Origin of the sequence: Arthrobacter sp. USHLN218 (genome assembly GCF_037144715.1) — a bacterium.
In the GTDB taxonomy this organism is placed as follows: domain Bacteria; phylum Actinomycetota; class Actinomycetes; order Actinomycetales; family Micrococcaceae; genus Crystallibacter.
The window spans coordinates 57,555-104,928 of record NZ_JBBCYT010000012.1 but is presented as its reverse complement, the minus strand read 5'-3'; the positions used below and the strand labels follow the sequence as shown (position 1 = coordinate 104,928).

38 protein-coding genes, 1 tRNA gene and 2 riboswitches (1 of these 41 running past the window's edge) are annotated in these 47,374 nt (G+C 68.1%); of the genes, 14 read left to right on the top strand and 25 right to left on the bottom strand.

Annotated features, from left to right (window positions below; all coding sequences use genetic code 11):
* Positions 1-174: 174 nt before the first annotated feature.
* Positions 175-1,353: an NAD(P)/FAD-dependent oxidoreductase gene (locus WFH44_RS20585; protein ID WP_336716394.1), complete on the bottom strand. Its 1,179-nt coding sequence runs from the start codon at positions 1,351-1,353 to the stop codon at positions 175-177.
* A 304-nt stretch (positions 1,354-1,657) separates the two neighbouring features.
* Between WFH44_RS20585 and WFH44_RS20580 the strand changes: the two genes are divergently transcribed.
* Genes WFH44_RS20580 through WFH44_RS20570 form a run of 3 tightly spaced genes read left to right on the top strand, consistent with a single transcriptional unit; the run spans position 1,658 to position 6,449 of the window.
* Positions 1,658-2,008 carry a bifunctional 3-phenylpropionate/cinnamic acid dioxygenase ferredoxin subunit gene (locus WFH44_RS20580; RefSeq protein ID WP_336716391.1) on the top strand — a complete coding sequence of 117 codons (351 nt, stop codon included), beginning with the start codon at positions 1,658-1,660 and terminating at the stop codon, positions 2,006-2,008.
* 30 nt (positions 2,009-2,038) lie between these two features.
* Positions 2,039-3,913, top strand: coding sequence for a BCCT family transporter (locus WFH44_RS20575; protein ID WP_336716390.1), 1,875 nt, complete (start codon positions 2,039-2,041; stop codon positions 3,911-3,913).
* Between the two features lie 55 nt (positions 3,914-3,968).
* Entirely contained in the window at positions 3,969-6,449 is a 2,481-nt protein-coding gene (locus WFH44_RS20570) for a GcvT family protein (protein WP_336716389.1), read from the top strand.
* A gap of 118 nt (positions 6,450-6,567) precedes the next feature.
* Here WFH44_RS20570 and fdhA read toward each other — a convergent pair whose 3' ends face one another.
* The 7 genes from fdhA to pcrA all read right to left on the bottom strand — a co-directional run bounded on the left by fdhA (position 6,568) and on the right by pcrA (position 15,896).
* Positions 6,568-7,782 (bottom strand): formaldehyde dehydrogenase, glutathione-independent, encoded by a 1,215-nt coding sequence (gene fdhA / locus WFH44_RS20565; protein ID WP_336716388.1) that lies wholly within the window; start codon positions 7,780-7,782, stop codon positions 6,568-6,570.
* Positions 7,783-7,859: 77 nt separating this feature from the next.
* The gene (locus WFH44_RS20560; protein WP_336716387.1) at positions 7,860-8,645 is read right to left on the bottom strand and encodes an MIP/aquaporin family protein; all 786 of its coding nucleotides are present in this window, start codon (positions 8,643-8,645) and stop codon (positions 7,860-7,862) included.
* A 120-nt stretch (positions 8,646-8,765) separates the two neighbouring features.
* Positions 8,766-9,821: a zinc-dependent alcohol dehydrogenase family protein gene (locus WFH44_RS20555; protein WP_336716386.1), complete on the bottom strand. Its 1,056-nt coding sequence runs from the start codon at positions 9,819-9,821 to the stop codon at positions 8,766-8,768.
* A 226-nt stretch (positions 9,822-10,047) separates the two neighbouring features.
* On the bottom strand, positions 10,048-10,983 hold the full coding sequence (sucD, locus tag WFH44_RS20550; RefSeq protein ID WP_336716383.1) for a succinate--CoA ligase subunit alpha: 936 nt from the start codon (positions 10,981-10,983) through the stop codon (positions 10,048-10,050).
* Positions 10,984-11,002: 19 nt separating this feature from the next.
* Positions 11,003-12,166 carry an ADP-forming succinate--CoA ligase subunit beta gene (gene sucC, locus WFH44_RS20545; protein ID WP_264796482.1) on the bottom strand — a complete coding sequence of 388 codons (1,164 nt, stop codon included), beginning with the start codon at positions 12,164-12,166 and terminating at the stop codon, positions 11,003-11,005.
* A 236-nt stretch (positions 12,167-12,402) separates the two neighbouring features.
* Entirely contained in the window at positions 12,403-13,410 is a 1,008-nt protein-coding gene (locus WFH44_RS20540; protein WP_336716381.1) for a mechanosensitive ion channel family protein, read from the bottom strand.
* A gap of 122 nt (positions 13,411-13,532) precedes the next feature.
* Positions 13,533-15,896, bottom strand: a complete 2,364-nt coding sequence (pcrA, locus tag WFH44_RS20535; protein ID WP_336716379.1) for a DNA helicase PcrA — start codon at positions 15,894-15,896, stop codon at positions 13,533-13,535.
* Positions 15,897-16,032: 136 nt separating this feature from the next.
* Here pcrA and WFH44_RS20530 point away from each other — a divergent pair, with 136 nt between their 5' ends.
* Positions 16,033-16,692: a hypothetical protein gene (locus tag WFH44_RS20530; protein WP_336716377.1), complete on the top strand. Its 660-nt coding sequence runs from the start codon at positions 16,033-16,035 to the stop codon at positions 16,690-16,692.
* A 17-nt stretch (positions 16,693-16,709) separates the two neighbouring features.
* Positions 16,710-16,782: transfer RNA gene (locus tag WFH44_RS20525), tRNA-Arg, on the top strand.
* Positions 16,783-17,268: 486 nt separating this feature from the next.
* Here the strand turns inward: WFH44_RS20525 and WFH44_RS20520 are convergent.
* From WFH44_RS20520 to WFH44_RS20470, 11 genes are all read right to left on the bottom strand, one after another.
* Positions 17,269-18,498, bottom strand: a complete 1,230-nt coding sequence (locus WFH44_RS20520; protein ID WP_336716376.1) for an ROK family transcriptional regulator — start codon at positions 18,496-18,498, stop codon at positions 17,269-17,271.
* 106 nt (positions 18,499-18,604) lie between these two features.
* A complete protein-coding gene (locus WFH44_RS20515) occupies positions 18,605-20,485 on the bottom strand; it encodes an ABC transporter ATP-binding protein (RefSeq protein WP_336716374.1) in 1,881 nt (626 codons plus the stop codon).
* 139 nt (positions 20,486-20,624) lie between these two features.
* Complete coding sequence (locus WFH44_RS20510) at positions 20,625-22,934, bottom strand: FdhF/YdeP family oxidoreductase (RefSeq protein ID WP_336716372.1); 2,310 nt, start codon at positions 22,932-22,934, stop codon at positions 20,625-20,627.
* A gap of 19 nt (positions 22,935-22,953) precedes the next feature.
* Positions 22,954-23,808 carry a formate dehydrogenase accessory sulfurtransferase FdhD gene (gene fdhD / locus WFH44_RS20505; protein WP_336716371.1) on the bottom strand — a complete coding sequence of 285 codons (855 nt, stop codon included), beginning with the start codon at positions 23,806-23,808 and terminating at the stop codon, positions 22,954-22,956.
* Between the two features lie 24 nt (positions 23,809-23,832).
* Positions 23,833-25,029: a molybdopterin molybdotransferase MoeA gene (locus tag WFH44_RS20500; protein WP_336716370.1), complete on the bottom strand. Its 1,197-nt coding sequence runs from the start codon at positions 25,027-25,029 to the stop codon at positions 23,833-23,835.
* Positions 25,026-25,325, bottom strand: coding sequence for a DUF6457 domain-containing protein (locus WFH44_RS20495; RefSeq protein WP_336716368.1), 300 nt, complete (start codon positions 25,323-25,325; stop codon positions 25,026-25,028). Before WFH44_RS20495 ends, WFH44_RS20500 begins: the two co-directional genes overlap by 4 nt.
* Before the next feature lie 56 nt (positions 25,326-25,381).
* Complete coding sequence (gene mobA / locus WFH44_RS20490) at positions 25,382-26,041, bottom strand: molybdenum cofactor guanylyltransferase (protein ID WP_336716366.1); 660 nt, start codon at positions 26,039-26,041, stop codon at positions 25,382-25,384.
* Positions 26,041-26,541: an HNH endonuclease gene (locus tag WFH44_RS20485; RefSeq protein WP_262106124.1), complete on the bottom strand. Its 501-nt coding sequence runs from the start codon at positions 26,539-26,541 to the stop codon at positions 26,041-26,043. Before WFH44_RS20485 ends, mobA begins: the two co-directional genes overlap by 1 nt.
* 273 nt (positions 26,542-26,814) lie before the next feature.
* The gene (locus tag WFH44_RS20480) at positions 26,815-27,594 is read right to left on the bottom strand and encodes a C40 family peptidase (RefSeq protein ID WP_336716364.1); all 780 of its coding nucleotides are present in this window, start codon (positions 27,592-27,594) and stop codon (positions 26,815-26,817) included.
* Between the two features lie 4 nt (positions 27,595-27,598).
* A riboswitch (cyclic di-AMP (ydaO/yuaA leader) is annotated at positions 27,599-27,764 on the bottom strand.
* A 362-nt stretch (positions 27,765-28,126) separates the two neighbouring features.
* Positions 28,127-28,723, bottom strand: a complete 597-nt coding sequence (locus tag WFH44_RS20475) for a M23 family metallopeptidase (protein WP_336716362.1) — start codon at positions 28,721-28,723, stop codon at positions 28,127-28,129.
* Positions 28,724-28,913: 190 nt separating this feature from the next.
* Positions 28,914-29,131, bottom strand: a riboswitch (cyclic di-AMP (ydaO/yuaA leader).
* A gap of 119 nt (positions 29,132-29,250) precedes the next feature.
* Positions 29,251-29,946, bottom strand: a complete 696-nt coding sequence (locus tag WFH44_RS20470) for a metal-dependent transcriptional regulator (protein WP_336716360.1) — start codon at positions 29,944-29,946, stop codon at positions 29,251-29,253.
* 254 nt (positions 29,947-30,200) lie between these two features.
* Between WFH44_RS20470 and serC the strand changes: the two genes are divergently transcribed.
* A complete protein-coding gene (gene serC / locus WFH44_RS20465; RefSeq protein ID WP_336716358.1) occupies positions 30,201-31,334 on the top strand; it encodes a phosphoserine transaminase in 1,134 nt (377 codons plus the stop codon).
* 51 nt (positions 31,335-31,385) lie between these two features.
* Here the strand turns inward: serC and WFH44_RS20460 are convergent, their stop codons facing one another.
* From WFH44_RS20460 to WFH44_RS20450, 3 genes are read right to left on the bottom strand one after another with little or no spacing between them, the layout of a single operon-like run.
* Positions 31,386-32,663 (bottom strand): MFS transporter, encoded by a 1,278-nt coding sequence (locus WFH44_RS20460; RefSeq protein WP_336716399.1) that lies wholly within the window; start codon positions 32,661-32,663, stop codon positions 31,386-31,388.
* A gap of 51 nt (positions 32,664-32,714) precedes the next feature.
* Entirely contained in the window at positions 32,715-33,395 is a 681-nt protein-coding gene (locus tag WFH44_RS20455; protein ID WP_336716356.1) for a DUF3027 domain-containing protein, read from the bottom strand.
* A gap of 11 nt (positions 33,396-33,406) precedes the next feature.
* Positions 33,407-33,790 (bottom strand): cold-shock protein, encoded by a 384-nt coding sequence (locus WFH44_RS20450; RefSeq protein ID WP_262106130.1) that lies wholly within the window; start codon positions 33,788-33,790, stop codon positions 33,407-33,409.
* A 195-nt stretch (positions 33,791-33,985) separates the two neighbouring features.
* Here WFH44_RS20450 and WFH44_RS20445 point away from each other — a divergent pair, with 195 nt between their 5' ends.
* The 6 genes from WFH44_RS20445 (at position 33,986) to WFH44_RS20420 (ending at position 41,283) form a co-directional block, all read left to right on the top strand.
* Complete coding sequence (locus tag WFH44_RS20445; RefSeq protein WP_336716354.1) at positions 33,986-34,240, top strand: hypothetical protein; 255 nt, start codon at positions 33,986-33,988, stop codon at positions 34,238-34,240.
* A gap of 52 nt (positions 34,241-34,292) precedes the next feature.
* Positions 34,293-36,926, top strand: coding sequence for a helicase-associated domain-containing protein (locus WFH44_RS20440; RefSeq protein WP_336716352.1), 2,634 nt, complete (start codon positions 34,293-34,295; stop codon positions 36,924-36,926).
* Positions 36,919-38,592, top strand: coding sequence for a DNA repair helicase XPB (locus tag WFH44_RS20435; RefSeq protein ID WP_336716351.1), 1,674 nt, complete (start codon positions 36,919-36,921; stop codon positions 38,590-38,592). The genes WFH44_RS20440 and WFH44_RS20435 overlap by 8 nt, the downstream gene beginning before the upstream one ends.
* A gap of 128 nt (positions 38,593-38,720) precedes the next feature.
* Positions 38,721-39,431, top strand: coding sequence for a response regulator transcription factor (locus WFH44_RS20430; RefSeq protein WP_264797610.1), 711 nt, complete (start codon positions 38,721-38,723; stop codon positions 39,429-39,431).
* Between the two features lie 29 nt (positions 39,432-39,460).
* Positions 39,461-40,891 (top strand): sensor histidine kinase, encoded by a 1,431-nt coding sequence (locus WFH44_RS20425; RefSeq protein WP_336716349.1) that lies wholly within the window; start codon positions 39,461-39,463, stop codon positions 40,889-40,891.
* A 101-nt stretch (positions 40,892-40,992) separates the two neighbouring features.
* Entirely contained in the window at positions 40,993-41,283 is a 291-nt protein-coding gene (locus WFH44_RS20420) for a WXG100 family type VII secretion target (protein ID WP_336716347.1), read from the top strand.
* A gap of 95 nt (positions 41,284-41,378) precedes the next feature.
* Here WFH44_RS20420 and WFH44_RS20415 read toward each other — a convergent pair whose 3' ends face one another.
* The gene (locus WFH44_RS20415) at positions 41,379-42,317 is read right to left on the bottom strand and encodes a ribonuclease HI family protein (protein ID WP_336716345.1); all 939 of its coding nucleotides are present in this window, start codon (positions 42,315-42,317) and stop codon (positions 41,379-41,381) included.
* A gap of 65 nt (positions 42,318-42,382) precedes the next feature.
* Here WFH44_RS20415 and WFH44_RS20410 point away from each other — a divergent pair, with 65 nt between their 5' ends.
* Positions 42,383-43,288: a DUF4031 domain-containing protein gene (locus tag WFH44_RS20410; RefSeq protein ID WP_336716343.1), complete on the top strand. Its 906-nt coding sequence runs from the start codon at positions 42,383-42,385 to the stop codon at positions 43,286-43,288.
* A gap of 97 nt (positions 43,289-43,385) precedes the next feature.
* Here the strand turns inward: WFH44_RS20410 and WFH44_RS20405 are convergent, their stop codons facing one another.
* Together WFH44_RS20405 and groL are read right to left on the bottom strand one after the other, a co-directional pair.
* A complete protein-coding gene (locus WFH44_RS20405) occupies positions 43,386-44,648 on the bottom strand; it encodes a M20 family metallopeptidase (protein WP_336716340.1) in 1,263 nt (420 codons plus the stop codon).
* 274 nt (positions 44,649-44,922) lie between these two features.
* Positions 44,923-46,560: a chaperonin GroEL gene (gene groL, locus WFH44_RS20400; protein ID WP_264797617.1), complete on the bottom strand. Its 1,638-nt coding sequence runs from the start codon at positions 46,558-46,560 to the stop codon at positions 44,923-44,925.
* 393 nt (positions 46,561-46,953) lie between these two features.
* Here groL and WFH44_RS20395 point away from each other — a divergent pair, with 393 nt between their 5' ends.
* A protein-coding gene (locus WFH44_RS20395) for a TM2 domain-containing protein (RefSeq protein WP_336716338.1) crosses the window boundary here: on the top strand, positions 46,954-47,374 show its 5' portion. Its footprint extends 194 nt past the window's final position; the window shows 421 of its 615 coding nt (coding positions 1-421); the start codon lies at positions 46,954-46,956; its stop codon lies beyond the right edge, outside the window.

Here is a 47,374-nt window from a genome sequence, read left to right as displayed (position 1 = left end):
CCACATCTGCTCGAAAATCCGCTCCTGCTCCGCACGGAAAATCGCGGCATCCGTATACGTGTGCCCGGGCAGCGTAGCAATCAGGCTCTCGGAAATGATTTCGGTGGTCATGCCTGCTTCCTCTGTTGAAAGACGATGTGACGGTCGGTGTGAAAAAAGATTGCCGGATGGAGGTCAGGCAGCGGCGGAATCGGTCGCGGCCGAGGTGCTGAGCGTGCGGCGCCACTTGGTGAAGAGCCGCGGCTGATTCATGCCAAGGACCGCCACCGGCTCCTCGCCGCGGTAGTAGAGCGCCAGGACGTTGTGCTCCCGGGGATCGCCGGCTTCGATGGACACACGCTCGGCCTGGGCGGCGTTGCCTGCGAACTGCAGTTTCACTCCGTACTGGTCGGACCAGAAGTAGGGAGCCTTGATGGGCCGGGCCGCCGGCCTGTCCAGCAGGGCGGCCACGGCTACTTCGGGATGCTCCGTGGCCGTGGTCCAATGCTCCACCCGGCGGTGGGCTCCCAGCCTCGAGTCGAACCAGGCTGCGCAGTCGCCGACGGCCACGATGCCGGGCACATTGGTGCGGCCCGAGGCATCACAGACGATGCCGTTGCCGGTTTCCACTCCGGAGCCCGCAAGCCAGCCGGTGTTCGGGCTGGCGCCGATGCCGACCAGCACGAGGTCTGCCGGGACGTAGCGGCCGTCGGTCAGCCGCAGGCCGGTGACCGTCCCTTCTCCGCTATAGAAGAGGTCGATGCCCGTACCGCAGATCAGTTCCACGCCGTTGAGGCCGTGGAGCCCTCCGACGATGGTGCCCATCTCTTCGCCCAACGGACCCTTGAGCGGAGTCGGCTGGGCCTCGACAACAGTGACTTCCAGGCCAAGGCCCTTCGCCGTGGAGGCTACCTCGGCTCCAATGAAGCCGGCGCCTACAACGACCAGCCGGCGGCCCGGCTGCAGTTCCTCGCCCAGCAGCTGGGCGTCAGCCAGGGTGCGCAGGCTGAAGACGTTGGCCAGGCCGGCCAACTCAGGCAGGGTGCGGGCGGACGCGCCGGTAGCCAGGACAATCCCGTCCGCCGACAGGCTTTCGCCGTTGGCCAGGGTGATGGTGCGGGAATCGCCATCCAGGCGGACCGCACGGCTTCCTACTAGCCACTCTGCCTGCAGGTCCTCCTCTGCGGTCTCCAGGGAAAGGTCATCCGTGGTGATCCTGCCGGCCAGGAAGTCCTTGGACAGCGGGGGACGGTCGTAGGGGCGGTGCTCCTCGTCCCCGATCATGATGAGCCTGCCGGTGAACCCCTGGGCACGGGCCGCGCGTGCGGCGGAGAGCCCTGAGAGGGAGGCTCCGACCACTGCGAGAGTCTGCATAGATTGCTCCTTCAGACGGATGGAAAAGGGTGCCCCCTTTAATCGGAGCGGGATGAGGCGTGATATCGCGCTATTGGCAACTTGTGTCGCCATGTGAAACAGCATGAAGCCGCCAGGAAGTCCTGTCAAGACTTTTTGTGATCGTTACCACCGTCGTAGGCGGCAGAGATTGTTTACATCGCGGCAACACAAAACCCTTGACAGTGACCCGTCCCACACCGCATGGTGTTGCCTATTGTGAACGACGTTGTTCATAACGGAACTTCTGCCACGGCAGATCATGGCAGACGAAAGGTCGCAGCCGATGCACAAAGCTTGTCCGCTCAAGGACCTCGCCCCGGGAGACGCCCTGCGCCTCGATACCGCCCCGCCCATCGCCGTCTTCCATACGGAGGAGGGCGAGCTTTTCGCCATCGACGATACGTGCACGCACCAGGACGCCTCGCTGGCCGACGGCTGGGTGGAGGGCTGCGAAGTCGAGTGCCCGCTGCATGCCTCGAAGTTCGACCTGCGCACCGGGCAGGTCGACGCGCCCCCTGCCAAGCTGCCGGTACGGGTGCACAAGGTATCCGTCGTCGACGGCGACATCATGGTGGAGGAATCCGCAGATGCTCCAAACCTCCCGCCCGGCCTGACCGTCGACGGCCACGCCTGAGTCCTCTCCCCCGATACAAAGGAACCGTTCATGGCAATCAACAGCGACGTCACCGTCGGCCAAAGCAACGAACCTCCCGTTAGCCCGGATACCGAACCGGAGCTCACTCCGGTCGAAGAGGACCGGCAGATCCTCCAGGCCCTGCGGGAGAGCAAAACCGAGCAGGCGGCGACGCGTCGCCGGCTGTTCGGCAGGGAGGGCCTCGACAAGGTCACCTTCGGGGTGACGGGTCTGCTGACCCTGGCATTTGTCGTCTGGGGCTTTTCCGGCAAGGAAAACTTCGCGGCCACGTCCCAGGTAATGCTGGACTGGGTCATGGAAAATACCGGCTGGCTTTTCGTCGCGATGGCTTCGCTGTTCGTGGTCTACGTGCTATGGCTGGCACTGAGCCGCTTCGGAAACGTCCCGCTGGGCAGGGACGGCGAAAAGCCCGAGTACTCCATGGTCTCCTGGATCTCGATGATGTTTGCCGCGGGTATGGGGATCGGCCTGATGTTCTACGGTGTGGCCGAACCGCTCTACCACTACATCTCCCCGCCGCCGGGCACTGTCGACGGCCAGACGCCTGCGGCCGTCCAAACGGCCATGGCGACTTCCATCTTCCACTGGACCCTGCACCCATGGGCCATGTACGCGGTAGTGGGCGCTGCCATGGCCTACGGCACCTACAGGCTCGGCCGCAGGCAGCTCATCTCGGCAACTTTCACCTCCATCTTCGGAATCCGGAGGGTGGAAGGTCCGCTGGGCAAGGTCATCAACATGCTGGCCATCTTCGCCACGCTCTTCGGCACTGCGGCATCCCTCGGACTCGGCGCCCTGCAGATTGGCAGCGGCATGGCCTCCAACGGCTGGATCGGCGGCCAACTGGCGACCCCGGTGCTGGTGGTCATCGTGGCGGTCCTGACCGCTTGCTTCATCGCCTCCGCCGTGTCGGGCATCAGCCGCGGCATCCAGTGGCTCTCCAACATCAACATGGTCCTTGCCGTGGTCCTGGCCATCATTGTCTTCGTGGCCGGGCCGACGCTCTTCATCCTGAACCTGATTCCGGCGGCTGTGGGCGACTATGCCCGGGACCTGGCCGAGATGGCGTCCCGCACCGAGGCCGTCGGTGACGACGCGCTGCGGACCTGGATGTCCGGCTGGACCATCTTCTACTGGGCCTGGTGGGTGTCCTGGACGCCCTTCGTCGGCATGTTCATCGCCCGCATCAGCCGCGGCCGCACCATCCGCCAGTTCGTCACCGGTGTGCTGCTGGTGCCCAGCATCGTCAGCGTGATCTGGTTCGGTGTCTTCGGCGGCGCCGCTATCAACATCCAGTCCGCGGCCGACGCGACTCCGGCCCCGGATGACGGAATCGCCACCATTGCCGACGGCACGCCCACCATTTCCTTCGACGGCGCGCTCTTCGATCTGCTGCACCACCTGCCGCTGCCCAATGCCATCGCCGGCGCGGTCTCGATTCTCGCCATGGTCCTGGTGGCCATCTTCTTCGTCACGGGCGCCGACGCGGCCTCCATTGTTATGGGTTCGCTGAGTTCCAATGGCACGGAGGAACCCCGCCGGGGCGTGGTGATCTTCTGGGGCGCCCTCACCGGCGCCGTCGCCGCGGTTATGCTGCTGGCCGGCGGCGACCAGCCGGCCGAGGCCCTCAGCGGCCTGCAACGGGTCACCATCGTGTCGGCGCTGCCATTCGTGCTGGTGATGTCACTCATGTGCTTCGCCCTGGTCAAGGACCTGCGCCGCGATCCGCTTGCCCTGCGCAAGCGGCTGGCCGACTCGGTGGTGGAGCGCGCCATCCGCTCCGGTGTGGACCAGCACCGGGGCGTGCGCTTCGACCTTGTCACTAAGCACGAGTGCGACGGCGAATGCCCGGACGGCGAGCGCTGCCCGGCCAATACCAACTAACACCCCGGACGCCCGCGTCCGCCTTTCGACCCAGACGTTACTTAGGAGAACACCCATGACCTCACCTCGCGTCGTCATCATTGGAGCCGGCATCGTCGGCGCCAACCTCGCCGACGAGCTGGCTACCCGCGGCTGGAACAATGTCACGGTGCTCGAGCAGGGCCCGCTGCACCTGGCAGGCGGTTCCACCTCGCACGCCCCCGGCCTGGTCTTCCAGACCAACGCTTCCAAGACGATGACCGAATTCGCCAGCTACACCGTCGACAAGCTGCTGTCGCTGAGCAAGGACGGCCAGTCCTGCTTCTGGCAGCTGGGCGGCCTGGAGGTAGCCACCACCGAGGAACGGCTCGAGGACCTCAAGCGCAAGCTCGGCTACGCCACGTCCTGGGGCGTGGAGGGCCGGCTGATCGACCCGGACGAGTGCGAGAAGCATTACCCGCTGCTGGACCGCGACCGTGTGCTCGGCGCACTCTACGTCCCCTCGGACGGATTGGCCCAGGCCGCCCGCGCGGTCCAGCTGCTGATCGAGCGCGCCTCCGCAGCCGGCGTCGTCTTCCGGGGTTCCACCACGGTGACCGGCGTCAAGCAGGAAGGCGGCCGGGTCACCGCAGTGGAAACCAACGACGGCGAGGTACCGGCCGACGTCGTTGTCTCCTGCGCCGGTTTCTGGGGCCCGAAGGTCGGCGCCATGGTGGGCATGGACATTCCGCTGCTGCCGCTCGCTCACCAGTATGTGAAGACGGGACCGGTACCGGAACTCAAGGGACGCAACGAGCTGCCCAACGGCGCCCGGCTGCCGATCCTCCGGCACCAGGACGCGGACCTGTACTACCGCGAACACGGTGAGCGCATCGGCATCGGCTCCTACGCCCACCGGCCGATGCCCGTGGACCTGGACGAGCTGCCGGTCTTCACGGCGGAGCAGATGTCGGACCACCGGATGCCTTCGCGGCTGGACTTCACGCCGGAGGATTTCGATCCCTCATGGGAAGAGAGCCAGCGGCTGCTGCCGATGCTGCGCGGCGCTCGGATCGAGGACGGCTTCAACGGCATCTTCTCCTTTACCCCCGACGGCGGCCCGCTGGTCGGCGAATCCCCCGATGTGAAGGGCTTCTTCGTCGCGGAGGCAGTCTGGGTTACCCATTCGGCCGGCGTGGCGAAGGCTGTGGCCGAACTGCTGGTCGAGGGCCGCTCGCGCACGGACCTGCACGAATGCGAGGTAACCCGTTTCGAGGACGTTCAGCGCTCGGAGGCCTACGTCAGCGAGACCTCGCAGCAGAACTTCGTGGAGATCTACGACGTGCTGCATCCGCTCCAGCCGAAGGAGTCGCCGCGCAACCTGCGCACCAGCCCGTTCTTCCCGCGCCAGCAGGAACTCGGCGCGTTCTTCCTCGAGTCCGGCGGCTGGGAGCGGCCGCACTGGTACGAGGCCAACGCCGGCCTGCTCGAGGAGCTGCCGGAGGCCTGGCAGCCGCCGCAGCGGGACAGCTGGTCCGCACGCTTCCACTCCCCCATTGCCGCCGCCGAGGCATGGAAGACGCGCACCGCCGTCGCACTTTACGACATGACCCCGCTGAAGCGCGTGGAGGTGTCCGGTCCCGGCGCGCTGGACCTGCTGCAGCGGCTGAGCACGGGCCAGATCAACAAGAAGCCCGGTGCCGTTACCTACTGCCTGCTGCTCGATGAGGCAGGTGGGGTGCGCAGCGATATCACGGTGGCGCGGCTGGAAGCCGAGCGGTTCCAGGCCGGCATCAACAACAACGTCGACTACGAGTACCTCCGCCGCGAGGCGGCCGAGCAGAGCGCGGCGGACGCCACCCGTTGGGTCCAGGTGCACGACATCACTGCCGGCACCGCCTGCATCGGCCTCTGGGGACCGCTGGCGCGCGAGGTCATCTCGAAGGTCAGCGACGACGACTTCAGCAACAACTCGCTGAAGTACTTCCGAACCGCGCAGGTCCGGATCGCCGGGCTGAGCGTCACCGCGATGCGGCTGTCCTACGTGGGCGAGCTCGGCTGGGAGCTCTACACGACCGCCGACCAGGGCCTGAAGCTGTGGGACGCGTTGTTCGAGGCGGGACAGGAGCACGGCATCATCGCAGCCGGACGGGCCGCGTTCAACAGCATGCGGCTGGAGAAGGGCTACCGGCTCTTTGGCCACGAGATGACGTCCGAGCACCGGCCGGAGGAAGCCGGGCTGGGCTTTGCCGTCAAGGCGGACAAGGGGCCCTTCGTCGGCTCCGAGGCGCTGGCGGTCCCGCAGGAATCCGGCCGGCGGCTGCGCTGCCTGACCATCGACGACGGCCGGTCCGTCGTGCTTGGCAAGGAGCCGGTGTACTTCCAGGCGAAGCCGGCCGGCTATGTCACGAGCGCCGCGTTCGGCCACACGATCGGCAAGCCGATCGCTTATGCCTGGCTGCCGGCCGATGCCGTGGAGGGCGAGAAGGTGGAGATCGAGTACTTCGGCCGCCGGGTCGCCGCCACCGTGACTGCCGAGCCGCTGGTCGATCCGGGCATGGAGCGGCTGCGAGGCTGATTCCATACCGGCCCAGCCGATGAGGGCAAAAGGGAGGGGCACGGTCCGCCGTTCGCTGCGGGCCGTGCCCCTCGTTTGCGCGGCCGGGTCTCCTACGGCCCGGCCGCCCGCACCCGGCCTACGCGGGGACCATGCCGTGCGGATCGATCACGTACTTCTTCGCCGCTCCCTGGTCGAATTCCCGGTAGCCCTGGGGCGCCTCGTCCAGGCCGATGGTGGTGGCATTCACGGCCTTGCCGATGTCCGCCTTGCCGGCGAGGATCAGGTTCATCAGCTTGCGGTTGTAGCGCTTGACCGGACACTGGCCGGTGGTGAAGGATAGCGACTTCGCCCAACCCGTTCCCAGGCTCACACCGATCCGGCCGACCTTGGCGGCTTCATCGACGGCGCCCGGGTCCCCCGTGACGTAGAGACCGGGAATGCCCAGCGCACCGCCCACCTGCGTCACCGACATGACGTCGTTCAGCACGGTGGCCGGTGCCTCGCCGGCGTTGGCGCCATGGCCGCGGGCCTCGAACCCCACCGCGTCCACGGCGGCGTCGACCAAGGGAACTCCGAGGATCTGCTCGATCTTGTCCGGCAGCGACCCTTCCTGGCTCAGGTCGATGGTTTCGCAGCCGAAGCTTGCGGCCTGCCTAAGGCGGTCGGCCTTCATATCGCCGACGATCACGGCCGAGGCGCCCAGCACCTGGGCGGAGAAGGCCGCGGCCAGGCCGACGGGGCCTGCACCCGCGATGTAGACGGTGGAACCCGTCGTGACGCCGGCGGTGAATGCGCCGTGGTAGCCCGTGGGGAAGATGTCCGAGAGCATGGTCAGGTCCAGGATTTTCTCCAGCGCCTGGTCCCGGTCCGGGAACTTAAGCAGGTTGAAGTCGGCATAAGGCACCATCACGTACTCGGCCTGCCCGCCGATCCATCCGCCCATGTCAACGTAGCCGTAGGCAGCACCTGGCCGGGCCGGGTTCACGTTGAGGCAGACACCGGTCTTGCCTTCGTTGCACATCCGGCAGCGGCCGCAGGCGATGTTGAACGGGACCGAGCAGATGTCGCCTTCCTTGACGAAGAGCACGTCATCGCCGGTCTCGACGACCTCGCCGGTGATCTCGTGGCCGAGCGACTGGCCGACCGGCGCCGTCGTGCGCCCGCGGACCATATGCTGGTCGCTGCCGCAGATGTTGGTCGTCACCAGCTTGAGGATGGCTGCGTGCGGGGCCTTCTGCTGGATGCCCATCTTGTTGGCTACCTCGGACGGCAGTTCAAGCTTCGGATAGTCGATTGTCTCGACCGCTACTTCCCCGGGCCCCTTATAAACGACAACACGGTTTCCCGTCATGGTGTTTTCCTCTCGTTTTCAGTAAGCACGAGGCCGCAGTGCCCCGCGAATCTGTTGGCTCGATTGAACGTGCCTGATCATTCGTTATCGGAAAAATGCTTCTTGGTGTCCTCCGGTGCCACTGAGGGTTTGTCCGCGCGTGGTTCAGCTTCGGGGACCTCGCGCGGGCGGACCACCAGATCGTAGACCAGGGCGGCGACGATGCTGCCGATGAAGGGGCCGATGATGTAGATGGGGAACTGCGACCACTCGACCTGGCCGCCGAAGAGGGACTGGACGAGATAGGGGCCGAACGTACGGGCGGGGTTGAGCGAACCGCCGGTCAGGGGGCCGATGACCAGGATGGCTCCGGCCACGGCGAGCCCGATGATCAGCCCGGCCCAGCCCTTGGGCGCCCGCCTGTCCACCGCGACAGCCATGACGGCCAGCATGAGCAGGAAGGTTCCCAGGGCCTCGGCCATGATGCCTTGGCCGTAGGAGACTCCGTTCCCCAGTACGGTGGCGCCGCCGCCGAAGTCCACAGCCCGCATCCCGAAGGAGGCCACCAACAGGAGGCTGCCGATGGCGGCGCCCACGAGTTGGGCGATGATGTAAGGAAGCAACTCAGCCCAGGGGAAGCGCCGCGTCACGGCCAGGGCGATCGTTACCGCCGGATTGATGTGGGCGCCGGAGACCGCCAAAAAACCGTAGATGGCAACGGCGACGGCGATCGCGAATGCCAGGGCTATGAATCCAACGCCCGGATACGTCAGCTCTCCTTGTCCCACGGTCAGCGCCGCAAGCACGGAGCCGACTCCGAAAACTACCAGTACTGCCGTGCCGATCACTTCTGCGGCCAGGCGTCGCATGAGAGGCGGGGTCATCTTGCACCATTCATTCAATAACGGAGACAAAAGTTACGAACATGGAACTGGCTAGATGGCTGCGAGTCTAGGCGGGGCTTAAACCGGGAGTCAATGGGTAGAAGGGCACAATCGTGCGGGTCAGGGCTTCAGCAGCACTTTGATGGCGCGGCGCTCATCCATCGCCCGGTATGCTTCAGGCGCATTCTCGAGCGGCATCTCGACATCGAAGACGCGGCCCGGGGCGATGGCTCCGCCCAGCACATCCTCCAGCAGCTCCGGAATATAAGTCCGGGCCGGAGCCATGCCGCCGGCGACCGAGATGTTCTTGGCGAAGAGCACTCCGATCGGCAGTTCCGGCCCGCCTGCGGGTACGCCCACATAGCCGAGGCTGCCGCCGGGCCTGGTGCAGCGCAGCGCCTGGTCCATCGATTCCTTGGTCCCGACGCATTCGAGCACCGAATCGGCCAGCACTCCACCCAGCAGCTCGCGGACCTTCTGCGCACCGTCCCGGCCGCGTTCCTGCACGATGTTGGTGGCGCCGAACTCCCGCGCCAGCGCCTGGCGGTCGGCGTGCCGGGACATCGCGATGATGCGCCGGGCGCCCAGCCGCTTGGCCGCCAGCACTCCGCACAGGCCCACCGCGCCGTCGCCGACCACCACGACGCTCCGTCCCGGGCCCGCCTTGGCGCTCACGGCAGCATGGTGCCCTGTGGCCATCACGTCCGACAGTGTCAAAAGGCTCGCCGCCAGCGCCGCCTCCGGCTCGGTGACACCGGGGACGGGGACCAGCGTCCCGTCCGCCAACGGGACCCGGACGGCCTCGCCCTGCCCGGCGTCGACATAGTGCCCGTGTTCGTCCTCCCCGCCCCAACCCGCCCGGTGGCTGCACGCCACGGTGATGCCGTTCCGGCAGGACGGGCAGTTGCCGCAGCTGACCACGAACGGCGCGATCACGAAGTCCCCCGGCGCCAGTGTGGAGACGGCGTCGCCGACCCTCTCGACCACGCCGACAAACTCATGGCCGATCGCCCGGGGCTTTTCGGTGGGACGCACACCGCGGTACCCCCAGAGGTCGGAACCGCAGACACACGCCGCCGTGACGCGGACGAGGGCATCGGTCGGCAGCTTCAGCTCGGGGTAGTCCCGGTCTTCCACGCGGACGTCTCCCGGTCCGTGAATAACGACAGCTCGCACGCGTCTCTCCTTAGGTCTGTGGGATGCGTCTTCAGATTAGCGCCGTCGGGCCGGCTTGCCGCGGCGCCACGTTTAAGTACGACGGCGCCCGCCCACCTTTTCGAACGGAAGGTGAACGGGCGCCGTCGTACTCCCCGATCCAGGAAACAGCTGAGCCCCGTTCCGGGCGGAACGGGGCTCAGCCGGGCAATCAACCCGCCAGAAGGCTCCTGAAGGCGCCTCGTGCTTAGAGGTTCGAGGCCTCTTCGTGCTCGGGGTAGACCTCGCGCAGCAGGTGGGCGGTCTCGGACGGGGTCTTCCCGACCTTGACGCCGGCGGCCTCGAGGGCCTCCTTCTTGGCCTGCGCGGTGCCCGAGGAGCCGGAGACGATGGCGCCGGCGTGGCCCATGGTCTTGCCCTCCGGGGCGGTGAAGCCGGCCACGTAGCCGACGACCGGCTTGGTGACGTTCTTCTTGATGAACTCGGCCGCACGCTCCTCGGCGTCGCCGCCGATTTCGCCGATCATGACGATCGCCTTGGTGTCCGGATCGGCTTCGAACGCAGCCAGGGCGTCGATGTGCGTGGTGCCGATGACCGGGTCGCCGCCGATGCCGATGGCGGTGGAGAAGCCCAGGTCGCGCAGTTCGTACATCATCTGGTAGGTCAGGGTGCCGGACTTGGAGACCAGGCCCACGCCGCCCTTGCCGGTGATGTTGGCCGGGGTGATGCCGACCAGCGACTCGCCGGGAGTGATGATGCCGGGGCAGTTCGGGCCGATGATGCGGGTGACCTGCTCGCCGTTGGCGTCCTTCTTGGACTGGGCCAGGGCCCAGAACTCGGCGGAGTCCTGCACGGGCACGCCTTCGGTGATGACGACGACGAGGCCGATCTCGGCTTCGATCGCCTCGACGACGGCGTCCTTGGTGAAGGCCGGCGGGACGAAGACGATGGAGACGTCGGCGCCGGTTTCAGCCATAGCTTCCTTGACCGAGCCGAAGACGGGCAGCTCGACCTCGGCGCCGTGCTGGTCCTTGTGCTTGACGGTGGTGCCGGCCTTGCGGGCATTCACGCCGCCGACGATGTTGGTCCCGGCATGCAGCATGCGGGAGGTGTGCTTGGAGCCTTCGCCGCCGGTGATGCCCTGGACGATGACCTTGGAGTCCTTGTTGATGAAGATAGCCATGTTCTTTTTTCCTCGATCCTTAGGCGTTCGCCAGCTCGGCGGCCTTGTCGGCGCCCTCATCCATGGAGGTGGCCGAGGTAACCAGCGGGTGGTTGGCCTCGCGCAGGATGCGGCGGCCCTCGTCCACGTTGTTGCCGTCGAGGCGGACAACCAGCGGCTTGGTGGCCTTGTCGCCCAGGATCTCCAGGGCCTTGACGATGCCGTTGGCGACAGCGTCGCAGGCGGTGATGCCGCCGAAGACGTTGACGAACACGCTCTTGACCTGGTCGTCGTTGAGGATCACGTCGAGGCCGTTGGCCATGACCTCGGCCGAAGCGCCGCCGCCGATGTCCAGGAAGTTGGCGGGCTTGACGTTGCCGTGCCGCTCGCCGGCGTAGGCGACGACGTCCAGGGTGGACATAACCAGGCCTGCGCCGTTGCCGATGATGCCGACCTGGCCGTCCAGCTTGACGTAGTTCAGGTCCAGTTCCTTGGCACGGGCCTCGAGCGGATCCGTGGCTTCCTTGTCCTCGAGCTCGGCGTGGCCGCTCTGGCGGAAGTCTGCGTTCTCGTCCAGGGAGACCTTGCCGTCCAGGGCGATGATGTCGCCGGCGCCGGTCTTGACCAGCGGGTTGACCTCGACCAGGGTGGCGTCTTCCTTCTTGAAGACGTCCCAGAGCTTGATGAGGGTTTCGGCGATCTTCGGGCGCAGTTCCTCGGCGAAGCCGGCGGCGGCGACGATCTCGTCAGCCTTGGCCTGGTCGATGCCGACAGCGGGATCGACGGCGATGCGCGCCAGCGCTTCGGGGCGCTCGACGGCGAGCTGCTCGATTTCCATGCCGCCTTCCACCGAGCACATGGCCAGGTAGTTGCGGTTGGCCCGATCGAGCAGGATCGAGAAGTAGTATTCCTCGGCGATGTCCGCGCCCTGCGCGATCATGACCTTCTTGACCGTGTGGCCCTTGATGTCCATACCGAGGATGTTCGAGGCGTACTCGAAGGCTTCGTCCGGAGTCTTTGCGACCTTGACGCCGCCGGCCTTGCCGCGGCCGCCAACCTTCACCTGCGCCTTGACGACGACGACGCCGCCGATCTTTTCCGCAGCTGCCTTGGCTTCTTCGGGGGTGTACGCAACGATTCCAGCCAGCACGGGTACACCGTGTGCTTCAAAGAGATCGCGCGCCTGGTATTCATACAGGTCCACGGGTTGTGTCCTTCTACGTCGAAGTCGTTTCTGACTCGGAGCGGATGATCCTCGGCGGGCCGCCTGCAGGTGGCCCGGGCCGATGCGATCACGCTCCATGGGGAACTTTAGTCCCTTGGCACGAGGCGCCGGCCCTAGACTACCGTGTTTAGTGATCAAGGGCACAGTTCTATCGGTTGTAGAACTGTCACGACTTGCGGTACGCGCCGGAACCGCTTCGTGCCCGGCCCGCTGGCCTAGACAGTCGGCTGCGCCACGCTCTCCGCGGCGTCGGCATGGCTCTCCGACCCGGCTGGAACGGTTGTCCCGCCGTCGCGGATCACGGTCTGGTTCAGCAGCGGAATCCGCAGGCCGGCACGGTCCAGGTCCCGCTTGAGCCGCGCGCGCATCGCACGGGCCACGCCCCACTGCTCCAGCGGCTTGGTGCGGATTGCGAGCCGGATGGTGATGGACTCGCCGGTCAGGGCCTCGACGCCCCAGAGCTCCGGGTCGTCGAGGATCAGGCGGCCGTACTCGCTATCCTCGCGCAGTTCCTTCGCCGAGCTCAGGATCAGATCGCTGACCTTCTCGACGTCGGCGTCATAGGGCACGGGAATGTCCAGCACGGCCCGGGCCCAGCCCTGCGACGAGTTGCCCACCCGCAGGATCTCGCCGTTGCGCACATGCCAGAGCGTTCCGTCGACGGCGCGGACCTGGGTCACGCGCAGCCCGACCGACTCCACCGTCCCGGAGGCTTCACCGAGGTCGACGACGTCACCGATGCCGTACTGGTCCTCGGCCACCATGAACAGTCCGGACAGGTAGTCCTTCACGAGGGTCTGGGCACCGAAACCGATGGCGACGCCGGCGATACCCGCGCTCGCGAGCAGCGGGGCGAGGTTGAAGCCGAGCTCCGTCATGACCATGAGCACGCCGATGGCGGAGATCGCCACCGTGGCGATGGAACGCAGCACCGAGCCGATCGTCTTGGCCCGCTGGGCACGCCGGACCACGGCGATCGGCGAATCCTGCATCAGCCAGTAGCGCGGGTCCTTCTTGCCGACCTTGGCGGTTTCCAGCTTCTCCAGCTTGGCGGTTTCCCCGTCGGCGATCCTCCCCGTGGTGCGGCGGATGACAATGCGCACGGCCAGGTTCAGCAGGAACGCCCCGATGATGATGACACTGACACGGAGCGGCTTATCCAGCCAGAAATCCAAGGAACCCATTGCCGCAACGTCGGCGCCATCCACCGCGAGAAAATCCATGGTCAAAACGGTAGGGCGTTATCGGCCCGTAACCCAAATGCTCCGGCCGTTCCCGCGCCGGGCCGGACGGGGATAATGGTCCCGCTCCCCCGGGCCGCCCCTGCCGGCGCGGCGAAAAGCCCCTAGTCCAGCTTGGTCAGCGGCGCGTAGCGCAGCAGCAGCCGCTTCTCCCCGACGTCGAACTTGACCTTCGCCACAGTCTTGTCGCCGGCGCCCTCCAGGGACAGCACCGTGCCGCTGCCGAAGCTGCTGTGGCTGACTTTGTCCCCGACCGTCAGGGCGATGACCTCCTTCTGCGGCTGGACCCGTCCCTGGCGCACGGCCGCGGAGGCCATGGGCTGTGGGGCGACCTGCTGGCCGGAGGCTCGGCCCGCGCCCCAGTGGGATCCGCCGAAGCGGCTGGAGCCGCCGCCGGAACCTACGAAGGCCGGGCGCCGGGCCCCTTCCCGCTTCCACTCGATCAACTCGGCCGGGACCTCTTCGATGAACTGGCTGGCTGGGTAGTACTGGCTCTGTCCCCACAGGCTGCGCGATTCGGACCGGGTCAGGTACAGGCGCTGCCGGGCCCGGGTCAGCCCCACATAGGCCAGGCGGCGTTCCTCCGCCAGTTCCTTGGGGTCCGCCATCGCCCGCTGGTGCGGGAACACGCCGTGCTCGAGCCCGGTGACGAAGACAACCGGGAACTCCAGGCCCTTGGCCGTGTGCAGGGTCATCAGCGTCACCACGCCCTGGTCCTTGGCGAGCTTCGCCCCCTCGTCATCCGGCGCGTCCGGAATCTGGTCCGCGTCTGCCACGAGCGCTACCTGCTCCAGGAAGCCGCCGAGCGAGCCCTCGGGGTTGTCCCGCTCGTACTCGCGGACCACCGCGATCAGTTCAGCCAGGTTCTCCACCCGGGACTCGTCCTGCGGATCGTTGCTCTGCCGCAAGGCCGCGAGGTAGCCGGTTTGTTCCAGCACGGCCTCCAGCGCGGCCGCCGGTCCGGACCCGTTGGCCACCTCTGCCAGGTCATCCACCAGTTTGACGAAGCCGGCCACGCTGTTGACCGACCGGGTGGCCATTCCCGGCGCCTCCTCGGCACGGCGCAGCGCCTCCATGAAGGAGATCCGTTCGCGTTCGGCGAGCGCTGCCACGGCGTATTCGGCACGGTCGCCGATCCCGCGCTTGGGCTCGTTGAGGATGCGCCGCAGGTTCACCACGTCATCCGGGTTCACCAGGACCCGGAGGTAGGCCAGCGCGTCCTTGATTTCCTTGCGTTCGTAGAAGCGTGTGCCGCCGACGACCTTGTAGGGCAGTCCGACGCGGATCAGCAGGTCCTCGATGGAACGGGACTGGGCGTTGGTGCGGTAGAAGATGGCCACGTCCCCGGGACGCACCTGCCCGGCGTCCTGCAGGCGGTCGATCTCGTCCGCAATGAAGCGCGCCTCGTCATGCTCGTTCTCGCCCACGTAACCGACGATCTTGGCCCCGTCTCCCTCAGCCGTCCAGAGCCGCTTGGCCGGGCGGTCAGGGTTCCGCGAGATGACCGAGTTCGCCGCGGACAGGATGGTCTGGGTCGAGCGGTAGTTCTGCTCCAGCAGGATGGTGCGGGCGTCCGGATAGTCCTTCTCGAATTCGACGATATTGCGCACGTCCGCCCCGCGGAAGGCATAAATGGACTGATCCGAATCCCCGACCACCGTGAGTTCCGCCGGAGGAGTGTCCGCGTCCCCGGCGCCGGTCAGTTCCCGGACGAGGACGTACTGGGCGTGGTTAGTGTCCTGGTATTCGTCCACCAGGATGTGCCGGAAACGCCTGCGGTAGGAGTCCGCCACCGCAGGGAACGCCTGGAAGAGGTAGACCACCTGGGCGATCAGGTCGTCGAAATCGAAGGCGTTGGCCTGGCGCATGCGTTCCGCGTAGCCCTTGTAGACGTCCGCCACGGCCTGCTGGAACGGGTCCGAGTAGTTGGCCGTGGAGGCGTAGGACTCCTCGTCGATCAGCTCATTCTTCAACGACGAAATCTTGTGCGCGATGGCCTTCGGCGCGAAGCGCTTCGGATCCAGGTCCAGGCCCTTCGCCACCAGCGTGATCAGCCGCAGCGTGTCCGCCGAATCGTAAATGGAGAAGTTCGAGTTCAGGCCGACGTTCTTCGCTTCGCGGCGCAGGATCTTCACGCAGGAGGAGTGGAAGGTGGAAATCCACATGTTCCGTGCCCGCTCCCCCACCAGGGACTCGATCCGTTCGCGCATCTCCGCGGCGGCCTTGTTGGTGAAGGTGATGGCGAGGATCTCCCCGGGCCGCGCGCGGCGGGTTGCCAGCAGGTGGGCAATCCGGTGGCTGAGCACCCGAGTCTTACCCGATCCCGCGCCGGCAATGATCAGCAGCGGGGAGCCGGCATGCTTGACGGCCTCCTCCTGCTGCGGATTCAGTCCGGCCAGCAACTCCTGCGCCGTCGGCAGGGCTGGGGCGGGCGGTGCGTCATAAGCCGGGTCTGTCAGAAAATCCATGGTCCTTTAAGTCTATTCGCCGCCACTGACAGCGGCGGACGGATCCGCTTAGGGCCGAGCCGCGCAGCGGTCCGCAGGCCGCGGCTGGGCCGCAGTCGCCTCCGGCCGCGGGGACGGGAGCGGGGATAATGGAGCCATGTCCAAGACTCCCGCACAGCGAGCACGCAAGCACGGCCCCGCCGCCGGTGCGCCCCGCCCGGGCGGGGCCGCTGCCGCAGCCGGGAACCCCGGCGTCGTCAATCCCTCCACAGACCGCACGCCGCGGAAGGCCGCAGGCAATGCCTCCGCCATCATCATCGCCGGCGCCGTGTCCGCGGCCCTGCTGTTCGGCTACTCGTTCCTGATCGTGATGCCGCAGCTGCAGCAGCTCAGCGGCGGCCTCGCGGTGCCGGACACGCTGATCACGGGCTACTCCACCGACTATGCCCAGCAGCTGCGCACGGCCCTCGGCGCAGAGGGCGTGGAACAGTACAGCTACTGGCACAAGACGGCGGACACGATCTTCCCGCTGCTGTTCGGCTTCACCTGGCTGCTGCTGATCGGCCAGCAGCTCAAGGGCCGGACCCTGCGCTGGCTCTGCTGGGCGCCCGTCCTGCTGTATGTGATTGCGGACCTGGCGGAGAACCTGGCGGTGGACGCGATGCTGGCCACGGATCCCGTGGGCGACGCCGGCTGGGCCAGCTTCCTCACGATCGCCAAGTCCGTGCTGTTCGGCCTGAGCATCGCGGCCGCCCTGGTCGCCGTCTTCGCCGAGCCCCGCGGGACCCGGGCCGCCGCCGCGGACGGCAACGCTTAAGCTAAACTCGATCCGTTGCCCCCGTAGCTCAGGGGATAGAGCACGGCTCTCCTAAAGCCGGTGTCGTTGGTTCGAATCCAATCGGGGGCACTTTCAGGTCGGCGGCCAGCGGGCCGCGGAATAGCTCGACCCAGGCGGTCGATGCCCGCCATGCCTGCGCGGGCACCGAGGACACCCGCCCCGGAACCGGCCGGGCAGGATCCAGGATACCCATAGGCAGGACGCTTAACTGAAGCGGCCGTCGTCTGCGCATCCCCCCACGGATGCGCAGCCGGCGGCCGCTTCATGGTGCTTGACCAGGCAGAAGGCCGCGACGCCCCTGAGCGGGCGCCTTGGGTTCCGGACTTCCCGTTCCCGGAACCCGAGGCCGCCACAGTCTCCTGCTTGGTTCAACAGCCGGCGCCCCTCCCCAGGGCCGCACCCGCTCTTGGACCGTTCATTCCAAGAGATGGCGTGGTCATACGAACACCTGCTGTTGTTAGATATATAAATCCATTTGATTTACTTAATCAAGTTCAACAGGTTAACCGCACGTGAACTTTTCCGCATATGACCTTCTGTGGCGATTGTTACGCTTCAGTTGCCCAGGAGCAGCCCACTGGCCCTCGGCGAGAAGGCGTCGTCGAGGATCAGGCAGGCGCCGCCAATGGCGCCGACCTCCGGTCCCTGCGACGATCCCACCACTTCCAGGCCGTGGATCTCCCGGGCGACAACGTCCCGGGGCAGCTCTTCGCGCAGCACCGGCAGGCCGAGGCCGGCCAGCGCATCCCACATTGGTCCCCCGAAGATCACCGTATCCACGTCGAGGACGTTGACCACCTGGGCGACGGCGAAGGCGAGGTTCCGCGCGGCTCGGCGCAGGATGGCCAGCGCCTCCGGGTGGCCCGTTTCCGCCAGCCGGGTGAGTTCGAGGATCGCCGCGGTGGTCTCCGGCAGCTGCTGGGCATCGTGGTTCGGCGGAAAGATGCCGGCATCGATGGCCTGGCGGATCAGCCCCGCAAAGTTGAGGCTCATGCCCACGCAGTTGCGCCGGCCGCAGCCGCACAACGGGACCTCGTCCGGCACCGGGAAGTGGCCGATCTCGCCGATGTTGCCGGACGAACCGCGCAGCACCTCGCCGCCGAGGGCCACGCCGGCCCCCAGCCCGGTGCCGAGATAGATGAAGACGAAGTTGGCCGGGGACTCGCGCTCGCCGGCCCAGAGTTCGGCCACCACCGCAGCCGTGACATCCTTGTCCAGCAGCACGGGCAGGTCGATCAGGCGCTCCAGCGGTTCCCGCAGCGGCACCCGGTCCCACTCCGGCAGCATCGGCGGCGAGACCATCATGCCCTCAGGCATGTTGATCGGTCCCGGGGCCGCCAGCCCCACGCCGAGAATGCGGCCGCGGTCCAGTCCGGCCTCCTCGATCAGGCCGTTCACGGCCGCGGCCATGGACTCCACGGTGCCGTCCGGCTCCGGACCGCCGGGCATCGCATGCCGGGCCCGCGCGACGACCTGGCCGGTGAGGTTCAGTGCCACCACGGTCATCACGGCCGGGTCCAGGTGGATGCCGATCGCGAAGCGGCTGGAAACCTCGAGCTCGAGCACCGTCCGCGGCTTCCCGGGGCCCGAGACGGTCTTCCGGTCCTCCCGCACCAGGCCCTGGTCTACGAGCCGCCGCACCACGTTCGAGATGGTCTGCGGCGACAGCCCGGTGCGTTCCACCAGCTCCACCCTGGCCACTCCGTCCTGGGCGCGGCGGATCGTGTCGAGGATGACCGCCTGGTTATAGCCCCCGAGACGGCCAAGATTGGTACCACGCTGCATCAATGAGTCCCGCTCCCAAGACCTGGTCCTGACTTTGGCCAACCTATGCCACTGTAGACGAACGCAACCGACGAGGACATCCTCCCTCCGCCGCCTGGAAAACCTGTCAGCGCACCGGCGCCTCTTCCGTTTCGAACTGCGTGCGGTACAGCTCGGCGTAGCGCCCGCCCCGCGCCAGCAGCTCCGGATGCGTACCCCGTTCGATGATCCGGCCGCCCTCGACCACCAGGATCTTGTCCGCGGAACGGATCGTGGACAGCCGGTGGGCAATAACGACGGCGGTGCGCCCGGCGAGTGCCTCGGTCAGGGCTGCCTGGACCGCGGCTTCGTTGGTTGAGTCCAGGGCAGCCGTCGCCTCGTCGAGGATCACGACGTGCGGCTGGGCAACCAGCAGCCGCGCGATCGTCATGCGCTGCCGCTCACCGCCGGAGAGCCGGTAGCCGCGCTCCCCGACCATGGTCTCCAGCCCGTCCGGGAGGCTGCGCACCAGCGGCTCCAGCCGGGCCCGCCGCAGCACCTCCCACAGCTCCTCGTCCGTGGCCTCCGGGCGCGCAAGGGCGAGGTTGGCCCGGATCGTGTCGTGGAAGAGATGCCCGTCCTGGGTCACCATGCCGATGGTCCCGCGCAGCGCGTCGAAGCTCAGGTCCCGCACGTCCCGCCCGGACAGCTCCACGGCCCCCTGGTCGACGTCGTAGAGCCGGGCCAGCAGGGAGGCAATGGTGGACTTGCCCGCACCCGAGGAACCCACCAGCGCGACGGTCTCTCCCGGCTCCACACGGAAGCTGATTCCGTGCAGGACCTCCTCGCCGCCGCGGGTGTCGAGGACTGCCACCTCCTCGAGCGACGCGAGCGATACCTTGTCGGCCGAGGGGTAGGCGAACGTCACGTCCCGGAACTCCACGGTAACCGGGCCCGCCGGGACCTCGACCGCATCCGGCTTCTCCTTAATCAACGGGTCCAGGTCCAGCACCTCGAAGACCCGCTCGAAACTCACCAGCGCGGAGGAGATCTCCACCCGCGCGTTGGCCAGGCCGGTGAGCGGGGCGTACAGGCGGGTCAGCAGCAGCGCCAGCACCACCACGTCGCCCGGATCCAGCTGGCCGATGATCGCGTAGAAGCCGCCGAGCCCGTAGACAAGCGCCAGCGCCAGGGCGGAAACGAGCGTGAGCGCCGTGACGAAGGTCCACTGCAGCACCGCCGACTTCACGCCGATGTTGCGCACCCGCTCGGCGCGGACCTTGAACTCGCGGGATTCCTCCGCGGGCCGGCCGAACAGCTTGACCAGCGTGGCGCCGGGGGCGGAGAACCGCTCGGTCATCTGGGTGCTCATGGCCGAGTTGTGGTTCGCGGCCTCGCGCCGCATGTCGGCCAGCCGCGATCCCATGCGCCGCGCCGGCAGCAGGAAGACCGGCAGCAGGATGAGCGCCAGCACCGTCACCTGCCACGAGGTCGTCAGCATCACGATGAGCGTCAGCACCAGGGAGACGAAGTTGCTCACCACGCCGGACAGGGTTCCGGCAAAGGCCCGCTGCGCGCCGATCACGTCGTTGTTCAGCCGGCTCACCAGCGCCCCGGTGCGGGTCCGGGTGAAGAAGGCGATCGGCATCTTCTGCACATGGTCGAAGACCGCTGTGCGCAGGTCCAGGATCACGTCCTCCCCCAGGCTGGAGGAGATCCAGCGCGTCACCATGCTCAGCCCGGCATCGGCGATGGCGACGGCGGCGATGACCACCGCGAGCCAGATCACCGTGCCGACGTCGGAGCGGGCCACGATGGCGTCCACCACCCGGCCGGCGAGCACCGGCGTCGCCACGGCCAAAGCGGCCGTGACGATGGACATGGCGACGAAGAGGATCAGCTGGCCCTTGTAGGGCGCGGCGAACGCCATGGTCCGCTTGACCGTCTCCTTGGAAAAGCCGTGCTTTCCCTTGTCCGACGAATGTGACAGCCGGTAGACCGAACTCCAGGCTGCGCCTTCCATGGACATGCTGGCTCCTAACGATGGTTCATCTGTAAGCCTAGAACCATTCGCGTCCCGCCGCTGTTCCGGCTAGGGCGGCCTGTCAGCCGAGGGCGGAACCCCTGGGGACGGGCGGGCGGCGAATCCGCCCGCCCGCCCCGCCGGATCAGCTCAGCTGGTCGGCCTGGTGCGGCTCGAACCGCACCGTCATCGCCTTGAATCCGGGCGTGTTGGACTCACGCGCCACCAGTTCGCGGTGGACCAGGGCGTTGGCTTCCGGAAAGTAGGCCGCCGCGCAGCCCCGTGCCGTCGGATAGGCCACCAGCCGGAACCGGTCTGCCCGCCGCTGGGTGCCGCGGAACGTGCTGACCACGTCCACCAGGTCGCGGTCGGCGAAGCCCAGGCTTTCCAGGTCCTCCGGGTGGACCAGGACCACCCGGCGTCCGTTCGAGATGCCGCGGTAGCGGTCGTCGAGCCCGTAGAACGTGGTGTTGTACTGGTCGTGGCTGCGCATGGTCTGCAGGATCAGGTGGCCCTCCGGGGCCTCCAGATACTCCAGCGGGCTGACCGTGAAGCGTGCCCGTCCGATGTCCGTGGCGAACGAGCGGGAATCGCGCGGCGGGTTCGGCAACACGAAGCCGTTCTTGTTGCGGATCCGCTCGTTGAAGTTCTCGAACCCGGGCAGCACGCGCGAGATGTGGTCGCGGATCACGTCATAGTCCTCCGCCATGGCCCGCCAGTCCACCGGATGGTCGTCGCCCAGGGCGGCCTGCGCCATGCGCGCCACGATCACGGGCTCGGCCAGCAGGTGGTCGGAGACCGGAGCCAGCCGCCCCCGGGTCGAATGGACCACGGACATGGAGTCCTCGACGGACAGGAACTGGGCCCCCTTGGGGTGCTTGTCGTCCGTGTCGGTCCGGCCCAGAGTGGGCAGGATGATGGAGGTGCGGCCGTGCACCACGTGGGACCGGTTGGGCTTGGTGGAGATGTGCACGGTCAGTCCCGCACGCTTCATGCCCGCTTCGAGTGCCGCCGTGTCCGCGTTGGCGAGCGCGAAGTTGCCGCCGAGCGAGACGAACACGTCCACGTTGTCCTCTTCGAACGCCTGCAGCGTCTCGGTCGAGTCGAAGCCGTGCTCGCGCGGGGACTGGATGCCGAATTCCTTGTCCAGGGCCTCGAGCAGCCATTCCTTGGGCTTCTCCCAGATGCCCATGGTGCGGTCGCCCTGGACGTTCGAGTGGCCGCGGACCGGACAGGCGCCGGCGCCGGGTTTGCCGAAGTTGCCCTGCAGGAGCAGGAGGTTGATGATCTCCTTCAGCGTGTCCACCGAATGCGGCTGCTGGGTCAGCCCGAGCGCCCAGCAGATGATGGTGGCCTTGGACTTCGCCAGCATGCCGGCGATGGCCGAGATCTCCATCCGGGAGATCCCGGTGGCTTTCTCCGTCTCTTCCCAGTCGATCTCCCGGCGGGCCTCGCGGTAAGCCTCGAACCCCTCGGTCTGCGCCTCGATGAACGCCTTGTCCACCACCGAGCCCGGGACCCGTTCCTCTTCCTCGAGCAGCAGGTGTCCGAACGCCTGGAACAGCGCCAGGTCGCCGCCGACCTTGACCTGCAGGAATTCGTCGGCGATCTGCGCGCCGCCCCGCAGCAGGCTGGCCGGATCCTGCGGATCCTTGAAGTTGAGCAGCCCGGCCTCCGGCAGCGGGTTGATCGCGACGACCTTGCCGCCGTTCTCCCGGCATTCCTTCAGTGCCGAGAGCATGCGCGGGTGGTTTGTCCCGGGATTCTGCCCGACGACGAAGATCAGTTCGGCCTCGCCCAGGTCCTCCAGCGATACCGTGCCCTTGCCGATGCCGATGGTCGGGTTCAGCGCTGAGCCGGAGGATTCGTGGCACATGTTCGAGCAGTCCGGCAGGTTGTTCGTCCCCAGCGAGCGTGCGAAGAGCTGGTACAGGAACGCCGTCTCGTTCGCGGTCCGGCCGGAGGTGTAGAAGACACAGCGGTCCGGCGTCGTCGACCTGACGTGCTCGCCGATGACGCTGAACGCCTCGGCCCAGGACACCGGGCTGTAGTGGGTCTCGCCCTCGCGGATCATCACCGGTTCGGTGATGCGGCCCTGGTGGCCCAGCCAGTACTCGGTCTTTCCTTCCAGGTCGGCGATCGAATGCGCCGCCCAGAACTCCGGGCCGACCGTGCGCACGGTGTTCTCTTCCGCGATGGCCTTGGCGCCGTTCTCGCAGAACTCGGCCGGCTTGCGCGCGCCGGTGATCGATTCGGGCCATGCGCAGCCCGGGCAGTCGAAGCCCCCGTGCTGGTTGACCCGCAGCATGGAGCGTACGGTCCGGTTCACGCCGGCTTGGGAGAATCCCCGTTCCATCGAGACCATAACGGCCTTGACCCCCGCCGCGGCGGACTTGGGGTCGTGGACTTCGAGCTCGTTCTCATTGATGTCATTTACAGGTGCAGGGCGGGCCATGCACCTAATGTAGCTGTCGTCACACGGAAATCCCGATTCCGGCGCGGACCAGCCGCTCCGGGTGCGAGTAGACGTTGATTGTTTCGCCGCGGCTGAAGCCGGCGAGGGTCAGGCCCGTCTCCTCTGCCAGCTCGACGGCGAGCGATGACGGCGCGCTCACCGCGGAGAGCACCGGAATTCCGGCCAGGTAGGCCTTCTGCACCAGTTCGAACGAGGCCCGGCCCGAGACCTGCAGCACGGTCCCGCGCAGCGGCAGGCGGCCCTCGCGCAGGCCCCACCCGATGACCTTGTCCACCGCATTGTGCCGTCCGACGTCTTCGCGCAGGCACAGCAGTTCGCCGTCGAACGTAAACAGCCCGGCCGCGTGCACTCCCCCGGTGCGCTCGAACACCTGCTGGCGCCGGCGCAGCTGGTCCGGCAGCGCCAGCAGTGTCTCCAGCGCCAGGCCGCCGCCCTCCGGCGCCGGTTCCAGCTCGAAGTGCGAATTCTTGGTGACTGCGTCGATGGAGGCCGTGCCGCAGATCCCGCAGGAACTGGAGGTGTAGACGTGCCGCTCCAGCGAGGTATCCGGCAGCGGCACGCCCGGGGCCAGCTGGGCCTCAATGACGTTGTAGGTCTGCCGGCCCTCCTCATCCTCGCCGGCGCAGAACCGCATTGCACCGAGCTGCTCGGGTTGCCACACGACACCCTCGGAGACGAGGAACCCGGCGACCAGGTCGAAGTCGTCGCCCGGCGTGCGCATTGTGACGCTAAATGGCTTCCGGTCCAGCCGGATTTCCAACGGCTCTTCGGCCGCCAAGACGTCTTCCCGGCGCCGCGGCGGGCCCGCCAGGCTGAGTTTGAGCACCTTCCGGCGCTGCGTTACGCGTCCCATGTTTTCCTCCCGTTCAAGCCTAAGTCACCATGGCAGCGGCAGGGTTGGCAACTGCTCTCCCCGGCGCGCGCCTTCCGGGGGAACAACGACGACGCCGGACGCCGCTGCGAGGCCGCGCATCATCGCCGATCCGACGTGGTCTGCCGGCACGGCGCCCTCCTCGTCGAGCGCGTACGGGACGAGCCGGTGCCTGCCCTCGAGGGGAGCCAAGCGGACGCCGGACTGCACGCTGCCCAGCGGCGGAAGCCGTTGGCCGGTCAGGCCGGCGAGCAGCGGCGCGCCGAGGGTGAGCAGGGCCATCATGGCCGCCAGCGGATTGCCCGGCAGCCCGACCACCAGCCGGCCGTCGGCAAGGCGGGCCAGCAGGGCAGGATGCCCCGGGCGCATGCGGATGGAGGGGACCAGGATCTGCGCGTCCACCGCCTCCAGCACGGCGCGCAGATGGTCCGCGCGCGAGTGCCCGGTGCCGCCGGTGGTCACGACGACGCGGCCTCCGCAGCCCTCGATGGCGGCACGGGTCGCCGCAAAATCGTCGGGCAGCCGGCACGGCAGGAACGGCTTTCCTCCGAGTGCCGAGACGATGGCAGGCAGCGTCGGCCCGAAGGTGTCGCGGACGTGGCCCGGTGCCGGGAGCCCCGAGGTCACGACCTCGTCGCCGGTGAGCAGCAGGGCGACTTCGGGAGCCGGATGGACCGGCAGTCCGTCGTGGCCGCAGACGGCCGCAATGGCCAGGTGGGCCGGCGTCAACCGGGTCCCCGCCTCCACCACCGTGTCCCCGGCGGCCGCCTCCTCGCCGGCGGGACGGATGTGGCGCCCGGGCGCGGGTTCTTCGCCGGAAACGCCGGGTGCCTTCTCCAGCAGCGGCCGACCGTGCGCCTCTCCGGCCACGCCGTATTCGCTGCGCAGCACGGCATTCGTGCCTTCCGGGATCAGGCCGCCGGTGACGACCGGGGCAGCCTCGCCCGAGCGCAGGGCACTGCCCGGAGGCCGCAGCAGCCAGGGGTCCGCACCGGAGACCGCCCAGCCGTCCATGGCTGAGGAGGCATAGTGCGGCACCGGGAGCTGTGCGGCCACCCGCTCGGCGAGGACCAGGCCCAGGCACCGCTCCAGCGGGACGGTTTCGGCCGACCCGGCGGGGTCTTGTCCAAGCACTTCGCGGCCGGCAGACCAGGCCTTCTCCCTGGCCGCCGCCCAGGCAACGGAGTCAGGCTCGGCGCTCACGCCTGCGCTGGCTGGTCCGGGTCGGCTGCGTCGCCGTGCCGCCGGGCCACCTCGTCTGCAACCCGGCTCGCCGCGCGCATCGCGGTCTCGGCGGAGGCCTGGCCGGAAGCCACGGCCAAACCGGCGGCGTAGCCGACAATGAACGTCGTCACCGGGGCCGCGGGCCGGACCACGCTGTGGGCCGCCACGCCGGCCAGGCCGAGTACCGATTCAAGGTCGACGGGCGTGTCCTCGATTTCGAGGGCGGCGAGCAGTTCCGCGACAAAGGGTTGCAGCTGCTCTTCGACGGCGGCCATCCGGTCCTCCGATGTTCTCCCCGGCGGGCGGGGCTAGGCACGATCTTTAGATCAGGCTACGGCGCAGGCCGCTCGATGCCAAAGCGCCCGGCATCCTCCCACGTGTCCACGTCGTCGGTAGCCGCGGCGGCCAGCGGAAACCGGGCCGCGGGCAGGTCCGCAATCAGCTTGCGCACCGAAAGCCCCTGCAGTTCGGCCGCGGTGAACCGGGCCAGTGCCTCCCGGAGCGCACGGCTGTCCGCGCAGCACGCCAGCGGCTGGACCCGTCCGCCGGCGTCAACGGGCAGCCACAGCCGCACGGAGGGATCGGCGGCGACGGCGTCCAGCAGCTGCCCGGGCAGCCGACCGGCGGCGGGCATGTCGCAGGCAAGGATCAAGGTGAGGCCCGCGCCCCGCGCGCCTCCGCCGTCGTACTCCTTTCCGGTTCCCTGGTCCAGCGCCGCAACACCGGCCGCGATGCCGGCGGCCGGACCGGCGAAGGGAGGGTCTTCCCGGGTCAAGACGACTGCGGGAGCGTCGGCGCCGCGGCGGAACGCGGCCAACTCGCCAGCCAGCTCTCCGGGGCCAACCACGGCAATCCGCCGCGCCCCGCTGACTGCTTCCAGGGTCCGCAGCAGCAGCGTTTTGCCGTCCAGCCGCAGCAAGGCCTTCGGCGTGCCGGACAGGCGCGAGGATCTGCCGCCGGCCAGGACGACGGCGTCAAAAGTACGGTCCATCAGGCCGCCGGATTGCGGTCCAGGAACTCGCTCCAGGCCGGGGCGGGCCGGTCGAGTTCGCGGATCCGCCAATGAGTGCCGTGAGGTGCGCGCGGAACGATCCGCAGGTGCCAGCCCAGCTGGTTCAGGGTGCGGTCCCCCTTGGCGTTATTGCACCGCAGGCAGCAGGCCACAAGGTTCTCCCAGCTGTCCTCCCCGCCGCGCGAACGCGGCTTGACATGGTCTACCGTGTTGGCGGTCTTGCCGCAGTAGGCGCACAGGTAGCCGTCCCGGCGCAGCACGCCGCGGCGGGTGACCGTCGTGTCCTGCCGGTACGGGATTTTGATGTAGCGGTTGAGCAGGATCACGGAGGGACGTCCCAGGATGTCGTTCGGTCCGACCACCGGGTCCCCGTCTTCGGCGATGACGCTCGCTTTGCCAGTGAGCACAAGGAGCAGCGCCCGGCGGAAGGTCACTACCGCCAGCGGCTCATATCCAGCGTTCAGAACGAGTGTGCGCATCGCACATTCCTGTTCGTCCGACCACGTCCGGTCAGCGGGATCACTGCTGTGCCCGGCCATGATGTTTCGTCACCGACAAGAGTTAGAGTAAGCGCAATTCGCGGCGCTGCGCTAATTCTTTCCGCTGCCGGACCGGCGCCGCTTCTCGCGGGCATCAGCTGAAACCTTTTGTCGCCACGCATTAACGACGGAACGCCGCACCGTTGCGGTGCGGCGTTCCGTGGACGCGTCGGCCGCCGGGATGCTGTGCAACCGGCCGGCTTAGGGTCGTGCTTAGGCGCTGGGACGGATGAAGACCGGGCCCGAGCCGATGTAGGCGTCGGCCAGGGTCGTGGTGTATCCGGTCCAGCCGCCGTGGATGGCCTGGCCGTTGCCCACGTAGATGGCGATGTGGGGAACGCCGGCTCCGGCGTCGTCGTAGTAGATCATGTCGCCCGGCTGGGGCGTGGAGACCTGGGTGCCGTAGGCGAAGAACTGGGCGGGGGCGAGGTCGCCGACGGAGATGCCTGCGGAGCGCAGGGCGTTCTCGACCATGGCGGTGCAGTCCTGGGAAACGCCGATCTGGCTGTAGGCGGAGGCGACCAGGGCGGCACCGATGCCGCTGGCGGCTACATCGGTCTTCTTCTCTTCCTTGGGGGCCGAGGCAGCCGGAGCTTCTTCGGCGGGTGACTCTGAGGCGGGTGCTTCTTCGGCGGGCGCCACTTCTTCAGCGACAGCTTCAACGACCGGTTCCGGCTCTTCCACCGGCGCCGGCGTGGAGCTGATGCTCGGGCGGTCGAATTCGAGGTCGGCGGTGCTGGAAGCCTGGACGGCCTCGACCTGGATGCGGGAGGGAGCGGAGGCGGCTGCCTGGACGGAGGCGTCGCGCTGGACGGCGGTTGCCTGGGCGGGAACGCCAACGGTCAGGACCAGTCCGGACGCAGCAGCGATGACCGCAGCCTGGCGACCTACGGAACCGGCGTTCGAGGAAACAGCCTTGGAGATCGTCTCCAACGGGCTGGTACGCACGGGGACGGCACGATGGCGACCCGTGACAGAAGTGTTCTTAGACACGATCAATACCTCTCCCCATGCCTGCGAGGTGAGCTGTCGGGTTCGGATGGGAGTCATCCGGCCATGGGCATTTCCGGCAATTGTCCGTAAATGGCCCAAAACTTAACCCCAAGGGTTTCTACTGAAACCCGTAAAGTGGTTCCCCCGCCCCTGCCATGCGAATTTTTTGTGCGAACGGACCCCGGTCGGTGGCAGAGCTCGGCAATCCATCCGGAGGAGCCAAATCATCTCTGCGATTTGGCACGAGTTAGAGAATATACGATCACCGGATATAAGTCACATTCAGATCACAGCGCGGCGACGGAACGATCACGACGGAAGCGTCGCAGGTCGGAACGATTCACCAACTGCGAGCAAAAGCCGGGCTAAACCGGCCGGAAGTGAATTCCGCCACAGCAGCCTAAGCACCGCGGAATCGTTGCGGAATGACAACGGAACGGACTTGGCATTGCGGAGAAAATTCCAGGCAGGGCAGGCCCGGCCATTTCGTCGGATACCGCTGCGGCCATTTCATCCGCCGCCGAGGAAAGGTTTAGAGCCAGCCCTTCGGATCCACCATGTCCCCATTCACGACAACTTCGAAATGGAGGTGGCAGCCGGTGGAATTGCCGGTCGTGCCGCTCTGGGCGAGGAGGTCGCCGCGGGTGACCTTGTCGCCCACCTCGGCACTGATGCTGGTGAGGTGGTTGTAGGTGGTCTTCAGCCCGTTGCCGTGGTCCACGACGACGCGGTTCCCATAGCCGCCTGCCCAGCCGGCTTCGGTCACGGTACCGCCGGCTGCCGAGTAGACCGGGCTGCCGCACGCTGCCCCGTAGTCCTGGCCGGTATGCATTTCCCCGGCGTAACCGGTAACCGGGTTGACCCGGAAGCCGAACGGGGAGGTCATCTTCATGCTGTCCATCGGCTGGGACAGCGTCCCTTCGCTGCCGATCGGCTTGGCGTCTTCCCCGGCGGCCACCATGACCTGCTCGAGCTTCGTGTCCGGGTCGAACGTGCTGCCCAGGCCGGTCCGCTGGAACTGGAGTTCGACCTCGGCCGCGGCAGTGACCGGCTGTCCGGAAACCGCGACCGCTCCTGCTGCCTCGGGCAGGTCCGCACCGGGGGCGGCCGTTCCGGCCGTCGTCGGCAAAATGATAGTCAGCGCCAGCCCCGAGGCAGCGGCGGCGACGGCAGCCTTGTGGCCTGCCCCGCGGAACGACGGCCTCGGTGATGCTGCAACTTCGGCGCGGCGGCGGCCGGTGGCTGCGGTGCGTGGCCGCCGGGCCGGAGCGGGCGCGGCTGAACGGCGCCGTCCCGTTGCTCTTAGTTCTGACAACAGTCTTCCCTCTCCTGGAAGCCTGCGAAGTTAGCTGTCGGGTTCGAGTAGAAGAAACTCGGCCACGCCGGGCATGCGGCATCAGCGGACAAACGCAGCTGGTGCCGAACCCGGGCGAGGCTTCACCCCAAGGCAGCTGAACGGTGCTGCCGTTTGGATGGGTCCTCCGCCCCTGTCGGATCGAGACGCTGATCCGCCGACAGGGTTCGGCTGCGGATCAGGTAACGCCAATGCATCGGCGCCAAGCACCAACTATAGGGGCATACCGCCGCAAGTGATAAATCCGTTATCCAACTCTGTGGATAACGGATTTATCCGTCGTGACCAGGGCGGAGACGTTCCTAGCCCAGGGCGACAAAGATGTGGGCTGCGACTTCGGGCGGAAGCTCGAGGGCTCCATCGATGCCGGGCACACGGACCGAGATGTACTCGCCGGCCGTGGCCAGCTGCAGCTCCGCACCCGGCTTGAGGCCGCCCTCTTCCAGCTGGACCAGCAGTTCCGGGTCCACCTGGATCGGTTCGGCCAGCCGGACGATGACCACCCGCTGCTCCGCCGAGTAGCCGCGCATGGCCTCGGTCAGGTTCACCATCCCGGTCGCGAATTCGGCGGCGGGTTCGCCGCCGAGAGCTTCGAGTCCGGGAATCGGGTTGCCGTAGGGCGATTCCTTGGGCCTGCCCAGCAGCTCATAGAGACGCTGTTCCACCCGCTCGCTCATCACGTGTTCCCAGCGGCAGGCTTCATCGTGGACATACGCCCACTCCAGCCCGATCACGTCGGCGAGGAGCCGCTCCGCCAGCCGGTGCTTCCGCATGACCTCGACCGCGCGCCGGCGCCCGTGCTCGGTCAGTTCCAGGTGGCGGTCATCCGAAACCACCACGAGGCCGTCGCGCTCCATCCGCCCGATCGTCTGCGAAACGGTGGGACCGGAATGGCGCAGCCGCTCGGCGATGCGTGCCCGAAGGGCAACGATGTTCTCCTCTTCCAGCTCGAGAATCGTCCGCAGATACATCTCGGTGGTGTCGATGAGATCAGTCACTTATTTCTTGCTCCTCGGCGCAGATGGCGGGAATCCGCTTCTCAAACCGACGCACCGGCGTCGTTGTCCCACAGTCCAGATTAGCCTGTTTGCCGCGCTGGGCAGGTAACGGGGCGCCAGCCCGCGCGCTCTGACGGTTCCATAATGCGGGACTACCGCCCGCTGGCTTACGGGCCGGCCGGAGGGTACGGCAGAATATAGACGGTTCAAGGGCGAACTCCAGTCAACACCGTAGCCGGCCAGGAAGAGACCAGATGAGCGACAACCAGTCCATCAGCATCCCCACAGAACTGCTCCCCCAGGACGGACGCTTCGGTGCCGGTCCCTCGAAGATCCGCCCCGAGCAGATCGATGCCGTAGTTCAGGCAGGCCGGAACCTGCTGGGAACCTCCCACCGGCAGGCTCCCGTCAAGAACCTCGTCGGCAGCGTGCGCGAAGGACTGAAGGAGTTCTTCCAGGCACCGGAAGGCTACGAGGTGGTTCTCGGCATCGGCGGGGCAACGGCGTTCTGGGACATCGCTGCCTTCGGCCTGGTCGAGGAGAAGGCCCAGCACCTTTCCTTCGGCGAGTTCAGCTCGAAGTTCGCCGCGGCCACGAACAAGGCGCCGTTCCTGGCTGAGTCCTCGATCATCAAGTCCGAGCCGGGTTCCCTGCCCGAGCCGCAGGCCGAGGCCGGCGTGGACGTCTACGCCTGGGCCCAGAACGAAACCTCGACCGGCGTCGCTGCTCCCATCAAGCGGGTGGCCGGCGCTGACGACGGCGCCCTGGTCCTCATCGACGCGACCTCCGCGGCCGGCGGCCTCGACGTCGACGTGGCCGAAAGCGACGTCTATTACTTCTCCCCGCAGAAGAACTTCGCCTCCGACGGCGGCCTCTGGCTGGGCCTGTTCTCCCCCGCCGCGCTGGAGCGTGCCGCACGGATCGGCGCCTCGGACCGCTGGGTGCCGGACTTCCTGAACCTGACCACGGCGATCGACAACTCGCTGAAGAACCAGACCTACAACACCCCGGCCCTGGCCACGCTGGTCACCCTGAACAACCAGATCGAGTGGCTCAACGGCAACGGCGGCCTCAAGTTCGCGTCCGAGCGGACCGCGGATTCCGCCGGCCGTGTGTACAGCTGGGCCGAAGCCTCGAAGAACACCACCCCGTACGTGGCCAACCCCGAGCACCGCTCCAATGTCATTGTCACGGTCGATTTCGACGAGAGCATCGACGCCGCGGCGGTCGCCAAGGTGCTGCGTGCCAACGGCGTCGTGGATGTGGAGCCGTACCGCAAGCTCGGCCGCAACCAGCTGCGCATCGCCACCTTTGTGGCCATCGAGCCCGAGGACGTCAGCGCACTGCTGAAGTGCATCGACTACGTCGTGGAACAGCTCAACGGCTGACATCGTCCGCGCAACGGCTGAAGCGCTCCGGCAACGGGGCGCTTCAGCCGTTTAAAGGCGGTTCTGTGAGCCGCTGCGCTGGGGCAGATACACGATGCGCAGCCGGCGCCCGGCCACCCTGTCGTACTCGAAGCGCAGCCGCCGCGCACGCCAGGCCCAGATCAGTCCGATCAAGGCCGCGACGACGCCGGAGATCGCGGCGACGCCGAGTCCCCACCGGGGCCCGAACAGGTTGGAGATGAGGCCGACGAACGGCGCCCCGAGCGGCGTCCCGCCCATGAAAATGGCCATGTACAGCGCCATCACGCGGCCCCGCATCACGGGATCGGTCGTCGTCTGCACGTAGGCATTGGCGCTGGTCATAATAGTCAGCGACGAGACCCCGACCAGCACCAGGGTGGCGCCGAAAAGCCAGGCATTGGGCATCAGCGCCGCCGCGGTGCAGGTGACCGCGAAGAGCGCCGAAGCCCCGAAAACGTAGCGCAGCCGCGGCCGCTCGCGCCGGGCCGAGAGCAGGGCGCCCGCCACGGACCCGACCGCCATCACCGAGGACAACAGGCCGAAGTCCCCGGCATGGCCGCCGAACTCGGTCCGCGCCATCCCCGCAATATAGATGGCAAAGTTCAGGCCGAACGTGCCGATGATGAAGATTGCCCACATCACCACCACCAGGTCCGGCCGGTGGCGTACGTAGCGGAAGCCTTCGCGGATCTTGCCCTTGCCCTTCGGCGCCCGCGGCAGCACCCTCAGCTCCGAGCCGCGGATGGCCAGCAGCGCAGCGATGAGGGCGGCGAAAGTCGCCGCATTGATCAGGAACACCCAGCCCGGTCCAACGGCCACGGTCAGGACGCCGGCCACCGCCGGGCCCACCATCCGGGCCAGGTTGAAGGAGGTGCTGTTCAGCGCCACGGCATTGGGCAGGTAGTCGTCGCGCACCAGTTCGGAGACGAAGGTCTGCCGCGCGGGCGCGTCCACCGATGAGACGATGCCGAGGGCCAGGGCGAACGCGTAGACGTGCCAGAGTTCGGCCACCTGCGCTATGACCATCAGCCCCAGCCCAAGCCCCAGCAGCGCCATGCTCAGCTGGGTGACCATCAGGATCTTCCGCCGGTCGAACCGGTCCGCGATCAGCCCGGACCACGGCGCCATCAGCAGCTGCGGCCCCAGCTGCAGCGCCATCACGATGCCCATCGCGGCAGCGTCCCGGTCGGTCAGGATGTCATAGACCAGCCAGTCCTGCGCGGTCCGCTGCATCCACGTGCCGACGTTGGACACGATGGCGCCGACAAACCAGATCCGGTAGTTGAAGAACTGCAGGGATCGGAACATCGAGCTCACTTTCCCTTCCTCCTGCAGGACTCATCGCGGACGGCCGGGTGGCTATCCGTTGGCCTCCGGTGCCGCGTCGGCGGTCTCGGCGGCGTCAGCCGCGCCATCGGGCTCTCCGGCCGCGGACACGGAGCCGTGCTCCGGTACCTCGGGGCCGTCCCCGGAGCCGTCTTCCGGCGCCTCCGGGCCTTCTTCGCTAACGACGGCGGCGTCCGAAGTTTCGTCCGAAGCGTCCTCCGCCGGGGGTACTGCGATCCCGGCACTGCCGTCGGAGGAGGACCCGGCTGCGTCGCCTTCCGTCCCGGCTTCCGCCGTTTCGCCCTCAGCCTGGGCTTCCGCCGCTTCGGCTTCCTGGGCCTCGGCTGCTTCCTCCGGGCGCACTCGCTCTGCCCACGGCACCCAGTCCGGCGCCAGCAGCGACTCCCCGGACGGCAGCAGCCCTACCTCGCACACGGTCACGTGCTTGCTCCGCGGCGCCCGCGCCACCGAGGCGAACCACTGCCACCCGCCGTACCCGGGGACCTGCGCTTCGAAGCGGTGCACCACCAGCCGCTCGCCCTCGGCCACGGCACTGACGTGCCGCCCTACCTGATCGGCGGGGGCAATCTCCAGCACGCCGTGGCGGGCCCGCTCGGTGGCGTCCGCCAGCAGCGCGTCGAGCTTCGGCGCACGCTGGTAGACGCGCCGCTTCGGGGCCGGTGCGGCCGCTGTCTCCGGTTCGGGATTGGTCATCGGCTCGACGGCTATGCGTCCAGGTCGTCGGCGACACGGCGCAGCACCGCGGCGACCTTGGCCGCATGCGCCTTCTCCGGATACCGGCCCTTGCGGAGGCCGTTGGAAATGGCATCCAGCAGTTTGATCAGGTCCTCCGTGATGACCGCCATGTCTTCGGCCGGCTTCCGCGTGGCCTTGGCAACCGACGGTTTGGCATCGATGATCCGCACGGAGAGCGCCTGGGCGCCGCGCCGGCCCTCGGCGATGCCGAACTCCATCCGGGTTCCGGCCTTGACCTCTTTCACCCCTGCGGGCAGGGCCGAGGCATGCAGGAAGACTTCCTGGCCTTCGTCCGTGGCCAGGAAGCCGAATCCCTTCTCAGTGTCGAACCACTTCACCTTGCCGATTGGCACTTGAGCTACCTCGTTCTACGGTTTGATGCACCGGCTTCTCGCCCGGTGCTGCCTTGCTGTTCCGTCTGGATTCCGGCCGCCGGCGCGCTGTTGCGCTGGCTCCGTCGCAGACGGGAAGTCCGTATCTAGATTAGCCTGTCCGGCTGCCCCTTCCACGACTTTGCCGGCATGTTGTCCGCTGTTAGCGTTATGGACATGTCCGGCCACGCTCCCGTTCCCCAGCCCAGCGGCAGCTCCGAGGCCAACAAGCTGGTCGTCACGCTAATCCTCCTGGCCGCCGTAATCTCCGCCGCCGGCATTGTGAGCCTGGCTGTCATCCTGATCGGAGCACTCTTCGGCGCCGAAACGTGGCCCGGCTTCGTGGGCATCGCCTGGGTCGGATTCCCCGTCGCCTTCCTGCTGATGGGCGCCATGGTCATCCGTAACATCCGCCGCCGCCGCAGTCTTTAAGGCGCCGGCGGCCCGGCAGCCCCCATAGGCCGTGGCGGGTACCGTTAATACGGTGTCCTCCATCCGGGCGCTGGCCCACGACCTGGCGGCCCGCAGCAACCACCAGCTGCGGGAGCTGTTCCTTGCCCGGCCGGACCTTTGCCTCCCTCCCGTTCCGGACTTCCCCGCCCTTGCCGCCCGCGCCTGCACCCGCGTCAGCCTGCAGCGCGCGCTGGAAAAACTCAACCGGCCCGAGCTGGAATTGCTGGAAGCGCTGGTCCTGGCCACCGACGTCGATACCGGGACCGCGACCGACGCCACCGGACTCGCCCCGTTGCTGGCCGCGCCCGAGGGAGTCGCCCCGGACCAGCCGGTTCCTTACCTCCGGCGCCTCCACGCCCTGGGCCTGCTGGTGCGCGCGGACGGAGAGCCGCCAGCCGCGGAGGATGCGGAGAATAACAACGGCGGGGGCAGGCATTGCGCCTATCTTCCGCTGGCCAGCCTCGTGGACGTGCTCGGCCCCTACCCGGCGGCGCTGGGCCGCAGCCACCGCACCCTCGCCGCGCTGAATACGTCCACCGGCGGCAGGCTCGCCGCCGTCGCCACCGCCCTGGGCGCCGCCGGCCACCCCCTGGCCGGCCCGGCCGAGGACGGTGCTGCGGAGGAAGGTGGCGCCGGGGAAGGCGCCGCGGCCGCGCTCGAGAGCTGGCTGCAGCAGCCGGACGTGTGGCCCGCGCTGCTGGCCGACGCTCCCCCGAAGACGGTGGACCTGCTGGAGCGCTTCCATTCCTCGCCCGTGGGTGCCGTGCCCGACGCGCTGCGTCCCGTGGATGTCGCGGAGCCGCTCCGCCAGCCGGTGCCCTGGCTGCTGGCGCATGGCCTGCTGGTGCCGCTCGACAACACGCACGTGGAGCTGCCGAGGGCCGTCGGGCTCCTGCTCCGCGGGGGCGCGGTCGCCGACCCGTGGCATGTCCGTCCCCCGCTGGCTTTCGCGCCGGAGGCAACCGAGGATGGCTCCTTCCGTGCCGGCGAGGCCGGGACCGCCCGCCCTGCCATCCGGGACAACGCGGCCTACTCCGCCGTGGCGGAGACGCTGCGCCTGATGTCGGACCTGCTCGGCGCTGCGGCCCGGTCGCCGGTAGCCACCCTGCGCGCCGGCGGCGTCGGCGTCCGGGAAGTTCGGCGGCTGGCGGACGAGCTGCAGGCCGGCACCAGGGAGACCGGCTGGCTGCTGGAACTCGCCGCGGCCGCGGGCCTGCTGGTCCTGGATGTCGATACCTCCCGCTGGGTCCCGCACGGCGCCGAAGGCTATGCGGCACTGGACCGGCAGCTTCAGTGGCAGCTGCTGGCCACGGCCTGGCTCGAGCTGGGCCGCGCCCCCTCCCTCGCGGGCACCCCGACGGTCGGTTCCGCCCCCTCCCCGCCGCGGCGCGGAACGGAGAAGGCGGCGGCCGGACCTGCCGCGCCGCGGGGAGCGCAGATCAACGTGCTGGCCGCCGAGGCGGCCCGTCCGGATGCCCCGCCGGTGCGCCGCCGAATGCTGGCGGCCCTGGCGGAACTCACCCGACCCGCTGCGCCGGACCGGGCCGGCGCTGTCCCCGCCCCATCCTCGGGCCAGGTCATCGCGTACCTGGGCTGGCAGTCGCCGCGGCAGCAGCGGAAGTTCGACCGGCTGGTTCCAGGCATGCTGGACGAAGCTGCGAGCCTGGGCCTGCTCGGATCGGGCGCGCTGACCGCCTTCGGCGCCCTGCTGCTTGAGGATCCGGCTGCCGCGGCCGAGCTCCTGGCCGGCGCACTGCCGGCCCCGCTGGCCCATTTCATGCTGCAGGGCGACCTGACCGCCGTCGCCCCGGGGTACCTGGAACCCGCCGTCGCACGGCAACTGCAGGAACTCTCCAGCGCCGAGGGCCAGGGCCCGGCCGCCATCCACCGCTTCTCCGCGGACTCCATCCGGCGGGCCCTCGACGCCGGCCGGGACGCGCCCGGAATCCTCGCGTTCCTGGAGCGGCACTCGGCCACCGGCGTGCCGCAGCCCCTGCGCTATCTGGTCGAGGACACGGCGGGGCGGCATGGCGCCATCCGGGTCGGATCGGCCGGTTCCTACCTCCGCAGCGAGGACCCCGATCTCCTGGACGACCTGCTGGCCGATCCGCGCGCCGCCGGCCTAGGGCTGCGCCGCCTCGCCCCGACCGTCCTCGCCGCCCCGGCGAGCGCCGCGGAACTGCTGGCTTCGCTCCGCAGCCTGGGCTACTCCCCCGCGCCGGACCGGGACGGGATGCCGGCGCTTGGCACGGGGAGCGCGCCCGAAAACACCGAACGCAGCGCCCGGACGGAAGGAGCCATCCCGCCGTCGTTCGCGGTCACCACCAACCCGTGGCAGCTCACGGAGGAGGACCTGCAGGCGCAGCTGGAACTGCTGCACGGGAGCGCCGCCGATGGTGCCGGCAGGGCGGCCGAGGCCGAGCCGCTGCTGGCACTGGAGACGCTGCGCCGCGCCATCCGGATGAAGAAGCGCGTGCGGATGGGTATCGTGGATCCGCATGGCAACCACCGGCGGGAGATCCTGCAGCCGCTGTCGGTCGGCGGCGGCCGGCTCCGCGTAGCGGACCCGGACCGCGGGAACGAGCGGGTGGTGCCGATCCACCGCGTGATGGACATCGAGCTGGTGGAGGACACCGGCAGCGAGAAGGAGCAAACGGATGGCTGACGGGCCGCTGATCGTCCAGAGCGACAAGACCATCCTGCTGGAAGTGGACCACGAGCAGGCCACCGAGGCCCGCCACGCCATCGCCGCGTTCGCGGAACTGGAGCGGGCGCCCGAGCACGTGCATTCGTACCGGATCACGCCGCTGGGCCTGTGGAACGCGCGGGCGGCCGGCGTCGACGCCGAGCAGGTGCTGGACACGCTGCTGAACTATTCGCGCTTCCCGGTGCCGCACGCGCTGCTGGTCGACATCGAAGAGACGATGTCCCGCTACGGGCGGCTGCGGCTGGAGAAGGACCCGCAGCACGGGCTGGTGCTGCGGACCAACGACTACCCCGTGCTCGAAGAGGTCATGCACGCCAAGAAGGTCAAGCCCCTGCTCGGCCCGCGCATCGACGGCGAAACCACGGTGGTGCACTCTTCCGGGCGCGGCCAGCTCAAGCAGCTGCTGCTGAAGCTCGGCTGGCCTGCCGAGGACCTGGCCGGCTACGTGGACGGCACGCCGCACCCGATCCGGCTGACCGAGACCCCCGGCGCGGGCAAGGAGACCGGCGGCTGGCAGCTGCGGCCCTACCAGCAGGTGGCCGCGGAGAACTTCTGGTCCGGCGGGTCCGGCGTGGTCGTCCTGCCCTGCGGCGCGGGCAAGACACTCGTGGGCGCCGCGGCCATGGCCACGAGCAGCACCACCACGCTGATCCTGGTCACCAACACCGTCTCCGCGCGGCAGTGGAAGGACGAGCTGCTGCGCCGCACCACGCTGACAGAGGAAGAGATCGGCGAATATTCCGGCGCCGTCAAGGAGGTCCGGCCGGTCACCATCGCGACCTACCAGGTCCTGACGATGCGCCGCGGCGGGATCTACCCGCACCTGGAACTGGTGGACGGCCACGACTGGGGCCTGATCATCTATGACGAGGTGCACCTGCTGCCCGCCCCGATCTTCCGCATGACCGCGGACCTGCAGGCGAGGCGGCGGCTCGGCCTGACGGCAACGCTGGTCCGCGAAGACGGCCGCGAGGGCGAGGTCTTCTCGCTGATCGGGCCGAAGCGCTACGACGCCCCATGGAAGGACATCGAGGCGCAGGGCTACATCGCCCCGGCGGACTGCGTGGAAGTGCGCGTGGACCTGCCCCGGGACGAGCGGGTGGCCTACGCCATGGCCGACGACGGCGACAAGTACCGTCTGTGCGCGGCATCCGACACCAAGTCCGACGTCGTGGAGCGTCTCGCCGCCCGCCACCGCGGGGAGCAGCTCCTCGTGATCGGCCAGTACATCGACCAGCTGGACGACCTCGCCGAGCGGCTCGATGCCCCCGTGATCAAGGGCGAAACCTCGGTCAAGGAACGGCAGCGGCTCTTCGACGAATTCCGCGCCGGCAGTATCCACACGCTGGTGGTCTCCAAGGTGGCCAACTTCTCCATCGACCTCCCGGAGGCCTCGGTGGCGATCCAGGTGTCCGGCTCCTTCGGCTCCCGCCAGGAGGAAGCCCAGCGGCTGGGCCGGCTGCTCCGGCCCAAGTCGGACGGCCGCGCCGCCCGCTTCTACACCGTGGTCGCCCGCGACACCCTGGACCAGGACTACGCCGCCAAGCGCCAGCGTTTCCTGGCCGAGCAAGGCTATGCCTACACGATCATGGATGCCCAGGACATCCCGAACCCGGCGGAGTAGGCGGTACGGCGGGCCACGCGGCCGCCGGAGCGGGGACCGCGGTCGTCCCTGCGGCGCAAAGGTGCCTCTGGGCCCGCTCCCATCCGACGTGCAGACAACTCCCAGAAACTGTGAGCATACTGGGAAATGTGAAGAAGAACGGACCCGAAGCACGCCTGCTCGTTGTCGACGACGAACCCAACATCCGGGAGCTGCTTTCGACCTCCCTGCGCTTCGCCGGATTCGACGTCGTTGCCGCCGCGAACGGGCGCGACGCCCTCGCCGCGGCCGAGCAGCACAACCCGGACCTCGCGGTGCTGGACGTCATGCTGCCGGACATGGACGGATTCACGGTCACCCGGCGCCTGCGGGCCGCGGGCCGGCACTTCCCCGTCGTCTTCCTGACTGCCCGGGACGAAACCGAGGACAAGGTCACCGGCCTGACCGTTGGCGGCGACGACTACGTCACCAAGCCGTTCAGCCTCGACGAGGTCGTGGCCCGTATCCGCGCCGTGCTGCGGCGCACGCAGCCGCTGCTGGAGGACGACGCTGTCATCCAGGTGGAAGACCTGGAACTCGACGACGACGCTCACGAGGTCCGCCGCGGCGGCCAGGTCATCGACCTTTCCCCGACCGAATTCAAGCTGCTGCGCTACCTGATGCTCAACCCGAACCGCGTGCTCTCCAAGGCCCAGATCCTCGACCACGTCTGGGAGTACGACTTCAATGGAGACGCGTCCATCGTCGAGTCCTACATCTCCTACCTGCGCCGGAAGATTGACATCAATCCGGACGCCCCCGCCCTGATCCAGACCAAGCGCGGAGTGGGGTACCTGCTCCGCACGTCGGAAAAGCGCTGACCTTGCTCGAGCGGTGGAACCGTGTCTCGTTGCGGACGCAACTGGTGGCGATCATCAGCGTGCTCGTCGCCACCACGATCGCACTGCTTTCGGCTATCACCATCGCCTTCATCCGCAGCGACCTGATTGACCGGATGGATGTCGGGCTCGACAGCAACGCGGAGATTATGGGCGGGGTCCTGCTGTCCCGCGACGACGCGAACCTGCGGCTGAGCGGCTACTACGGCGCGCTCCTGCTTCCCGACGGCACCAGCATCAGGAAGACACCGCGTGTCGACGGCGATGCTCCGGCCATACCGGGGCTGACCATGCCGGAGATCCTCGGGCGGGGCGATGCCGCGATCTATGATCTCGCGGGAACCGCCCCGGGAAGCCCGGGGTGGCGCGCGTTTGCCTACGCGCTGCCCAACCAGGGCGGCACGGTCGTGATCGCCCGGTCCTACAAGGAAATCAACGACACCGTGGACTCCGCCACGGCGCTGAGCCTGCTGCTGGGACTCTTTGCCACCGTGTCGGCGTCGGCCATCGCATGGCTTGCCGTCACGCGCGCCTTCCGCCCCCTGGCCAGGGTGGAGAAGACGGCGGCGGCTATCGCCGCCGGGGACCTTTCCCGCCGCGTCGAGGTGGACAACCCGGCCACGGAAATCGGACGGCTCTCGAGCTCCCTGAACGCGATGCTCGCCCATATCGAAACCGCGTTCGCCGCCAAGGCCACCTCGGAGACGCGCATGCGCCGGTTCGTCGCCGACGCTTCCCACGAGCTGCGCACGCCCCTAGTCACCATCCGGGGCTTCTCGGAACTCTACCGCCACGGGGCCCTCCAGACGGAAGAAGACGTCAAGGCAGCGATGGGCCGGATCGAGGCCGAGGCCCAGCGCATGGGGCAGCTGGTGGAGGACCTGCTGACCCTGGCCCGCGTTGACGAGCAGCGTCCGCTGGAGTCGAAGCCGCTGGACCTGCTGCTGCTGGGCAACGACGCCGCGATGGATGCCCGGGCGAGCGCCCCCGACCGCGACATTAGCGTGATCGGGCTGGACGGGGCCGCACCACGTTCCGCCCCCGTAGTGGGCGACGAAGGCCGGCTGCGGCAGGTGATGGCGAACCTGGTCACCAACGCCCTGCGCTACACGCCGGGCGGTTCCCCGATCGAGATTGCCGTCGGCGTGGAGCCGGTGATCGCCGACCGCAAGGACTCGGTGATCGAGGTGCGGGACCACGGTCCCGGAATTTCCGACGAGGACGCCGCCCGGGTCTTCGAACGCTTCTATCGTGCAGACACCTCCCGCTACCGCGAAACGGGCGGGACGGGCCTGGGCCTGGCCATCGTTGCCGCGCTCGTGGCGCAGCACGACGGCACGGTACGGCTCAGCGAAACGGAGGGCGGCGGGGCCACCATGTCGATCCGCATCCCGTACGAGCCGCTCCCCGAGGATCCTGACCGCGTTTACGAGATCGACTGACGGCTGAGGTTATCCACAACCCGGAATCCGGTCCTCGTCCGGCAGCGGGGACGCGCCTAGCCTCGAAGTGTCATCAAGCCTCAACTTCGAAGGATTCGATCATGGCGGTATTCCACGTAGACAGTGAAGCCCTCAACGCCAAGAGCATGGCCGTGCAGGGCACCATCCGCCGGCTCCAGGCCGAGGTCAACACCATGCAGGCCGGCCTGCGCGAACTTGAGTCCCTCTGGACCGGCTCCGCGTCCGCGAACTTCCAGCAGCTCGTCAGCGACTGGCGGGCCACGCAGCTGAAGGTGGAGGAATCCCTGGCGAGCATCAATGCCGCCCTGGCGCAGGCCTCCCAGCAGTACGCACAGGCGGAGGAGGCCAACGCCCGCATGTTCATGGGCTGACCCAAGCACAGCAGTTGGGCCCGCCGGTTCCCGGGCGCCACCCTCCTGCGCGAGGCGTTCGATTCCCCGCGGCCGGCTGCCCGCGGCCTACGGTGCTAGTTCCGTTCCGGAGTCCCCTGGTGGAACCGCAGCCGCCACTGCTCCCCGTCCCTGAGCCAGAGCGAACTGCGCAGGGCGGATCCGGTCCGCGTGCTGGTGCGGTAGGTCAGCAGGATGCTGTCTTCGCCCAACCGTTCAGCGGCGAAGACCTCCAAGGACGCGTCGGTCTCTGGATCCTCCTGGAGCGAGCTGATCATGGCATCCCTGGTCCACATTCGGCCCGACTGCCCGATCTCCGCGAAGTCGGGATGCAGCAGCACGCCGAGCCGGCCAAAGTCCGCCCGGGTCCCGGGATCCAGCAATTCCTTCTCGAGCCGGAGGACCACGTCCTCGGCCGGCTCCTGCCCGGCCTCGTCGTAGTCCTCGAGGGCGGAAAACAAGTCCGGTTCGGAGGGCGGAAGCTGCGGTTCCTTGGCCCGAATCGCCGATTCGGCGACAGCCGAGGTGGTTTCGGCGTGGCGGGGCAGGGCGCCGGCGAATCCCGGCCCGTGCGGGATGACGGAACCGTTCTGGAAAGCCGTGGCCACCGCCCGGGCCCGCACATCGGCGGCCTCGTTGAGGTCATGCCCGGCGTGGCCCTTGACCCATTCGAACTCGTAGCTGCGGCCCTTGATCGCGGTGTCGATCTGCTGCAGCAGGTCCACGTTGAGGACCGGCTTGCCGTCCGCCTTGCGCCAGCCCTTGCGCTTCCATCCCGGCATCCATTTGGTGATGCAGTTGATGACGTACTGGCTGTCGCAGAGGATGCGCAAGGGTTCCTGCGGGATGTGCTCGGTCGCCTTGAACAAGTCCAGCACGGCCATGAGCTCGCCCTGGTTGTTGGTTCCGTGCGGCCAGCCTCCTGCTGCCCAGGAATTCTCGTCAATGAACCAGGCCCAGCCCGCGGGTCCGGGATTGCCGAGGGCCGAGCCGTCGGCGGCAGCAGTAATGGTCATGGACCTATCTTTTCAGATCACCGCAGGCGGTATTGGACCGCGGTAATGGATCTAAGCTTGCGTAGATGGCAATCCTGATCGATCCACCCCGCTGGCCGGCCCATGGAACACGTTTCTCGCATCTGGTTTCCGACGACTCGTTGGAGGAGCTCCATGCCTTCGCCGCGGCCGCCGACGTGCCGCCGCGGGCGTTTGATCTGGACCACTACGATGTGCCGCTGGAACGGTATGCGGAACTCGTGGTCCTCGGCGCGCAGGAAGTATCCGGGGCGGAGCTCGTGCGCCGGCTGATCGGGAGCGGACTGCGGGTGCCCGCCCGGCGCCGGTCCGGGAAGCTGGGCACGGCGCTCGCCTCGCGCTGGGCCACCGTCATGCCGGATCATCCCGGGCTGGGCCGCGAACTCATCCGGCGCTGGGGCGAAGAGCACCGGCACTACCACGACCGGGTGCACCTGCTGGCTGTGCTCGACAGCCTCGACCTGCTTCGGGAGGCGGGCGAAGACCCCGGCCCCCTGCCCCGAGCCGTCACGCTGGCCGCCTGGTTCCACGACGCGGTCTACAACGGCGTGGCCGGCCGGGACGAACAGGATTCGGCGGAACTTGCCGCCCGGATGCTGCCCTCCACAGGCATTGCCGCGGCCGAGGTGGAGAAGGTGGTCCGGCTGGTGCTGCTGACCGCGGCCCATTCGCCCGAGCCACAGGATGCCGCCGGGGCCCTGCTCTGCGACGCCGACCTCTCCGTCCTCGGACAGGAGCCGGACGGCTATCGCCGGTACCTGCGCAACGTCCGCAAGGAGTACACACACATCGCCGACGCCGACTTCGCGGCCGGGCGCGCCGCCGTCGTACGCCGGCTGCTGGCACTGGATCCCCTCTACCGCACGGCCGCCGGCCGCAGGCTGTGGCTGGAACAGGCACGGGCCAACCTCGCGGCCGAGCTGGCGTCGGCCCCGGCCGGGGATCCCCGCTAGCTGCCGAGCTGCCGGGACAACCGGCCGCGCCGCTGCCGGCGGTCAGCTACCTGCCGTCCGACGGCACCGGCGGTGATGGGCTGCCGGGCCGTGCCGGTCAGGAGGGGTCGTCCGCACCGAGGTAGGACAGTGCCGCCACCACCTGGGCCTGGGTTGCGATGCCGAGGGTCGGATCGATGGTGGGGGCGAAGAAGGGCGAATGGTTGGCGGGGATGTCCTGGTCGACGCTGCCGTTTTTCACCGCCTCGCGGTATGTCCCGGGGTCGACGCCGCCGACGGTCCAATAGGTGTAGGGCGTCCCGAAAGCATCGGGGATCCGGCTGAAATCTTCCGATGCGGTAGCCGGCTTCATCGAAAAGACCGCCTCGCCGCCGAAGTGCGCCCGGAAGGCCTTAGTCACCTGCTCGGTGGCCGCGGCATCATTGGAGGTCAGCGGGAACTGGTCGTAGTAGCCGAATTCCGGCGGCTGCGGAGAGCCGGCCGCCTCGCACTCGGCCCCGACGATCCGTTCGATCGAGTCGATGATCCGTCCGCGCAGCCCCATGTCATAAGTCCGGATGTTCAGCAGCAGGGTGGCGCGGTCCGGAATGATGTTGGACTTGAAGCCCGCGTTCAGCGCGCCCACGGTGAGCACCGCGAAGTCGCCGGGCTTGGTCTCGCGGGACACGATGGTCTGCAGCCGCATGACGATCGAGGCCGCCAGCACCACGGGGTCCACCGAGTTGTGCGGCATGGAGCCGTGGGCTCCCTTCCCGTAGACCGTAACCCTGACCGAGTCGCCGGCGGAAAGGATGGGCCCAGGCGTGGTCCCTATCCTGCCCGCGGCGAACGGCATGACGTGCTGGGCCAGGGCCACGTCCGGCTTCGGCACCTTCGCCGCCAGGCCGTCGTCGAGCATGGCCTGGGCGCCTGCCCCGATTTCCTCGCCGGGTTGGAACAGGGCGATGTAGGTGCCCGACCAGTGCCTGCGGCCGTCAGCCATCAGTTTCGCCGCACCCAGCAGCGAAGCAACGTGGAAGTCGTGCCCGCAGGCATGCATAACGCCCACGATGTTGCCGCTCTCGTCCACGGCGGTGGCCGTCGAGGCATACGGCAGGCCCGTCGCTTCCGTGACCGGCAGGGCATCGGTGTCCGCCCGGGCCAGAACCGTGGGTCCGTCTCCGTTGGCGAGGATACCAACGACGCCGGTGCCTCCTATGCGCTGGACGTCGTAGCCGAAGCCCGCGAGCCTGTCCTGGACCAGCTCCGCGGTCCGGTGTTCGGCCAGGCTGAGTTCCGGATTCCGATGGAGATCCTGGTATAGCTCGCGCTGCCATCCGAGTTCATTGTCCAGGCCGGACAGGACCTCAGCCTCCGCCATGATGCCTCCACTCCTGCGGTCCGGTTCCGGGCCGGGTTTGCCGATAGCCGCCGGACGCTTGCCCGGAGTCTTCGAGTTGGGTCGGACAAGCCCCATCGTATTCCCCGGGCCTGACGTTGTCGGCTTAGCCTGCGGCTTTGTCCCCCGTACGTGCCCGGCCAGGGCCGCGCGCGTTCGAGGCACTGGCCGGTCTTAACGCCGCAAGGTGCGGCCCCCGTGACGGGAACCGCACCTTGCAGACGTGGCGCGCTGTCGGCAGGACAGGCAGGAGAGGCTAGAAGCCGCCCATGCCGCCCATGCCGCCCATGTCGTCGCCGCCCGGCATGGCCGGAGCGGCCTTCTCCGGCTTGTCGGCGACAACGGCCTCGGTGGTGAGGAACAGGCCGGCGATGGACGCCGCGTTCTGCAGGGCAGAGCGGGTGACCTTGACCGGGTCGTTCACGCCTGCAGCCAGCAGGTCCTCGTAGACGCCGGTCGCAGCGTTCAGGCCGTGGCCGGGCTCCAGGCCGCGGACCTTGTCGACCACAACGCCCGGCTCCATGCCGGCGTTGAAGGCGATCTGCTTCAGCGGGGCATCGATGGCAACCTTGACGATGTTGGCACCGGTGGCCTCGTCGCCTTCGAGCTGCAGGTTGGCAAACGCCTTGGCGCCGGCCTGGATCAGGGCTACGCCGCCACCGGCGACGATGCCTTCCTCAACGGCAGCCTTCGCGTTGCGGACAGCGTCCTCGATGCGGTGCTTGCGCTCCTTGAGCTCGACCTCGGTTGCGGCACCGGCCTTGATGACTGCAACGCCGCCGGCCAGCTTGGCCAGGCGCTCCTGCAGCTTCTCGCGGTCGTAGTCGGAGTCGGAGTTCTCGATCTCGGCGCGGATCTGAGCCACACGGCCGGCGATCTCCTCGGCGTCGCCTGCACCTTCGACGATGGTGGTCTCGTCCTTGGTGACAACAACCTTGCGGGCCTGGCCCAGCAGGTCGAGGGTGGCGTTCTCCAGCTTCAGGCCGACCTCTTCGGCGATGACCTGGCCACCGGTAAGGATGGCGATGTCGGCCAGCTGGGCCTTGCGGCGGTCGCCGAAGCCCGGAGCCTTGACGGCGACGGACTTGAAGGTGCCGCGGATCTTGTTGACCACCAGGGTGGCCAGGGCTTCGCCCTCGATGTCTTCGGCGATGATCAGCAGCGGCTTGCCGGACTGCATGACCTTCTCCAGGACGGCAACCAGATCCTTGACGTTGGAGATCTTGGAGTTGACGATCAGGATGTAGGGATCCTCCAGGACCGTCTCCTGGCGCTCTGCGTCGGTGACGAAGTAGCCGGAGATGTAGCCCTTGTCGAAGCGCATGCCCTCGGTGAGCTCGAGCTCGAGGCCGAAGGTGTTGGACTCCTCGACGGTGATGACGCCTTCCTTGCCCACCTTGTCGAGTGCCTCGGAGATCAGCTCGCCGATCTGCGGGTCGCCCGCGGAGATCGATGCGGTAGCGGCGATCTGTTCCTTGGTCTCGATTTCCTTGGCGGAGGCCAGCAGCTCGGCGGTAACGGCGTCAACAGCCTTCTCGATGCCGCGCTTGAGGCTCAGCGGATCGGCGCCGGCGGCAACGTTGCGCAGGCCCTCCTTGACCAGGGCCTGGGCGAGCACGGTCGCGGTGGTGGTACCGTCGCCGGCGACGTCGTCGGTCTTCTTGGCAACTTCCTTGACCAGCTCGGCGCCGATCTTCTCGTACGGATCGTCGAGTTCGATCTCCTTGGCGATGGAAACGCCATCGTTGGTGATCGTGGGGGCGCCCCACTTCTTCTCGAGGACCACGTTGCGGCCGCGCGGGCCGAGGGTCACCTTAACAGCGTCAGCGAGGATGTTCAGACCCCGCTCGAGGCCGCGGCGGGCCTCTTCGTCGAAGCTAATGATCTTTGCCATGGCGGCATCGTCCCTTCTGGACAGTAGACAGCGGGCGCAACCGGAAATCACCCGGCTGCTAGCCACGGCGGTGCCCGCGACGGACGGATTCCGGCGGCGGCGATCTCTTCACACCGCGCCGGGACCCTCACCACAGTGGCTTAGGAATTTCACTCTCTCCCGCCGAACCGGCCGCGTTAGCAGTCGGCCTGCGAGAGTGCCAACTCCATAATTAGCACTCAGCCACCTCGAGTGCAAGCCGTCACGGCGCCCGCGGCCCGGTCTTCGCGAGACGCGGAAAATTCCCGGGCCACCCCGACCTCAGGATCAGGGTGGCCCCCCATGGCTCGGCATCCGGCCGGCCCGTAGATTGGTATTCGAGCATCAGTGAATCCCGAGTGAAGGGCCGTCGATATGTCGGAGAATCCGAGCAGGCAGGACCAACCCGAAGAGAATCCCACCGAGCCTCTGGCCGGCGCCGGATCCTATCCCACCCGGCCGCTGGGCAGGCCGCAGGAACCCGGCCGGACACCGCCCCAGCAGGAGGAGCCCGGCCTGCCCGGTTACGGGCAGGCCCAGCACGGCCCGGGGCCGGACCGGCAGGCACCGGCGGCCGGCCCTTATCCGCAGGCACCAGCGGGCGGCCCCTATCCGCAGGCACCGGCGGCCGGCCCTTATCCGCAGGCACCGGCGGGTGGCCCCTACCAGCAGCCTTACGGCCAGGCGCCCTACGGCCAACAGCCCTTCAGCCAGCCCGCCTACGGCCAGCAGCCCTACGGCCAGCCGTATTACGGAGGCTACCCCGAACAGAAGTCGCGGCTCGTCGCCGGGCTCC

What these genes read in the sequence shown, in the direction of transcription:
- WFH44_RS20585 (WP_336716394.1), bottom strand. Translation starts at nt 1,353, where the DNA reads ATGCAGACTCTCGCAGTGGTCGGAGCCTCCCTCTCAGGGCTCTCCGCC.
- WFH44_RS20580 (WP_336716391.1), top strand. Translation starts at nt 1,658, where the DNA reads ATGCACAAAGCTTGTCCGCTCAAGGACCTCGCCCCGGGAGACGCCCTG.
- WFH44_RS20575 (WP_336716390.1), top strand. Translation starts at nt 2,039, where the DNA reads ATGGCAATCAACAGCGACGTCACCGTCGGCCAAAGCAACGAACCTCCC.
- WFH44_RS20570 (WP_336716389.1), top strand. Translation starts at nt 3,969, where the DNA reads ATGACCTCACCTCGCGTCGTCATCATTGGAGCCGGCATCGTCGGCGCC.
- fdhA (WP_336716388.1), bottom strand. Translation starts at nt 7,782, where the DNA reads ATGACGGGAAACCGTGTTGTCGTTTATAAGGGGCCCGGGGAAGTAGCG.
- WFH44_RS20560 (WP_336716387.1), bottom strand. Translation starts at nt 8,645, where the DNA reads ATGACCCCGCCTCTCATGCGACGCCTGGCCGCAGAAGTGATCGGCACG.
- sucD (WP_336716383.1), bottom strand. Translation starts at nt 10,983, where the DNA reads ATGGCTATCTTCATCAACAAGGACTCCAAGGTCATCGTCCAGGGCATC.
- WFH44_RS20540 (WP_336716381.1), bottom strand. Translation starts at nt 13,410, where the DNA reads ATGGATTTTCTCGCGGTGGATGGCGCCGACGTTGCGGCAATGGGTTCC.
- pcrA (WP_336716379.1), bottom strand. Translation starts at nt 15,896, where the DNA reads ATGGATTTTCTGACAGACCCGGCTTATGACGCACCGCCCGCCCCAGCC.
- WFH44_RS20530 (WP_336716377.1), top strand. Translation starts at nt 16,033, where the DNA reads ATGTCCAAGACTCCCGCACAGCGAGCACGCAAGCACGGCCCCGCCGCC.
- WFH44_RS20520 (WP_336716376.1), bottom strand. Translation starts at nt 18,498, where the DNA reads ATGCAGCGTGGTACCAATCTTGGCCGTCTCGGGGGCTATAACCAGGCG.
- WFH44_RS20515 (WP_336716374.1), bottom strand. Translation starts at nt 20,485, where the DNA reads ATGTCCATGGAAGGCGCAGCCTGGAGTTCGGTCTACCGGCTGTCACAT.
- WFH44_RS20510 (WP_336716372.1), bottom strand. Translation starts at nt 22,934, where the DNA reads ATGGCCCGCCCTGCACCTGTAAATGACATCAATGAGAACGAGCTCGAA.
- fdhD (WP_336716371.1), bottom strand. Translation starts at nt 23,808, where the DNA reads ATGGGACGCGTAACGCAGCGCCGGAAGGTGCTCAAACTCAGCCTGGCG.
- WFH44_RS20495 (WP_336716368.1), bottom strand. Translation starts at nt 25,325, where the DNA reads ATGGCCGCCGTCGAAGAGCAGCTGCAACCCTTTGTCGCGGAACTGCTC.
- mobA (WP_336716366.1), bottom strand. Translation starts at nt 26,041, where the DNA reads ATGGACCGTACTTTTGACGCCGTCGTCCTGGCCGGCGGCAGATCCTCG.
- WFH44_RS20485 (WP_262106124.1), bottom strand. Translation starts at nt 26,541, where the DNA reads ATGCGCACACTCGTTCTGAACGCTGGATATGAGCCGCTGGCGGTAGTG.
- serC (WP_336716358.1), top strand. Translation starts at nt 30,201, where the DNA reads ATGAGCGACAACCAGTCCATCAGCATCCCCACAGAACTGCTCCCCCAG.
- WFH44_RS20460 (WP_336716399.1), bottom strand. Translation starts at nt 32,663, where the DNA reads ATGTTCCGATCCCTGCAGTTCTTCAACTACCGGATCTGGTTTGTCGGC.
- WFH44_RS20455 (WP_336716356.1), bottom strand. Translation starts at nt 33,395, where the DNA reads ATGACCAATCCCGAACCGGAGACAGCGGCCGCACCGGCCCCGAAGCGG.
- WFH44_RS20445 (WP_336716354.1), top strand. Translation starts at nt 33,986, where the DNA reads ATGTCCGGCCACGCTCCCGTTCCCCAGCCCAGCGGCAGCTCCGAGGCC.
- WFH44_RS20435 (WP_336716351.1), top strand. Translation starts at nt 36,919, where the DNA reads ATGGCTGACGGGCCGCTGATCGTCCAGAGCGACAAGACCATCCTGCTG.
- WFH44_RS20420 (WP_336716347.1), top strand. Translation starts at nt 40,993, where the DNA reads ATGGCGGTATTCCACGTAGACAGTGAAGCCCTCAACGCCAAGAGCATG.
- WFH44_RS20415 (WP_336716345.1), bottom strand. Translation starts at nt 42,317, where the DNA reads ATGACCATTACTGCTGCCGCCGACGGCTCGGCCCTCGGCAATCCCGGA.
- WFH44_RS20410 (WP_336716343.1), top strand. Translation starts at nt 42,383, where the DNA reads ATGGCAATCCTGATCGATCCACCCCGCTGGCCGGCCCATGGAACACGT.
- WFH44_RS20405 (WP_336716340.1), bottom strand. Translation starts at nt 44,648, where the DNA reads ATGGCGGAGGCTGAGGTCCTGTCCGGCCTGGACAATGAACTCGGATGG.
- groL (WP_264797617.1), bottom strand. Translation starts at nt 46,560, where the DNA reads ATGGCAAAGATCATTAGCTTCGACGAAGAGGCCCGCCGCGGCCTCGAG.